Below are 57,671 nucleotides of genomic sequence, written 5' to 3' on the forward strand. Positions count from 1 at the left end.
CAGGTCACCAACAGCGCCCCTTCAATGGGGCCGCGAGTTTGCACTCGCGGAAAGGCGCTGGGCGATCATGGGCATGCTCGCGTGGCAGTGCCTTCAATGGGGCCGCGAGTTTGCACTCGCGGAAAGTCCACGCGGTGCCCCACGTGGGAGGAGATGGCCTTCATCCTTCAATGGGGCCGCGAGTTTGCACTCGCGGAAAGAACAACTGGCCGAGCTAGAGGCCGAAGCGCGCGACAACCTTCAATGGGGCCGCGAGTTTGCACTCGCGGAAAGGTCCCATCAGCCGTGGACGGGTTGAGTCCAATGATGCGCCTTCAATGGGGCCGCGAGTTTGCACTCGCGGAAAGGCCGTCCTCGCAACTCCAATCGCAGCAACGCGCCCGCAAGCAATTTGCGAGCACCTGCTGCGACGGCTATCGTGCCAGACGGCATGCACAGACAGCACTGATTGTAACTCATGGCGTGGCCTCAATATACCAGGCTGCGAGCGGCGCCCGGCTTTTCGAGCGCACCGCGCTGCTCGCACGTTCAAAAATCTCCTCAGAATGGTCGTAAATTGCCAAAGAGCTGCCGCTCACCGTGTGGTGAATACCGGATACGTCGTCAACTCGCCGGTGAGCACGCGGGCCAAGAGCCGCGCCTGGATCTCCAACACCCGACGGTAGTTGACACGATACCCGAAAATGGGGTGCGTGACGAGCGTATCCATGCGCTGTTCATAGGCGCGGAAGAACCCCTTGCGGCCTTCTGGCCGCAGCGCGACCGATTCGCCGGCTCGCACAAAATCGCGATCGGTGACCATGCGTGTGTTAATGGCGCTCAGCACCGCGGAGTCCGCGATCAGCGGGCGGAATGGCTCCATGAGATCGAGGGCCAACGCCGGGCGGCCATAGCGCGGCTGATGGTAGAAACCCAAATAGGGGTCGAAGCCCACCGTGTGGCTGACAATCGTGAGATCCTTGGCCAGGATGCTATAGGCTAGCGACAAGAGCGCGTTGACCGGATCGCGCGGGGGGCGCCGATTGCGGTTTCGAAAATCGAAGTTGAAGTCGGCCGCTTCGCCACGCGGCGCAATGGGGTCGTCGAGTTTGATCATGCCCGCGAAGTGCTGGAAGTAAACCCGGGCGGCGTTGCCTTCGATCCCCAGCAGGACATCGAACGCCTCGGCGCGCTCGGCGTCTAGCTGCATCTCTTTGAGAAAGGCCAGCGCGCTGGCCGGCGGCTCGACATGGTTGCGCTGCAACATGGTGCGCTGGTTGCGAATCTTGCCCGCGACCAAGGCCCGGGCGAGGCGCAGGCAAAAGCCGGGGACGTCGGCGAGTCGGAATTGCTCGCGGCGAAGGTAGATGTTCTTGACGCCCAGGCCATGCGTCACGCCGTAGAACCAGCCGCCCATCGAAAAATAGGCGATCGGCGTTTCCTGTTCGCAAAGAGCTTGCACGGCTTGCGTGGTGATCTGGATATTGCCCATCAGGTTGAGCTGGCAAATCTCGTTGATCCGCACCTCTTGCACGACGGTCTCTTTTTCCTGCAGCTTGAGCACATAGCCGCTCTTGCCGACGCGCAGGCCCTGCGTGTTCAGATAAAGAGGCCGCAGGTCGTCGCGGGCGGGCACCAGGCGGCGGATCTCCTCTTCTTCCGCGGGGCGATCCAGCGCCTGGGCAGACAGCGGCGGGTCGACCTCGAACAAGGTTTGCTGCACGGGCTGCCCATTGGTCTTGTGCAGGCGGAGCGAGGTGGTTTCGTCCGGCAGACAAACGCCCACCAGCGAACAGCGCGGGCATTTGGGGCTATCGACCAGAGGGGGCGGGATGACTCCGGCGGCGGCCACATCGCGAGCGGCCTGCATGGCGGCCAAAGTTTCGGCGACCAGGGCGTCGTCGATGGGCACCCGAATTCGCTGTTTGGTGGCGACGTAGTAGATGACTCCTTCGTCGCAGGTGTAGCCGTTGTCGCGGAGCACCAGGCCCTGCACGGCCAACTGCACGCGTTCGGGGTCCCAGGCGATCAGTTCTCCGGTCTTGCGATCTTCGCGCGGGGAGCCGCGTTTGTAGTCGACCGGCACGACGGCGCCGCCGGCCACTTCGATCAGGTCGAGCTTGGCGATCAGCCGATGCGTCTCGCTGGCCAGCGTGACGCTGCGCGAGTGCAGCTTGTCGTCGGCGGCCAGTTCGTCGGCGGGGGTCAGTTCTCCCTTGCCGTCGTCGAGTTTGGCATGTCGCAAGGCGCCTTCGACCGTCTCGCGGTTGTGAACGAACACGCCTTCGACATGCTCGTAAAAGTAGAGCCGCGGGCAGTAGACAAACTCGTTGAGCATGCGCGCCGGCAGATAGTCGGACGCGGCGTCAGGTTCACGCACGGTGGCCATGGGCGCCTCGCAGGTTGATGGTGTTGTGACAAGGCGATCGACAAGCGGATCACAAGCGAAGGGAGGTTAGTTGTCGCGAAACTCTCTGGCGGCAATGAGTATTGAAAAACGCCCCGCGCGCGGCGAGCTAAACGACGATGCAAGGGGCGTCCAGGTTGGTGTAGGGCAAACCCAGCGCGGTGATGACGCGTTCGCTGCGTCCGTCGGTGGGGCCCAGGTCGACAAACAGCACCTGATCTTCGTTGTGCTTGATCAGTTCGCCGAGCGCGTGCCGACAGCGCGCCAGATCGATGGCGTTGAACTGGCACTCAAAGATCGAATACTGGAGATGATCGCCGAAGTCGCGCATGGTTTTGAAAACCTTGCGCAGCCGCTTGGGGTCGGCGATGTCATAGCAGACGAGAAAGGTGTTGCGCATGGTCGAGCTTCCACGGAGGAACCGACCTTCCGTGGCGAAGCAACATCCGCGTCAAGTGTAGTTCGGCGAAAGCGGAGAGCAAGCGGCGGGTTAGAGGGGGACGGCGAAGAGCCCAAAACCGCAATGTCGGCCAGCGCCTAGGGTGATGGGGCCGAGAACAGGCTCCGCGAAGTGGAGTTGCATATGCACCGCGGTCAGACCGCGCAAGTGCGCTGGTCGATGGTAGCCAGTGTGCCGGCCGTCGCGATCGTATTTGTGGGCGCTCAGGCAGTTCTTAAGGAATGGCGCCGATTGCCAAGAGAACTCGCAAGGAGCAGTCAGGCCGGATTGTTGCAGGGCCTTTTGTATCAACTTTTCAGTTTTCTGCGCCTTCTTGTCATTGTGACCGGGGAGGATAACCGGGGTCACCGTTCGCCAAGTTGGCGACGCGCCCAAATAGCAACTGGCGATAAACTTCTTTGCTGGCGGCGTGAATCGTTGCAGCTCAATCGGTCCATCCGTAGGCGGCAACGAGCCGTTTTCATCCGACGGACGATAATCCTCTGGCGTCAACAGTTCTCCGTTCAATCGTTCGGCGAGATACTCAAGTTCGCGTTCCATGCCCGGCGGGGCGACGATCATCACGTTACGAATCAGGCCATCGGCGTGCGCGTGGCCTATCGACGGCAGCGGAACGTAGGAGAACTGGTAATGATCGCTGGCCGCTTCATCTTGCTTGCCGCGAACAACGCGGTTGATCCAATCCGCGGAATCTCCGATCCAGTGGGGTGGGTCGTCCCGCATTCGTTCGATGGCAACGTGGCGCACCATGCCGGCGATGTGCATGAGCTTGGCATGTGGATAACGGAAGGCGTCTTCGTTGGCGTCGAGAAGTTTGAAGACGGCATAGGGACGAGGCGCCGGATCAATATCACGGCGATACGAGACGATTCTAGTCGCCGTGATTGGCGGAACTGGAGTAAAGTTGCCGTCCTTGATTCGATGTAGAAACTTGTCGTGACGGAATGTGAGTTCGTCGAGCACGCCGGTCCGCGGAATTCGCAAGCGACGACCACCAGCGCACGTCGGATTCCACACCTCACCACAGAGCAAGGCCGCGTCGGAATGTGTTAGCACGGTTGCATCGGCAGCGACTTGATCGATACCCCACCCCAGCGCAGTGATCGCACGTGCCGCCGGACGAATTGTGCTCAGGCATCGCTGCGCGTCGTCGGCTATTAGCTCCAGCGGGTAGAGAAAGTGGACCGCAGGGAGAGCAGCTTCGTCATAAGTGATTCGTATCGGTAGGGAGTCCTTTTCCATCCGGTGGGATGCGATGCTCGCATCGAGATTGCCGCGATTCCAGGCTGCGGTGACAAGGTCAGCTTGGTTATGTGGAACATAGTTTCGGTACCCAACCTTGGCGATCTGCCCGATTGGCGCGATGATTCGCGGGGTGATTGATTCCATCATGGTTAGCACGGAACGAACTTCGGCATCAAGCGGCCGGCCGCGCCCACGCATTGACGCGGCGTTTAGCAGGGCCTGATACGCTCGCAGGGGCGAAGGTGGCCATTCGGGCTTGTCGGCCTCTGCCCGCCCGTGGAAAAGTGGAAATGGATGGATAAACCGAAAAGTGATGCAAAGCAGTTCGGACATTCTATTTTGACTCCGCCTTGCCAGGCCTCTTTCGAGTGGGTTTGACGTTGCTTTCTCCCGCAATATCCTTTTTGGCCAATTCAGTATCGAACGAAACGCTTTGGGACGATCCGACACCGAATTCAGACGCGGCCACCTTGGCATATTCCGTAGCGTCGTGATGCGAAATTGTTATCGGATCGCGGTTGCCATCTGCACGGACGAGCGTCATGCACTTCGGCTGGTTGACATCTGGCACGAGATTGCAGCCCTGGCGCAAATAGGTCTGGGCGGGAGCGGTGAGCGCGACGAGTGCCAGTCCCAGCACGTAGCGGCGCAACATCAACGATTGGTTAATATCATCGCCCGCGGAAATGAGTCGGAGCGCGGCGAGACTCAATGTGACGTCGCGCCGGATGCCGCCTTTTGCGATCACTCCGCCGGGCGCTCCTGCTGCTGGAACATGGATGAATCCGCGTTTTGCGTACTCGTCCTTCGTCTTTTTATCCGTTGTGTCTTCGAGCAGGCCAAGGCCGATGTAGTCGGCAGCGGGATTGAATTGCGCCGAGCGAGTTAGTCGCACCACATCAAAGGCTCGAATGGTCGATGCAAGCAGCCTGGGCAATTTCGCCTGTGTGTCCCGCGAATCCCAAACACCAAACACAAGCGAAGTTGGCGAGACCTTCGCCAATTCCGTGGCGTCACCCTTTAGGACGTTGTAGAAGGCATCTTGCAGGCACTTTTGCAGCGAAGTGCAGCGGACGATCGCATCGCCTGCGCGATGCCCGGCTTCGAGGAGATTCACCGATTTGTCGCCGGCCGTGATTACGATCTGCGGCACTAGATCGGCATAGTCGGTCTTTGCGAAAAGTGGCTCGATGCGATTGGCTTGCGACCCAACGCTGTCGACGAGGCAAACGTTCTTCTCGCCATGGGGCGGATCGATGTTGTATCCGCCCGGAAAGACATTCTTGTCCTCTGCCGCTGCATAGGTCGCTGGAAAGATGACGCCGTCGGCGCCTTCGACCGAAAGCAATGGCTCACGAATGACGATTGCGGCCGCCGTGTCATTGGTGAGCCAATCATCATGCTCCTTGACGTTCATCGATCACTCTCCTTGAAATTTAATTGCGGGTAAGAAGCTCTTTAGATATTTGGTGCGATAGAGCAGCCGAAACTCGTAACGGTCGCCGGGCGCGGTGACCGCCAGGCACGCCACCGCCGCAGCCAATAACGATGGAAGTGGCGAGTTCCAAGCAACAAATTGAAATCGGTTCTCTCCGATGGCCTCGCGGGGACGGAATCGCTGTAATCCGACAAAACATAGAAACTCCAAGGCCGGTCTGCAGCTTGTTTCGATGCGGGTTGTTGTCGACGCGGCGAGTGGGTCAAAGCTAAACCCGACATCGAGTGCCGATCCCTGTCCGCCGAGGTCGGAATCGAAGTTGAATGGCAAACCGGTGCCGCGATCGTTTGCCCAAAGCGTCGATGCCTCTGTGCCGATCACCTGAGTCAGGCCATTGCCCATTTCTGTCGAGATTTCCAATACCGACTGCTGCCCCGCCCATGTCTTGAAGCGCGAGCCACCGGAGCGATCGTCGCGAAACCAGTCAAGCCGCATTTCAATTCCCGTGTGAAGCAGAATAGGAGCCTCACGCCTCAACGATTCGAGTTCCTTTTTTTCGTCTTCCAACCCTTCCTTTTTGAGCTCTGCCTTCGGTATGCGCGATAACTCTTCCAATCGCGCATTTTGCGCAAATGACATCGTATTAGTCACTTGAATTTGCCGTAATGCCGCCGCAAGCGTTGCAAAGTTGCCCGCGCAGCACAGCTTGAACGTGTGCCCCTCAAACCAACCCTCGGCGCCGGGCCAAAGTCGGTCGGCCATTTCTAACAGGCCGCAGCAAGCGAAAAATTGACCGGGGTTGGCCAAATCCACCGGTACCGTGATGTTGGCGTTGTTCGCGCTCATATCGTCTTACTCGCCAGGTGGCCCGCCTTCGTGGCTTTGACGCCATCTGAGTTTTTTGCGCTGCTGGCGAGCGCGTCAGCGCAGCGAAGTAGGTTTTCCAACCATGCGAGTTGCCACCACCCATACTTCCGCTGAAGCCGTGCGAAGCGCCGAATCGCTGTGAAATGAACCTCGTCACTACGGCTTTCGGCATCTGGGTCAAACGCGCCCTTTGGAAAGTGAGGACGCCCGCGGCCATGATGCGTGGCGATCAGGTGCATGGTCAGATCAAACACCTCCGCCGAAATCGGATTTCCATCCTCATCGCACAATTGGCCGGTCTCAAAAGCATCGCATAGTTCACGCAACGAGCCGAACTCATGACGATAGCCACGAGGATCGCGCCGCATTGATCCACCGGATTTTCCAATCGTATAATCCAGCCAACCCTGGCCCGGAGTTGTGGGTCTTCCACCCACCAATCGCTGCCAGCGCGCGCGGTTCTTGCCATGATCGTGGTATTGAGCGGCGAATGACGCCGCAGATTTGAGCGGCTCCGGCAGTTTCAACCGAGCAAGAATTTCGTCCAATCGCTGACACACGAGGTCGACATGTTCGCTCAGTGACTGACGGATGGCCCCAGGTTCAAGTTTTTCCCACTTGGGCACATAGCTAACCAGTTGCAGTCGCTTGTCGTCGCCGACTTCGAGTTCGATAGAGAACCGAATCGCATTCTGAATGCGCTCTGATTTGCCAGAGCCAAGAGGCTTAGCAACTTGCTCATCGTCGACTGTAAAAACTAGCTCGCGATAACGCTCTCGCGCGTCGGCGACGTCCGCGGCTTGGCATGGGGAATCGATGTTGGTTTCTGGAGAGTCCTCGCTATCGCTTGCCGTATCGACTGGCATTGTTAGACAACTGGCATCAAGTAAGCCGGATCGTCGATCAACTCCGCCGAATGACGCGGGGACGACGAGATTGGCATTTCGAATCGCCGCTGCGAAGTCTCCACCCTTACGCGACAACTGATCCGCCAGAGCGTGCACGTTAACCAGCTTCAAACCGGCCCGGTCCACGATGACCGGACTGGTTTCAAGCTCCGACTTTCGCACCGCAGGCAATTCGTTCCAACGTTCCACAAACCATTTGGCGACGGCGTGCGTTGGTGCGGATAGCGTCTCATGCGTCAGAATACGGTGCGTGTCGAACCATTCCTCAATATCTTCCCGAGCCAGATCACCAAAGCCGGGAACGTCCAATTCCGCTCGCCACGCGATCGTTGTCTGGGCCTGTTCGTCGTCGATCCCGCGCAGCCACGGCGCCACGTCTGGCCGGCCGGGCATGCGCTCTGTGATGCTGGTCAAGCTCCAAGCGTCTAACAAGATGTCTGTAAGCTCAACGGTCCCTGGTGCAGGCGATGTTGCCGCCGCCCATTGCTCAGGCTTCAACGATTTCTTGAATTTTGCTAGCGCCTTGGGACTGACGTCCATATCGTTAGCGAGGAGTGACGCGGTGGCGATGCGAGCCTTGTCGATATCGGACTTGTCGGCAGGGTTGGCATCCGGGATGAGAACGACCGTGGCTGCGCCCAGCCCGCGCCGGTTTACTCGTCCCAGCCGTTGAATGAAGGAATCGATCGTCGTTAGATCGCTCACCATGTGATCGGCGTTGAGATCAAATCCCACTTCGCCGGCGCTGGTGGACACTAGAAATACGGGAACTTGATTCGCTAGGTCAGCGGGCTCGAGCTCGCCTTTGAGCCAGCGATCTTTGAAGACGTCTTGCTCGACAAGTTTGTCGCGTTCCAGACCGCGCATCGTGCCAGTCAATACTTCGACGCTTTCGCTAAAGGGCGTGCTTTTCGACTTCTTCGGTTTCGCTCCCGAGTCGTCCACCGATTCGACCACATGCTTTCGAAGCTGATTGACAATTTCTTGCGCGTCATCGGGCTTGCGGACGAAGACAACGATCCGTTTGCCAACGATGGTGTTGTCGGTTGCAAGCTCGATGGCTGCATCAGCAAGGGCGGCGTTCAGGTTTTTCGATTCGACCGGCTCCTTGATTTTCAAGTTCTTGCACGACTCAAATCTTTGCTGAGTGATCCCATTTGCATCCTCGCCCGTGAGGTCGCCATTGGCATCGATTTGCAGTGAGAATATTTTTGTAGCGGGAGCGCAGTCGCTTGTGGCGGACATGCGCATCACGCGCATTGGCATGCCGTGCGCGGCGCCGTCGCAGTCCTTCTGGAAGGGGCCGTCGCTGCCAATAGCGCAGATGAGTTTTTCGAAAGGTTTGGAGAGCTGTGCTTCGTCAAGCACAAGCAACGAATCCTGCCCTAGCAAGCCCGCTTCCAGGGGACGCCTTTTGTAACTGGACCGATATCCGGAAAAGAGCAGCGCCGAACCGATGAGATCGACCGTGCCGATGATGATCGCTGGCTGTGAGGGGTCGCGCGACCACTCGCGATTGTCGGCGAGCTGTCCACGAAGCGTGCTAATTTTCAAGCTCGGCGACTGCGGCATCGCATTTGGCAGATTCTTTTCGAGCCTTTCTGCTAGATCGGTCGCTTGATCCACCACGGTGCGCCGGTCGACGACGTATACCAGCCGGCGCGGCAGTTTTTCGTTCACGGTCCGCGCAATGAGCCAAATGGCCATCACCATCGTCTTGCCGAGTCCCGTGGGCAGGTCGCAGACATCTGGCAGATTGTCGGCGAGGAAGCAACCGTAGAGCCTTCGCTGCCAGGGCAGTGGGGGCGCCCCCGTCAGGTCTTCAAACGCCCGATCAAAATTGACCGCAGGATTTGTCGCTGCCATCGGCGGATTCCCCAGATTTGCCCAATCGCGCGGCGCGGGCCGCGCGATCTGCGGACGTGGCAGGAAAAGAAGTCGACCCCTGACGCCCGAGATGGTTCATGGTCATATCACGTCACAACAGTGCTAGCAAGGAAATTTCCTCGCAATTTTAAGGTATTCGCGTCGAAGCATTTGGCCGCTTAGCGCGCCTGCTGGTCGCGCGTGGTCGTCATTGCGAACCGCGCGGTGGCGTTCAGCGAACACGTAGCGCATGCGGTAATCCGCCCCCGGCATGGGGCCTATCCCCGCGCGCTAGTTTGCTGGCGAGGGATGCCGCGATCGCCTCTGGTTAAATGGGCAGACTGCGAGCGCATTCACGGACAGGCGAGTTTCTCTTGAGTATTCAGGGCTTTGCCGACGAGCAAAGATGACAGCGCGACCGCGCAGCCGCATCTCCTCAAAGCAATCCGATAGCGTCGCGCGACAGCCATTCAACCCAGCAATCGCAAGGGGAATTGTGCCATGCAGCGCGCCCGCACTCACTTGCCAGGCAGCATCGCCAGCGGCGCCATGGTTGCACTTGCGACGATGGCGAGTTCCCATGCGGTATGGGCGGCGCCGTTTGATCCCAACCTGCTGGTTCCGACGCCCGTTACTCGGCATTGCGCGTTCGCCAAGGACCATTCGGTTCCATACAAGCGGGGCGTGGCGATCTTGTCCCCCGTGGAAAGCCCCGATCGGTGCCCTGCGTATGTCGGCGGCAAGACGATCTACACGCGCTATTACCCCGACTACCTGCCGTACCGCAAACATGGCGACCGCGTCATCATTCCCGGCAATGGTTACGGCTACCACGGGCCGCGCGGCAAGGTGAGCGTGACCAGCGACGTTGCATCGTCAGAGGTGGATGCGATCGAATCTAGCGACTATGGCTTCTTCTCCGGCGCTCGCCAGGACGAGGAGAGCCTGTTGCGGCTAGGGGGCAGCGGAGCCCAACCCGAGGGCTCTCCAGGCTCGGCCGCGCCACAAGCCGATCTGATCGACATGCTCGAGCACGGGGGAGACTTCCCCTGCGACAACAACTAGCGCGAAGCCGGCGGCGGGCCTGTGCCCACTGGCGGCAGATAAGCGGGACGGCTGGTGTCAACCGGCTGGGCTTCGCCAGGCGGCTGCAAGCCCGCCACTTCGGCGGCCGGATAACCGAGCGCGTGATACATTTCGAACTGCGCGCGGTTATAGTCGGCCACCGTGCCAAAGTAGTTGTCGTAGGCGTCCATCAAATGGATGAGCGCGATGACCACTTCCTGCGGTCGGTAGACCTGCACCAGCACGTTTTCGAAACGCTTGGTTTGCGCCAGTCCCTCGAAGTTGCCGTCGTAGGTAATTAGCGCCTTGCGCATGGCGCGGTCGGCCTGCGTGACGCGGACCGCGGACGCCTGTAGCCGCGCCTGAGCGCGGGTGACGTCGCCCGCCACGGCGTCTTGCGTCATGAACAGCTCGACCATTGACTTCGATTGCTCGCCGCGCTGCTCCTTGATACGCGCAAAGTTTCCCAGTCCCATTCCCTCCCATTGCCAAATGGCCTGCGGGCTGATGTCGTTGCGCAGGCTCCAATGATTCATGGAGTTGCCATGACCGATGCCTTGCGCGCCGAACTGGATCAATTCATTGGGAGTTTGAAAACCGTTGAGCATCATCGTCGGCATCAGGATGCGCCCCTTCTCGCGGCGAATCCGTTGCGCGACCGCTCGGACGATCGCCTGTTGCGATTCCAGTTCTGGGCGGTTGGTCAAACCGATCGGTATCAACTCATCGAGGCCGCGCCCCGGATCGATCAAGGTGATTTGCAGATGATCGTGCTCTTGCGGCACGATCACCACGCGCGGATCGAGCCGCAGCACCTGAGTCAGGTCAGCGCTGGCGACTCGCCAGCGCTCGCGAGCCGTCGCGGTCAACTGCTCCATGTCGGCCAGCATGCTTTGCGCGCGATCGACCTCCACCTTCGGGATCAGATCGTAACTGAGCGCTTGCAGACGCTCGACCAACTCGCGACCACGCCGGACAACGTCCATCGCGCCGGCATAACTCCCGCGATGTTGATGAACTCCAAAATAGGCGTTGGCGGTGGCAAGTAGCGCGTCGTTCTTGGCGGTTTGTATGTTCCAACGATTGGCGCTCAGCACCTGGTGGGCGGCCAGTGGCTCGAAAATCGCGTCGGTCACGGCCACATTTTGAATGAGACCAATGCCGGAATAGAGAAAGTTGATGTTTTGATTGAGCGGCCGGGCCGGCGTATTGAGGCCCAGGTTGAAGTCCGGCCCAAAGCCGTCATGGCGAATGTAATTGGAGCCGGCGTTGAACGTCGGAATCCACAGCACCTTGGCGCGCTGCAGCTTGGCCTCGGCGACCCACGCGCCGGATTGCGCGGCGGCGACGATGAGCGGACGAGCGTCGGCCAGCCGCAATGCGGTGGCCAGATTGATCGGAAACGCCAGATCGCTCGCCTCGACATTCGCGGGCGGCAAATCGACGACGCCACGCTGCGCGGTGGAAACTGGTGGCCGAGATGGCGGTTGTGATTTGGGAGCAACCGGCGGCGGGGCGGGCACGATCTCCGGTCCGGCGGGGCCTTCGGCGATGGTGGTTCGTCGCTGACTGGCGGCAGTCACGCTGGGGTGGCGCGGAGGCGAGGCCCAGCGCTCCACCGCGCCACGCGGCGCCGCAGGTTGCCCCGCCGCTGCCGCGGCTTGGCAGCAAGTCGCCGCAAACTGCGACAGCAGCGCAAACCACAACACCGGCGCGAATGCGATGCCAACCGTCATGACCCGCGGGCCGCGCTTCATTGCAGTGACTCCGGAATGTCTGATCGATTCGCTCGCAATTTGATGTCTCTTGGTTTTCATCAGCGATTGGCGGGCGGTGGACCCGTCCCCACTGGCGGCAGATAAACAGGGCGGCTGGTGTCGACGACTTCGGCGGTTCCGGGCGGTCGAAGATAGGAAAGCTGCGCGGCCGGATATCCGAGCGCGTGAAAAAGTTGGAATTGAAATCGGTTGTAGTCGGCCACCGTGGCGAAGTATTGATCGTAAGCCACCAGCAATCGCTCCAGCGCCATGACCGCTTCTTGCGGGCGATAAACCTGGATCAGCACGTTGTCGAAGCGCGTGGTCTGCGCCAGCCCCTCATAATTGCCGTCGAACGTCACAAGCGCGCGCTGCAGCCCGCGCTCGGCCTCAACAACGCGCACTGCGGCCGCCTGCAAATCCGCTTGGCTCCGCGTCACTTCAGCGACAACCTCGTCTTGCATCTTGAACAGTTTGACGATGTTCTCCGATTCGACGCCACGCTGCTGCTTGATACGGGCCAGGTTGCCGAGTCCCAGGCCGTCGAGTTGCCACACAACTTGCGCGCTGACATCCTCGCGCAGACTCCAGTTGTTCATCTTGGCGCCCCGACCAGTGCCAAACACCGTGCCCTGCATGCGCATGTAGCCCGGGCTCTGGAAGCCGGTGAGCAAGATGGTGGGCAGGAGCGGGCGGTATTTCTCGCGGCGAATGGTCTCTTGCGCGGCGCGAACCAGCGCTCGCTGCGCGGCTAGCTCAGGCCGACTGCGAATCGCGATTGGCGTCAGTTCCGAGAGCGGCCGGGCTGGATCAATCAACGTAATCTGCAAGTGATCGCGTTCGACTGGCACGATCACGGCCCGTGGGTCGAGCCGCAGCACCTGCGTAAGATTGGCGCTGGCGACTCGCCATTCTTGTCGAGCCAAGGCGGCTCGCTGCTCCACGTTCGCCAAAATCATCTGAGCCCGATCGACCTCCACTTTCGGCACCAGGTCCTCGCTCAAGAAGTCGATTCGCTTGACAAGCTCTCGGCCACGCCGAACGACATCGAGAGCGGCGGCATACTGGCCGCGGCGCTGATGCACGCTGAAGTACGCCTTGGCGGTGATCAGTAGCGCGTCGTTCTTGGCGGTTTGAATGTCCCAGCGGCGTGAGTCGAGCACCTGCCGCGCCGCCAAGGGCTGAAAAATCGCCTCGGTCAACGGGATCACCCCGTAGACGCTGCCACCGATGAACATGGCGTTCACATTTTGGTTGAGTGGCCCGCCCACTCCGGGGACGAAGTCCGGTTCGTTCGCCCCGTGGTTGAAGTCGGGGCCAAAACCATCGTGCCGTACGTACACGGCGCCAAAATCCAACTCCGGAATCTTGATGAGCTTGGCGCGTTGCAACTGCGCTTCCGCGATCCAAGCGCTGGCCTGCGCCGCGCTGACAATCAGCGGCCGCGCGTTCGCCAGTCGCAAGGCCGCGGCCAGGTTGATCGGCAACGGCAGATCGGAAGATTCCAACGGCGCGGGCTGAAGTTGCGACGAGCTCGGCGCGGCCGGAGGCGCGGCGATGCGCTCGACGCGATCACCAGACCCCCGCGGCGCAGGCGTCGGCAGTCGCTGGGGCCGGCGGTCGGGGCGCGGCTGCGGCGCGACAGCATGCGACTGCTGGTGGCCGGGCATGCGGTCGGCGTATCGTGCAACGGGCTGAGCCCGCGCAGATGTCATTCTTGCCAGGCACAACAACGTCAACACCAAGACGGTCCCTCTGCGAGGTCCGGCGCATTTCCCAAGACCGGCGTTGTTAATTGCTGGCATGCCCATCAATTGCAGAGCCGCGCCGAGTCCCCGTGATGCCGGCAAGGTCGATTAAATTGTCAAATCGTCGCTTCGGGTCCACCTCATCAGTTAAAGTCGCCGCAATCGGCAAACTCGGGTGTCGCATTGCTGAAAAGCGATATTTTCTGGCAAATGAGATTCAAGAAAGTGCTCACAGCAGACGACGCGTCTTGCCTTGACGACCAGGCTCGCTGGGCTGCGCTGGCGGCGGCACGCTAGCGTCTGGTCAAATGCACCGACCGCCGATCACGCAAATCTCCTGCGCCTGAGCGCGCCGCGGATGCTTCCTGCCTCAGGGTGCTGGCGCTTTTCTAGCCTCGCGCGGCGGCGTGACATGCACTGGCTCGCCATCGGCAAGCGTGGTCAGTTCGCCGGCGAGGACGTCCTCGGTCCCATCCATGGGAATCCAGTTGGCCGTGCTCGTGGCATCGGGATGCGCTACTTTTGCCAAGTGGTTGGTGACCTCGGTCCACTCGTTGTCGCTGATTCCGATCTCGACTTCTGTCTTGATGGCGCAGCCATCTTCATGGAACCAAAGATAGTGCTGTTCGCCAACATTGAAGAGCGCGTCGCTGGGGACCGCCAGCACATCGGGATGCTCGATGATCACCGTGCCATACGCGTACATCCCCGGCAGGATCTTGCTGTTGGTGTTTGGCAGATCAATCTCCGCGCGCAGCGTGCGGCTCTTCACATTCAGGGCCCAACTGGTGCGCGTGACCGTCGCCGGAATCTCCTTGTCCTGGTAGGCCCTGGCGAGCACCGTCGCTTTAGTCCCCACATGAACATAGTTGGCGTCCTTTTCCGGAATGTCGACAAAGACCCGCACGATGTCGGTCCGGTCGACGACGTAGATCGGCGCCGTATGCTGCGGCGAGATGTGCGGCGCCCGCTGCATGGCCGTGGGATCGCCCGCCGATGGCGAAACAAAATCAAACGTGTTGGCGTTGCGGGCCACGATGACCCCATCAAAGGGCGCCGTGAGCTTCAGGTAGCCAACCCAGGCCTCCATCCGGCGCATTTCGCTTTCGGCCACCAGAAGGTCGGCGCGCGCCACCGACACATCGACCTTGGCTTTTGCGAGAGTGCTTTTTTGCGAAGCTAACTCGGCTTCGGCGTTCGCAATCGTCGCTTCGGCCGCGGTGCGCGCTGCCGTGCTGGATTTCAGTTGATTCTCCGACTCCAGCAGCACTTGTGGGTCGACCACGCCACGCTTCGTTTCGCGCGTCAGCCGTTCGACCTCGGATGTCCAGCGATCGACTTGCGCCTGAAACTTGCCCAAGATGGCCTTGGCCTCTTCCAAGTGCGCCTCCGCCGCGCGGACGTCGTTGGCGGCCACGTCCACCACCGCCAGCGCCAAGTCGATGCGCTCCTGGTCCAGTTTGACAGTCGCCTTCTTTGTGCCGTAGTCTTCGACCAATTCTGGAACGAACAACGTCGCCAGCACTTCATCCTTCTTCACAACATCGCCGATGTCGACGTTCCATTTCTCGATATAGCCCGTGACTTTCGGAAAGATCGAAGTGCGTTCATACGCCTCAATGAAGCTCGGTTGGCTGACGGTGCGCACAATGGTCCGCCTGGTCGGGTGAATCACGTGGACGGTTGGCGGTTGCGGAGGGGGTGCAAGTTTCTCCGAGTCGCCGCTACAGCCTCCCGTGGCCCAAGCGATCGCGGCGAAGCATATCGTTCCCCAAGCAACCATCACTGGTCGACCATGCCATGCGCGCAGTGACGCCGATGCTATGTTGAGCGTGTTCATCCCGACTCTGCTGGTGGTTGCGGACTGGTTGGCGGTGTTTCAGGTTTGGGTGGTGAAGCCGGACCTGGTTGATCTGTCGACGTCATGCCTGGCGGTTCTTTGGCGGGGCGCGCCTCGGTCTTTTGCGCCTCATGGGACGTTGTTGCCTCGGTGGCCTCCTTCGCGTCGGTTGGTGTCGGATCGATCGAGTCGTCGACGTAGGCGTGTCCTCCTGGATCATAGTGCTTGCTGCTGGGATCGTCGGGATCAAGCGACGGCGAACGAGCCACGCTCTTCCCGATCAGAATGGCGAAAATGGCTGGCAGCACCAGCAGCGTCACTCCGGTCGACATGACCAATCCGCCGATGACCGCGCGCCCCAACGGCACCTCCATCTGGCTGCCGCGTTCCAGTCCCAACGCCATCGGCAGCATACCGACCGTCATGGCGCACGCGGTCATCAAGATCGGCCGCAGTCGTTCGCTGGCGGCGATCACGGCCGCTTCGGCCGCGGCAACTCCGGCAATCCAATGTTCTCCGGTGAACGTCACCAACATCACGGAGTTAGAGACCGAGACTCCCAGGCACATGATGGCGCCCATGAACGATTCGATATTCAGCGTCGACCCGGTGAAGTAGAGCGCAGCTACCACGCCAGTCAACACCCCCGGAATCGCGCCAATCGAAACCAGGGCCATCCGCGGCGATTGGAAGTATGCCGCCAAAAGCACCAGTATGACAAACGCGGCTACCGCCAGTCCGATGCCCAGCGCCTTGAACATTTCGATCATCGGCGGCAACTGACCCATCGGCATCACGCGCACGCCGCGCGGCGGCTTGCCCGCGGCGGCGATCGCCTTCGACACTTGACGCGCGGCGCGCCCCATGTCCTCCCCCTCGACGTTCGCGTTGATGTTCAGGTAGCGCTGCGATGCGGCCCGATCGATCTCGCCAACATCTTTTCCGGCGGTCACCGTCGCCACGTCGCGAATCATCAGGTTGACCAGTGGGTTGACCTGAGCGATGGGCAACTCCGCGATCTCCCGTATGGACGTCATATATTTGGGCGGCACCAACACTTCCACCTGATAATCAAAGCCGGTCGTGGAATCGATCCAATAGTTGAGCGCGATGAATCGGCTGGACGACGTCGCCTCAATCACCGGCTGCGCCGCGTCCTTGACCGTGACGCCGCTCAAGCCGGCCTTCTCGCGGTCGATGTCAAATCGAACCGTTGGGTAGTCGAGCATTTGCTGAAACTCGATGTCGCGCAAATACGGAATCCGCTCCATCTGGGCGCGGATCTTCTGCGCATGCTCGCGCACATTGTCCAGGTTCGTGCCCACCACGCGAACCGAGATCGGCGTCATCGAGCCAAAGCTCATCACCTCGGTGACGATGTCGCCGGGCTGAAAGCCAAAAATGCACATCTTGGCCTGTCGCCGCGCCTCGTCGGCCGGCAGGCCTCCGGTTTCCAGCCGGCGCGCCATCCACGGAATCACTCGCTTCGGCAACTCCTTGCGCAATCGCTCGCGGAATTCCTCCAGCCGAATGCCGCTGTCCTCGGCAAGGGCCACCCGCAAGTATCCGTCGTCTGGGCCGCGCATGAACAACACCATGTTGTCCATGCCAAAGTTCGGCGCCACCTGGCCAGTGAAGCCGAGCGTGATTTTGACGTTCTCCGCCTTGGCCTCGCGCTTGATCTCGTCCAGGCATTGCAGCGCCATTTCGCGAGTCAACTTGTAGCTCGATCCCGGTGGCGGGCGAAATCGCAGCACAAACTGGCCAGAGTCCACCTGCGGAAACAGTTCTGTCCCCAGTCGAATGCCAATTTGCCACAGCAACAGCGCGGAGACGACCAGGTACCCAGTCACGACGAACCAGCGCCAGCGCACGCTTTGCTCGACCACCTTCTGAAACACGTCGCGCAGCCGCTCAAAAAGGCCGCGTTTGCCGTGCGAACCACCTTTGTGCTTCAGCAAGTAAACGCACAATACCGGCACCAACGTGCTGGACAAAAAGTACGAAGAGATCATCGCGAATCCCACCGCCAGCACCAGCGGCATAAACAGCGAACGCAGCGGATCCTGCATGATGAACGCCGGTATGAACACCGACAGAATGCAGAGCATGGCCAACAGGCGCGGCACGGCGGTCTGCAAACTGCCGCGCTCGACCGCGCGCGCGAGGTGGGGTGTGGCGTCCATCTGCACATGGATGTTCTCAATCGAAACGGTGGCCTCATCGACCAGCATGCCGATCGCCAGCGCCATACCTCCCAGCGACATGATGTTGATCGTGTTGCCGGTCACCCACAAGCCAAACAACGATCCCATCAGCGCCAGCGGGATGTTGAGCACCACCACCACCACGCTCCGCAGATCGCGGAGGAAAATCAAAATCATCAAGCCAGTCAGGGCGGCGCCAATGAAACCCTCGGTCGCCACGCTCTCAACCGTGGCCAACACGGTGGGAGATTCGTCGAACTCGAACGTCACGGTCACATCTTTAGGCACGACGGACCGGAACAACTCCATCGACTTGCGAATATCGGCCACCACGCTCAGCGTCGAGGCCGTGCTCTTCTTGATGATCGGCAGAAAGACGGAGTTCTTGCCATTGACCAGCGCATAGCCATAGTCGAGATCGGTCACATCCTCGATGTCCGCCACGTCGCGGATGTACACGTTTTCTCCCAGCCGCAGCGGGATCTTTCCCAGGTCTTGCGCATCGTGAACCGTGGCGTTGTTCGGCACCAATGGCATGGAGTCCTTGATGTACAAGTTACCCGCCGGCACGACGACATTGCCGCTCATTAAGGCGTTGGTGACGTCGTGCGGAGCCAGATTGTAGGTCTGCAGTTTCTCCGGATCGCATTTGACCAGGATCGAACGCACGTTCGGACCGAACGGCGAAACCGCCACCGTGCCCGGCACATTCTGCAGCACCAGTGGCCGAATGATGTTCTGCGCGACGTCGGCCACCATGCCAATCGGCGTCGTCTTGCCTTCCAACACCAGGTAGCCGACCGGGACGCTCCCCACGTCCAGGCGCATCACCATCGGCGGCAAGGTGCCGGGCGGCATCCGCGAGACCGCGCGATTGGCCATGGCCACCACCTGGGCCATCGCCTGTCCCATGTCGATGCCAGGGTAAAACGACAGTTCGACCAGCGCAATCTGCTGAATGCTCCGCGATTTGATCTCTTTGATTCCATCCACGTATTGAAAGAGCAACTCGAACTGGCAAACGACGAATCCCTCCATCTGCCGAGGACTCATCCCGCCATACTGCAAGAAAACGTAAATCCGTGGCGAATTCAGCGACGGAAAGATGTCGACCTGCATCCGCTGCAGCGCCAAGGCGCCACTGGCAATCAACGCCACGACGACCATGAGCGTCGTGATCGGGCGGCGCATCGCGGAGACGGTCGGATTCATTGCCCTGTGTGTCGACTATGCAAATGGTTCACAATGCCGCCGAGCATTTGCCGCAGATCAGTTGTCAATTTCAATCAGAGCGCGCCTTTGAAACAGAGATTGATCTAACGCACTTTCGGCGCCATCCCACCTATGGGCGAGGCAATCAGCCGTAGCGGCCATGAATTGCGCTCGCTTGCAAGGAGGTCATGTCGCCTGACTTTCCGTCCACCACCAAGGGAAACGACAGCGATGTGCGAAATCCAACTTACCGCATGTCCGGGCCTTGGTCGATCTTTGACCAGCCGGGCCGCTCGCCGCGCACTCGATTGGCCATCGGGGTATGCGTAGGACAACCTGCACGGCAGCGACGCTTCACGCGATGCGTCATTACACCGACCATTGCCAACCTGAAGCGCGCGACAGTCGCCGCCGCCCCGGCCCTACTCGTATCGTGGCGAGTATTCCAGGAGTGTCCCACTCGCGTGCCGCGCGAACCCCAAAAATGCGGAACCCATCTCTCCGAAAAGTGGACACAATCTTTCACAAATAGCAGGATTTTTCCGCACAAAATCGCTTCCGGAACACCTTGGTGAGCTGATCGTGCGTCGAGTCTGTTTTTCTTTGGCTCAAGTCGCTCCAGATAATTGACAAGCGGCGACAAGCAGCTAGCTTCTAGGCGACTGGCCTTTCAACTATTGGATTTCCATTTTTGGAAAGGGAGCATTGCTATGAGCTCGCGACTTGCGATCACATTCGTGACATTGGCATTGGCCATGCCAAGCGGCGCCGCATCGGCCCAGTGGCCCGGTTGGTTTGGGGGTGGGAGCGACGTTCATCATCACCACGACGCTGCGGGGCACATGATCGACGACCGTGGCCACCACATTGACAACCACGGCAATCACACTGGTTGGCAGGGCGTCTATGAGGGCGACCATTCCAATGAGCCGCATTATTCTGGCGGTTGGTCCAATAATTATTTGCCCAACTACTCTGGTTCAAGGACCACGTACTACGCTCCCAACTCCACCAATTACGTCGCGCCCAATGCGCTTCCGCAGGCCCACTTCACCGGCGAGCCAATCGAAATCAAGCTGTCGTCCGGCGCTCAAGGCAGCGTCAATTACATGCTCAATCAATACCGGTACGCCATCGGCGCTGGCCAATTGCAGTCAATCCGGTCCGATCGAAGTTGGACGATCGCCTTCGACCGAGGCGCCAACTTCGGGCTTGCCAAGTACTCCCTCTCGCCCGGTCAATACGAATTCAACTTGACCGACCGAGGCTGGGAGCTAAACCGGCAACAACTCCCTCAACCGGCACTGGCGCCGACCCTGTCCCCTCCGCCGCCAGTTGCGCCGGCCAATGTGGCCCCTGCGCCAGTGGCTGCGCCTGCCACAGCTAGCACGCCGGCTCCCAACAGCGTCAATTAGCGAACGCGCCGCTGCGAACCGCGAGTGTCGGCGCATTTTCGGCGCCCAGCGCTCGCGGACTTGATGTTCCGATAATCGCGTGACTACCAATCGAGGCGGACGAGAAAATTCTCGTCCGCCTTGTTTTGTCAGGCAGCCATCGAAACGCCGTACCAGAACGCGCCACTGTTGCGTGGCCACTCCCCGCAAATCGCCCGCCGGCATGGCATCGATTTGCCGCCGTGATTATCCTCTCCGGTATCCACCAGACTCCGAAAGTAATAATCCGATGGGTTCACAACGCAAGACGCCTTCGTTCAGTGCTATCACCGGCTTCTTACTGCTGGTCCTCGCGCCGCAGGCGGCCTCCGCCGGCTATGTCACTTTTGGCAATGGCTGGGGGTCGAAGTGGGATAATCCCGTGCATGGCTACCCGGCCACCATCACATGGGGTTTCATGCCCGATGGAACCACCATCGACCCTGCGCGCGACATTGCCGCCGAGGTGATTGGTGGCAGCGACATCACGCAGATGAAAACGACTTACGAAGTCGCCTATGGCGCTGGTTCTTATCTCACGGCCATACAAAATGCGCTCTCCACGTGGGAAGCTGCCTGCAACGTCAAGTTTGTCGGGCCGATCGACGATCCCAACCCCGGCAGTCCCTTGCCCAGCGGCGGCGCCGGCGCCATCACCCCCGACATTCGCATCGGCGCTTTCAACCCCGTGCCGGGCTCGGGCTTCAACTTTGTTGGTGGCGTGGGCTTTGGGCCGCCAGGCGACGACATCAACTTTCCCGATCCCTTTGCGGGCGACATCATGTTCAACCTGTCGGCGCTCTTCATCCGGCCAGCGGGCAACGAGGACGATCCGGTCGCTGAGTTCGGCAACGATCTCGAAGGCCTCATGCTTCACGAACTAGGGCACGCCGCCATCGGGTTGGGACATCCGGCCGATGGACCGGGCGAAGTGATGTACGTTGGCCCCGGCGCCTTCGGATTCATCAACCGGCAGCTATCGCCAGACGACATCGCCGGCGCGCAAAGTGTTTACGGCGTTCCAAACCCCACGCCGGGCGACGCAAATTTCGACGGCGCCGTCGATGGCGCCGACTACACTATTTGGGCCGATCACTTTCAGCAATCGGGGCAGAAATTGGAGACTGGCGACTTCAACGACGATGGCATTGTCGATGGCGCCGACTACACCATTTGGGCTGATCACTTCGCGCCGGGCGCCGCGGCGTTGCCGGCCCCAGAGCCAGCGTCCTTCTCAATGGCTCTGCTCTGCGCATTGGCTACCTTGGCGACTCACTCGCGGCGCCGCCGATAGTCGAATCTTCACGACGAACAGCATGGCGCTCGTCCGCCGCGTCAGTCAAAGCCCGCAGGCACAACCGGCAGGATCGCTTTGTATCGGACGGGCGTCTCGCGCCCCGCGCGCTGAAAATCGAACGGCACGAAGCCGATCCGCGCCGCCGGCGAGTCGGGCTGCAATCGAAAATCGTCGCTATCAGGATCGACAAACTTGGGGTCTGCGACAATGGAATGCTGGTCGTGCCCCGACTTCTGCTGCCAGGCGTCGAACGGTTGATTTGCCATCGTGTGGAGCGTGCCCGGCGGCTTGCGCCAATATAGGTTGTAGTCGAGATCGACTCCTTTCCCTTGCCAGCGACCGTCGAACAGCGGCGAGTCGTTTTCCCAATACACAATGTTTCGCTCGAACGTGAACGACCTGTGTTCCTCTGCCCGGGTCCACTGCAATTGCTGCTTCTCTCCCAGCGCGAAGATGTTGTTCGTGATTCGGTTGTCTTTGCCGTAATGCTGATGAAAACCTCCGGTGCGCGTGCGATACACCAGGTTGTTTTCCATCACGATGCTGGTCGATCCCTCGTCGGTGTACAACCCCCACCCGCCGTAGTCGAACGAACGCACGTCATGAGCCCAATTGTTCGATACGATGGTGCCAGGACTGATTCCCAGTGTATACACGGCCGCCATGTCAGAGAGCACCCCTTGGCCAATCGTGTGCAGGTGGTTGAACGTGATCTGATTGTGGTGGCTTTGGCTCTCCGCGTATCCCCACTGCCAGCCGACCGACACAGCCGTATAGTACAGGTCGTGGATGTCGTTGTGCGTGACCACGTTATAAGAGGTGTGCCCCAGCCAAACTCCGACGGCCGCCGGGTGCATGCGACCGGCGTGCGCAATAGTACAGTCACGCACCGTGTTGCGCAGCGACTCCTGCGCGTCGGCCGACAAGTGGACTCCGACGTTTCCCCACGACTTCGCGCCTCCCACCGTCCCGATCTTGATCCCCCCCGCGCCCAGGTCGACCAATTCGCAGGCTGTGACCTCGTTGTCTTGGCAGCCGCCACCTAGCGCGATGCCATAGCCCCCCAGGTGTCGCAGAGTGCAGCCGTTCCATCGCACATGTCTCGCGCCCGTGGCTTCCACGGCCGCCGACAATCGATACTCGGCCTGAGGGATCGATTGTCCCTCGGCCGGCAACTTCCAGTTGGAGTGGGCAAAGGTCAGCCCGCTGAATTCAAGATGCTCGACCCACGGCCTCGCGGCGTCGTCGGATGCAACCCGCAGCAGCACATCGATCCATGGCGCAACGACCATCGTGTTCTCGAGTGTCTCGCCTGGCATCGGAATATAAGTCAACTCGCCGGTCGGTCGATCCAAATACCACTGCCCTGGCGCGGTCAGCGCTTCTTTGACATTCTCAATGCGATAGCGGTGTCCCTTGCCGAACCGAATCCAGGGCGCGACTCCAACTGTCGTCCCGGTGAATCGCACGATATGTTCCGCAGGATCAACGGCCTCGATCCGCATTCGCGACGCGCACCATTGATGAAACCCAAGCACCTCCACGTCGTGCAGGTTTGACCAATCGGCGCGCACATCGTCATCGGCGAACTGGAAGCGGTCAAAGCCCTTCTCGGCCGACGCGGGCGTCGGGTCCAATGACTCCGCCACGTGGTAATAGCCCTCGCGTGGCAACATCGGCCGAAATCTGCGCTGATCGTTGACGAACAGTTGCGAAAACTCCCATTCGCCGCTCGCGACCTTTTCGAGCGTCACGCGCCAGCGACCATCGGCGCCCACCTGCCAACCATCAATTTGTTTCCCGCCGCTCAAGATCGGCGTTTCCGCCTCATAGGCCGCGTAGCGCGTCGGCGATTCCGCGCTACCGCTATCGGCCGCCGAAAACCGTAGTGTGTCGGCCAGTTCATATAAACCTCCGCGCAGCGACACCACCAGCGGACGCTTCCAGTCCGACCTCGCCGCGCGTAGTTCTCTCACCAGTGCCTGGGCGCGCCCAACAGTCGCCACGGGGCCATCGTTGCCATCCGGCGTTGGCGCGGCGACCTTACCGCTCCACCGGTCATTGCCTTGCGGAGAAACATAGACGTCCGCTGCCGCTGCGGCCGCTAATTGAGTCGCCAAACTAGCGACGAAAAGCACTGCGATGAAGTGAGTCCGCATGAGCATGCCCAAAAAGGATATTTAAGTCCGATTATATGTCTCTGAATCTAGCCGCGACAGCATCTCGAGTACAGTAGGCCGAGCAGGGTACTCTCCCTCGCTCCCTGCGCAGCCATGATCTAGCGGCAACCCGTCGCTCCGCCGAAAATACGAAACAACGAAACTGCGCCTCAGCGCTTTCGGAGGAGCGCACAATGAATCCCGGTGGCGAGGGCAGGCTCATGGTCATAGCCGGCGCCACCGGCTATCTGGGGCGGTATCTCGTCAAGAGCGCGCACGCGCATGGCTTTCGAGTAAGAGCGCTGGTCCGATCCGAGACGAGCCTCGGCGACGCGCGGCCCATGTGCGACCAGGTGTTCGTCGGCCAGGCGACGCAACCAGAAACATTGGCCCGCTTGTGCGACGGCGCAGAGTTGGTAGTCAGCTCGCTCGGTAATCGTACGCTCGCCCGCCACCCCGACTGCTTTGATGTCGATTTTCGCGGCAACATGAATATCGTTGCCCGCGCGCGTGATGCTCATGTGGCGCACTTCATCTTTGTGTCGGTGCTGGGCGGCGACAAATCGCGCGGCCGCGTGCCACAGTTCGAAGCGCGCGAGCGCGTGGTCGATGCGCTACGGGCAGGCGCCATGCGATGGACCATCATCCGCCCTTCCGGCTTCTTCAACGACATGGTCGAACTTCTCGAAATGGCGAAGCGCGGACGCGTTTGGATCCCGGGCGGCAACGCTCGTTTCAATCCGATCCACGGCGCGGATCTCGCGGAGGTTTGCATCGACGCGGCAATCAAAGCGAAGTATGGTCAAGAAATCCCCGCGGGCGGACCAGACTGCCTGACCCTGCGCGAGATCGGGGAACTTGCCTTCAAGGCAATTGGCCGGCCGCCGCGGATCAGCACGTTTCCGGCTTGGCTCCTCCGCGCCGCGGGCACGGCGATTCGGCCATTCAACGTGAATCTGGCGAGCCTGGTTCTGATGATGTCCGCGCTCACTTCAGGCGACCTTTGCTGCGATGCTTACGGAACGCATCGCCTGGGACAATTCCTTCAAGATGTGTCGAAGGGGCACAGCGGCGAGTTCGTCATCCATCGCTGATCGTGTTGGGAACCGAACTACGGCGCGGCGTATTCAGCAACGCTCGTTTGCCGCAGCGCAGCACCGATTTGGGAGCAACCATGAAGGTTCGTCGCATCGTCGCCAACTTGGAATGTCAGAACCTGGAAGCGGCTTCGGCCTTTTACCAAACCCTGCTTGGTCTCGACGTCCTAATGGATCACGGCTGGATCAAGACCATCGGCTCCGATGAAAGGATGACCGTGCAATTCAGCTTGGTCAGAGAGGGGGGATCGGGAGCTTCGGTTCCCGACCTTTCCATCGAAGTCGACGACCTATCTACAGCGTTGGAACGAGCCAGACAGCTTGGTATTCCCATCGTGTACGGACCCGCCGTCGAACGATGGGGTGTCCGCCGTTTCTATGTTCGCGACCCGCTCGGCAAGCTCATCAATATCCTGGAACACCAACGCTGACCGGCCTGCAAGCGCTTTGACGCAAGGAAAACCAATTCGTCGCGGCCCGATTTGACGCGCCCGCGCCGCCAGCGTTCAATAGCGGCGCGATCTAAGCACGGGCGATCCAGGGCGCCGGTGTGTCAAGCTGTGGAAAGCGATCATGCTCAGCCAGAATCACTCGCTACGCCTCTGCGCTCTAGTGTCGCTCTTGGCCTGCGCCGCGCACTCGCGCGCCGCGCTCCCCGAGTTGGGAATCCTCGGCGATAGCCTCAGCGACGAATACACCGAGGCTTCCTATGGCGCCTATGCTCAGAACTGGCCCATCCAACTCGTCGATTATCGTGGCATCGATCTTGGCCCCACGGCAGCCGAAGCCGGTCAGCCGGGCAACACATGGGGCGAGCCACGACGCCGCGGCTACCAGCAAAACTGGGCCCGCGCCGGCGCCACAACTTCCAGCGTCCTCTCCAGTGGCCAGCACACCGGATTGACCGCGATGATACCAACCCATGGCATCGCCCATGCGCTTTTGGTAATCGGCGCCAACGACTTCGCCCCCGGCAGTTCGGCATATAACAGCATCTACAGCGGTTCGTGGTCCGCCGCGCAGATTCAGAATTATGTCGACGGCCGCCTCGCCAACGTCAACACTGCGCTCGACACCGTGCTTCCCACCGGAGTGAACTTTATTCTCGCCAGCTTCCCAGACTATTCTGTCGCCCCCAGCGTCGAGGCCTCGTACCCCAACGCCGCCCAACGCGAACTGGTCACCACCGTGATCGCCGGCATCAACTCTCAACTCGAACAGATCGCCGCCGACCGCCATATTGTCTTCGCCGACCTGTTCGCGTTCTCAAAAACCGCCTTCGGCACGAACGCTGCTCCAATCAACTCTGTCACGGTGGGGGGCAACGTTATCAACTTGAACGGCGCCGGTGTGGCGGGCGCCAACGGCTTTGTCGGCGATGGCATTCACCCTCACACTGTCTTGCAGGGGATGCTCGCCAATCTGTTTCTCGAGGGCTTCAACACCGGCTACAAGGCCAATGTGCCGCTCTTCTCCGAGGCCGAACTAGTCGCGCATGCCGGCCTGCCTTATTCGGCGGACACTCTGCCCGCGGCGCTCGCCGACATGGCGCCGTTCATTCACAGTTACGTGCCCCAAGATGGCGATGCCAATGGCGACGGCGCAATCGACGGCGCCGACTACACGATTTGGGCCGACCATTTCCAAGACACGGGCAAGGGCTTTGCCCGCGGCGACTTCACCGGCGACACCATCGTCGATGGCGCTGACTACACGATTTGGGCCGACAATTTTTCTTCCGGCGAGGCGCTCGCCATCCCCGAGCCCGCGTCCATTTTATTGGCGGCTTTGGGCGCATTGGCGCTCGTGGCGCTCGCTCGCCAGCGCGGCTGATTGCGTCCACGCTCGCGCATCGGCATAATCCGACCACTGCAAGTGATGGCCGAAACGCGCTACTCGCGAGGACTGCATGGATCTGAGCCTTTCGCCCGCCGAACGGGCATTTCGTGACGAACTGCGCGCCTGGCTGAAAGCCAATCCGCCAAACATCGAGGCGCCCGGCTCACACGCCGAATCCGACGCCGGGTATATCGCCGCGCTGCGCCGTTGGCAGCGGCAACTCTTTGATGGGGGCTGGTCGGGCGTGGCCTGGCCCAAAGAGTATGGCGGACGCGGCGCCAGCCTGGTTGAACAGTCGATCTTTCAAGAAGAGATGGCCGCCGCCGGCGCCCCCGAGTTGATCGGCGTCATCGGTCTGTCGCTGGCCGGGCCCACCATCATGGCCGTCGGCACGCATGAGCAGAAAAGCCGCTATCTGGCGCCAATTTTGTCAGCCGACGAAATCTGGTGTCAAGGTTTCTCCGAGCCGAACGCCGGCAGCGACCTTGCCGCGCTCGGCACCAAGGCGGTGCGCGACGGCGACGACTTTGTCATCAATGGCCAGAAGATCTGGACCAGTTTCGCCCACTTCGCCGATTGGTGCCTGTTGTTGGTCCGCACCGACGCCAGCGGCGCCAAGCATCAAGGCATCACCTGCCTCTTGGTCGACATGCGCACGCCCGGAATTGAAGTGCGCCCCTTGCGCATGATGACGGGCGAATCGGCGTTTAACGAAGTCTTCTTCACCGACGTGCGCGTAGCCGCCTCGCAGGTGCTTGGCAAAATCAATGAAGGTTGGGGCGTGGCGATCACGGTGCTGATGAACGAGCGCGCCAACCTGGGCTCCGGGTTGTACGCCTTGTTCCACCGCAACTATAAGGCCCTGCTGGGGCGGCTTGCCAAGATGCGGCGCCACGGCCGGCCCGCGCTCGACGATCCTTTGGTCCGCCAGAAGTTGGCGCAGGTGCATATCGAACTCGAAATCTTTCGCCACAACACCAATCGCGCTCTCACCAGCCAAATGAAGACTGGCGTCCCCGGCGCCGAAGGCTCGATTCAAAAGCTCTACTGGAGCGAGTTCAATCAGCGCATGACCCAAACCGCGATGGAACTGCTCGGGCCAGACGCCCAACTCGCCGAGTGCGACGACGGTCTGTGGAACTATCAATATCTGCGCTCGCGCGGCAACACCATCGAGGCGGGCACAAGCGAAGTGCAGCGCAACATCATCGCCCAGCGCGTGCTGGGACTGCCGCGCAGCGCCTGAAGACTCGAACCCTACGAAAACAGAACCGAGTGATCGATGGAATTTGATCTATCCTCCACGCAAAAGATGATGCAGCAGGCGGCGCGGACCTTCTTGACCAAGGAGTGCCCCACCCAGCGCGTCCGCGAACTGATGGCTACCGACCACGCGTTCGACTCGCGACTTTGGTCCGCCATGGCCGAGCAAGGTTGGCTAGGCGTCGCCATCGACGAAGGGCAGGGGGGGCTTGGACTCTCGGCTCTGGAACTGGCGGTCATCGCCGAAGAAATGGGACGCGCCTGTTTGCCCGGACCTTTCATTACGCATGTCTGGGCCAGTTCGTTGCTCGCGGCGGCGCCGCAAGCCATGTCCGCCAAGTCGCTCCCTCAACTATGCGCGGGCGAGCGTCGCGCGGCGGTCGCTCTGTTAGAGAAAGACCCCAGTTGGTCGTCCGCCGCCGTGCAAATGCAAGTCGCGCGCGACGGCGGCCAGTTGCTACTCGATGGCGTCAAGCGACTGGTCTCCGATGCCGCCACCAGCGATCTGCTCCTGTGCGTGACGCGGGACGAAAGCGGCTTGGTAGTTTTGTGCGTTGACGCCAAGGCGCCGGGAGTGAGTATTCGACCGACGCCCGGTATCGATGAAACGCGCAAGCTCTATGAGGTCAGCTTCGCAGGAGTCAAGCTGCCGGCCGACGCCGTGCTCTGCCGCGGCGCCGCAGCCGAACAAGCGCTGGCCCGCGCCACGCAGTTGGCCACCGTTGCCGTTTGCGCAGAACTGGTCGGCCTGATGGCCTGGGCGCTGGAGACGTCTGTCGAATATGTGAAGACGCGCCAGCAGTTCGGCCGAACGGTCGGCTCGTTTCAAGCGGTGCAGCAGCTTTGTGTCGACTCGCTGTTGCTGTTGGAAAGCGCTCGCTCGGCCACTTACTTCGCGGCCTGGGCCGTGGCTAACTCCGATCCCGCCGCCGCGGCCGCCGTCTCGGCCGCCAAGGCCTATGCCTCTGACGCCGCGCGCGAGGCGCTCAACCGCGCAATTCAATCGCACGGCGGCATCGGCTTCACCTGGGAGCACGACCTGCACCTGTACTACAAGCGAGCAAAGTCGAACGAAATCCTCTTCGGTGACGCCACGTTTCACCGCGAGGAGGTGGCCCGCCTGGCGATCGATCCCCAGCGCCAGGCCTTGGCCAGCGCTGGCTAAGGGGCGCTGGCCGCTGTTGGATTTGGTGTCCGCGATATGGCGCTTCTTCAATCGAGGGGCGCCGCAGTTCATGCTGTAGTCACCGCTGCCGTCTGCTCAATCCTCCTAATCAGGTCGCAATGAACCGAAGTCGCTTCATCCTGTGGGCTGTCCTTGTCGCCCTAACGATCAATTTGCTTGCCGCGTCGGCTTTGGCGGACACCGCGCTTTTCGATCGCCAGAATCTGGTCGCCTGGTGCATTGTTCCGTTCGACGCCGCCAAGCGCTCGCCCGAACAGCGCGCGGCGATGCTCGCTAAGCTCGGCATAACGCAACTGGCCTACGATTGGCGCGACGAACATATCCCGCAGTTCGATGAAGAGGTCGCGGCCATGCGCCGCCACGGCGTGCGCATCACGGCGTGGTGGATCGCCCCGCCCGACCTCAACGAAGCGAACCGCAAGATTCTGGATGTCGTCCGCCGGCATCAACTCAAGCTGCAGTTCTGGGCGCTGGTCGGCGACCCCGACCCCAACCTCCCCCAAATCGATAAGGTTCGCCGCGCCGCCGACGCGCTGCGCCCGCTGGCCGCCGAGGCCAAGCAACTGGGCTGTCAGGTCGGCCTATACAATCATGGCGGCTGGTTCGGCGAGCCAGAGAACCAACTCGAAGTGCTCCAGGCGATCGGTCTGGACAACGTCGGGCTGGTCTACAACCTGCATCACGGCCACGCGCATCTCGATCGCTTCCCCGCGCTCTTGGCCAAGATCAAGCCGCATCTGTTGGCTATCAATCTCAATGGCATGACGCCGCGCGGCGATGAGCAAGGCAACAAAATCCTGCCGATCGGCGTCGGCGAGCTTGATCTCCAATTGCTCACAACGATCCGCGACAGCGGCTATCAAGGTCCTATCGGCATCCTCAACCACACCGATCTCGACGCCGAGGCCCGCCTGACCGACAACTTGGCCGGGCTGGATTGGCTCGTCAAACAATTGCGTGGCGAGGCGGCTGGTCCGCGTCCCAAAATGTCGACCTACGACCCGCCGAAGCCCGCGCCCGCCGCCGACGATCATTCGGCCGCCGAGCGCGCCCAGATCGAGCAGCTACTCGCCGCAGCACGCCAAGAAGGCGATCTTGCCCGCGGCGCCGCAGTCTTTGCCTCGCAACAGTTTGCCTGCGTCTCTTGTCATCGCGTGGGAGAACACGGCGGCGCCATCGGCCCCGAATTGACCAGGCTCGCCGCGACCACTGCGCCCGATCAGATTGTCGAGTCGCTTCTCTGGCCTAAGCGGCAGGTCAAGCCGGAGTTCGTCGCCACGGCCATCGCCACCACCTCTGGCAAGCTGCACCAGGGATATATTGTCCGCGAGAACGATGCCGAAGTTGTGCTGCGCGATGCCACGACCGCCGAAGAATTGACGTTGGCTGCAGGCGACATTGAGCAGCGGCAATCGATCGGCACGCTCATGCCCGACGGCCTCAGCGCCGGCATGACCAACCAGCAGCGCCGCGACGTTGTGCGCTTTTTGCTCGAACTGGGTCGCGGCGATGCCAGGCAGCTTGCGCAGATGGTTGGCCTCGCGCATCAGCCCGCTTCGTTCGTCTGCGACTTTGGACCGCTGGAGCCCGATCAGTGGCGTTACGAGCGGCATCACGTCAATCGCGACCGCCTCTACGACTTCTACGCCAAGGAGGCCGATTACTTTCGCGACCTCCCCTTTGCGGTGGCCATCTTGCCGGCGTATCCCGGCATCGACGGTGGCCGCTATGGCCATTGGGGTAATCAAGACGAGCAGTTCTGGCGCGACGATCGCTGGAACCGGATGGATTGCGGACCGGTTCGTTGCGGCATTTTTCGGCATGGCGAACTGGTTGTTCCGCGCGCCGTCTGCGCGCAGCTCAATGTTCCGGCTGGCGCCGCGGTCTGCTTCAATTCCCAAACAATGCGCTACGAGTTCGGCTGGCAAGGCGGGTTTGTCAACTATTCCGCGGTGCGACATGGATTTCTCGACGGGCTCGCCATCGCCGGCGCGCCGCTGCCTCTCAGCGCCGCGGCGCCTCCGGCGGGCAAGCTGAGATACCGTGGATACTACCGCCACGCCGATCGTGTGCTGTTCGCCTACGATGTCGATGGACACCGCTACCTTGATGCGCCTACATTCGTGGACGGCCAATTCAAATCGATTGTCGCTCCCGCCGACGAGCATCCAGACGCCGGCCTCACGCGCGGCGGGCCAGCGCAGTGGCCCCAGGTGATTGAAACGAGCGGTCGGCTCGCCACCGAGCTAGGCGCGTACGTCATCGACACCATCGAGCCGCCCACCAAGAATCCCTGGAACGCGCTCTTCTTTTTTGGCGGGCACGATTTTCTGCCCGACGGCTCGGCCATGCTCTGCACCATGCACGGCGACGTCTGGCACGTCACCGGACTCAACGCCGATCTCCAGCGCGTGCGCTGGAAGCGCTTCGCTGCCGGCCTGCACCACCCCCAAGGCCTGGTGGTGGTAGGCGATGCGGTGTATGTGCTGGGTCGCGATCAAATCACGCGCCTTCACGACCTCAACGGCGACGACGAGGCCGACTACTACGAATGCGTCAGCCAGGCGTATGAAACCTCGCCGGCCGGACACGACTTTATCTGCGGTCTCGAACGCGATCCTTCCGGCGATTTCTACACCGTGTCGGGCAATCAAGGATTGCTGCGCGTCAGCGCCAATGGCGAGCGCGCCCAGGTGTTGGCCACCGGCTTTCGCAACCCCGATGGATTTGGCCTGGTGCCCGATGGCGGCATCACGGTGCCTTGCTCCGAAGGGGAGTGGACCGCCACCTCGATGATCTGTCTTGTGCCGCCGTCTGCGCCAGATGGCGTCATTCCGCACTACGGCTATCGCGGGCCGATCAACGGTCAGCCACCGCAGCTACCGCTCGTTTATCTGCCGCGCGGTCTAGACAACTCCAGCGGCGGCCAGATCTTCGTGAACAGCGATCGCTTTGGACCGCTATCTCGTCAACTCATTCATTTTTCTTATGGCGCCGGAACCAGCTTTTTGGTGCTGCGCGACGACGTTGCCGGACAGCCACAAGGCGCCGTAGTGCCGCTGCCGGGCGACTTTGCCTCGGGCCCGCATCGTGGTCGCGTACATCCGCTGGATGGTCAACTCTATGTTTCCTGCATGGGAGGCTGGGGAACCTACACCGCCGCGGACGGTTCGTTCGAACGCGTTCGTTTCACCGGCCAGCCAGCGCAATTGCCACTGGCTTTTCACGTGCATCAAAACGGCGTCCGCGTCACCTTCTCCCAGCCGATCGATTCGACTCTCGCCAGCGACATCAAAAGCCATTTCGCGCAGGCCTGGAACTACCGCTATAGCTCGGCCTACGGCTCGGCCGAGTATGTCCCCTCGCATCCTGGCGCGGTCGGCCACGACCGACTGGAGATCACCGGCGCCCACGCGCTGCCGGACGGCCGCAGCCTGTTTTTGGAAATGCCGGGATTACAGCCTGTCAATCAACTCCATTTTCGCATGCGCGTCAGCGGGGCGGCGCCGCAAGAACTGTACGCCACGGTCCATCGGCTCGGTGAGCCCTTCACCGACTACAAGGGCTACTCGCCACGCGACAAGATCATCGCCACGCATCCCCTGCTTTCCGATCTGGAGATGCTCGCCCGGCCACCAGAGCCTAACCCCTGGCACGCGGCGATTGATGGCGCGCGCGAATTGCGAGTCGAGGCGGGCAAGAACCTCACCTTCGTCACGCGCTCGCTAACTGCCAGGCCCGGCGAGCCCATCAAGCTGGTCTTTGCCAATCCCGATGTCGTGCCGCACAACTGGGTGCTTGTTCGGCCAGGGTCGCTCCCCCGCGTGGGCGATCTGGTCAATCGGCTAGTCGCCGATCCCGAAGCCGCGCGACGACACTACGTTCCCCAGTCAGACGATGTGCTTGCCTACACCGACATTGTCCCACCGACTCAAGAGTTTGTGATCTACTTCCACGCGCCGCGGCAGCCCGGCCAATATCCCTTCCTTTGCTCGTTTCCGGGGCATTGGATGGTGATGAATGGTCTGCTCAGCGTTGCAGCAGAGTAAACTCACGCCGCTCCGACCAGCGGCAAGGCAGGGCAGGGGGGGCCGCGCAGCGCGCGCTTCAATTGGCCTTCGGCCCGATCGCGTACAGTGCGTCAACGCCGCGCAACAGCAGCAGGTCGCCGGCCACCGCCACGCTCGACCAAAAGGTGTCGTCCAGTTTGTTGGTGTCAAGCACCTTCAGTTCCGGTCCCGGCGCCAACACAAAGGTCTGGCCGTCCTCATCGAGACAGAACACTTTGCCGTCGTATCCCCAGGGAGACGAGGTAAAACTCCTGGCGCCGTCGATCCGTTGGCGGTAATGCTCCTTGCCGGTCGCCGCGTCATAGCAACCGACGATGCCGCCCCCTTGATCCAGGATGTACAGGCAGTTTTCATACAAGAGCGGCGAGGCCATGGGCGGCCCCGAACGCTGAATCTTCCACGCCACTCCGGCGTTGGAAGTTTCTTCTTTGCCAATCGAAATGTCGCCGCTGGCGCCCGCCTTCACCGCGACCAATGGCCCCAGTCCGCCAGGCCCTCCGCCAACGCCAAGATACAACAACTCGTCGCTGGCGACCGGCGTCGCCGAGCAGCGGCCCCGCACGCCCGCCATTTCCCACAGCAACTTGCCGTCAGCCGGGTCATAACCCCGCATCTGGCGCCCGCCAGCCGTCACCAGTTCGGTGCGCGCCTTGTTCTTCCAAATGAACGGCGTCGACCAGTTTGATTTTTCCTCGCGCTCCACGCGCCACAATTCATCGCCGCTGCGCTTGTCGAGCGCCACCAGAAACGACTCGCGCTCGTTGTCGCATTGAATGAATAGCCGATCTTCGTAAAGCGCCGGCGAGCTACCGGTCCCCCAGCCAAACATCATCGGAAAATTACCCAGGTCCTTCTTCCACAGCAGCTTGCCCTCCATGTCGTAGCAATACAGTCCGGTCATGCCAAAGTAGGCGTACACGCGTTCGCCGTCGGTGACGGGCGTCTCCGAGGCGTAGGTGTTCGTCCGATGGATCGGCAACGTCGGCTTGCCTTCGTGCGCCGTTTGATCCCACAGCACCTTGCCTGTCTTTCGATCCAGGCACAGCACATGCCATTGAAACACCTTGTCGGACTGTCCGACGCTGCCATGCGGATTTCCTCGCCCAGAGCGTTCGCGCGGCTTGTCGGCTTTGCTATCGGCCTTGGTCTCTGGATCGTCGGCGGCGGACTTCGGCGTGGTAGCTTCGCTGCGGCTTCCCGCGCGCCGGCCGCCTCCCGCCTGACCCACCGCCGGCATCGACTGATCTTCGGTCACCGCAGTCGTCAAATAGATGCGGTCGCCCCAGGCGATCGGCTGCGACCACGCCGCCCCGGGCAGATCGACCTTCCAGGCAATGTTCTGGTTCGGCCCCCAATCGGTCGCCAGATGCGTACCCTCGGGCAGTCCGGCCGCATTGGGTCCGCGAAACTGCGGCCAGTTCTCGGCCAGCGCCGGCAGCGTGACCAGGCTCAATAGCGCCACTGTTGCGACAGCAATGCGAGACGGCATGAAAAGTCCCTTGAACAAGCTCATGAGAGTTAGGCCAAACTACCTGAACACCACCGCGCCGGCGAAGTTCTGCTTGTAGGCGCGTCAACTCTTGGCCGGCTTCAATACCAAAGTGTTCACTGTCTTCCCGGGCAAGAAAGGGGTCTTCTCGCCATGCGCCCAAGCGGCGTGCCCGTCTCCATAGTGAGGCGATAGCGGATGCCCGCTCTGACCGCACGGCATGTGAAAATAGCCTTCGCTCTCGCGTCCGGGAGACACCGCCATCCGCTGCGACGCGCCGGCACTTTGCGTTTGAATCCTCGGCATGTCCGATGGGCTGCCCGACAGCGGCTCGGCCGGCATGTCGAGCCAGCGCGACAGCCTCGGCACGGCGCGACTCAGCGGGTGTTGAATCTTGGCGGTGTTGAACGCGCCCCAGGTGTAATCCGCTAGCTTGGCGCCATCGGCGGTCGCTTCGTCAATCTGTTGATCGACAACCGATAAGATTTGTTCGTCCCAACTCTTGAACTTTGGGTTGAGCAGGTGCGCCGGCTTCTCGCTGACCAGTCGCCATGCCGGTCCTTCTGAAAACTCCAGCCGCGACAGCTTGAAGTCGGGCTTTACCGCGCGGCAGCGCGCCGTGACAGGCTCGAATATCTCGTCCGTCACGGCAATCCGAAATTCTCGCACCAGCCGATAGCCCACCGAGTCGACCGCTGCCCGCGCGCCCCACTTTTCGACGAAGTCTCGATACTCCTGTCGCTCGGGCCGGTTGGCGACCGCCTCGCTGTTCAAGGTGTCGAGCAGCAACTTCTGCCAGCGCTCCAAGAATGGCGCGCGATCATCAAGCTGAATCTTCAGCATGTCCGCTTCGCTGGCCTTGTCGATTGCCAAGAGATCGTCGCGAATTTGCTTGGCTCGCGCCCCCAGGTCGTAGCCGCCGTCGCCCAACGTCTTGTACATGTCGCCGCTCACCACGCGCGCGTTGGCGGTCCAGATGCGTCCCTCCGGCGGCGCCACCACCTTGGGATACTCCTCCGGTTCCAGCCAGCCATCCCAGCGGCGCGTGCCATCGGCCCAAGAGCCGGGCAGTCGGCCATCGAACCCCACGCGCCGCGGCATCCGCCCCATGATCGTCCAGCCAATGCGGCCGTCTTTGTCCGCCACGGTGAAGTTCTGCGCCGGCGATCCACACTGGTTGGCGATCCGCATCGCCTCTTCCAGAGTCTTTGCCCGTTCCAGGCTCATGAGGTGCAGATTCACCCCCTCGGGATCATGCGCCACCCAGCGCTGCGCTCGCGACCTCCCCTGACTGTCCTTGTCAATGATCGGTCCCCAGATGGTCGACACAATTTCGAGCGTCTCGCTGGGTTGACCCGCCACCGCGATCGTCTCTTGGTGATGCTCGTACTTGCGTGGACCGTCGGGCGTGAGATACGACTCGGGATCGTTCGGGTCGGGTTCGATCACCACCAAATCGACCCAATCCCCCTCGCTGTTTGTGAATCCCCAGGCCACATGCCCGTTGCTGCCGACCACAATGGCGGGCGCGCCCGGCAGTGTCACGCCAGTGATACTGTTTTCGCCGCCGTTCTCATCGGGCCATACAAACCTCGCGCGATACCAAATGTTGGGCACGGCGATTCCCAGGTGCATGTCGTCCGCCACAATCGCGCCGCCATGCTTGGTGTGCGTTCCCGCCACCGCCCAATTGTTGCTCCCCAGGTGCGCGCCAAAATGGCGGTCGGGGTCGTTCCAGTTAAAGATCGACAAGGCGGGCTGCGGCCTTTCAACGAGCGCCACCGCTTTGACGATCGGTTCTTGGCGCAAGTCAAACACCTCCGGTCCCGGAATTGCTGGCGTGGCAAACACTTCGCCATCCAGCGGCGCGTCCCATTCGGTGCCGCGCGGCGCCAGAAAGTCGGCCATCTCCCCCGGCAGGGTCGCCGCCAGCAAGCTGTGCGCAGCCTCGTGTCGGGCATCACTTCCTTGCAGATCGAGATACATCGAAAACGACACCAACACTGTGTCCTCGGAGGTCCATGGCTTGGGCGTGATCCCCATTGCCAGGTATTCAAACGGCAAGTTGCCCAAGGCCGCCAAGCCGTCGTTCACGCCGCGCGTATACACCTCGCCAATTGCTCGCTCCTCGGGCGACGCCGCTTCCACCACGGCCTTCGACACCTGCCGAAATCGATGGATGCGCACTTCGCGATCATGATCCACCAGCGCCGGGCCGATCATCTCGGCCAACTCGCCCGCCGAATTGCGTCGCAACAAATCCATCTGAAAGTAACGCTCCTGCCCATGCAGAAAGCCTACCGTGTACGCCAGGTCTTCGCGGTTCTTGGCGCGGATGGTCGGCACTCCCAGCCCGTCGCGCTCCACCACCACCTGCTCGCGCAGACCGGGCAGCAGGAGTTCGCCGTCAAGCTGTGGCAAACTGCTGGCGACTTGCCTTCGCACCCACCAGGCCCCCGTGGCCACCGCAGCCAACAGCAGTACCAGCACAATCAACGAGCCGCGGATCAAAAACTTCCGCATGATACGAGCGCTCCCAAGCTTCGGTAGACGATTACGACAACAACTCCCCCTAGCTGAGACAGATAGTTTGCGCTCGTCCGCCCCAAAAGGGAAACATTTGTCCGGCGCCTTGTGGAAAGGGCCTCTTGCAACCTCGTCTACACATGTCATCCTAAAACCCTCGGGGCAGGCCCTTTGCTGGCCCCAGGCGTCAAGGAATGTCGAATTGATCACGCGCATCGAACTGCGCAACTTCATGTCGCACGAGCACACGGTGATCGAGCCCGCCGCCGGGCTTACCGTGATCGTGGGCCCCAACAACTGCGGCAAGAGCGCGCTGGTGGCCGCCCTCAAAGTGCTCTGCCAGAACGGGCGAAACAAGCACGTCGTTCGCCACGGCGCCAAGGAATGTTCGGTTGAGGTGCATACCAGCGACGGTCATAAGATTCGCTGGCGGCGCCGCAACGATTCGACCAGCTACTTAATCGACGATACGCCGTTCGATCGCCTCAAGACCGGCATTCCCGACCAGTTGCACCAACTGCTACGCCTGCCAGAGGTGCCGGTCAGCGACAAAGAGTCGTTCGATATTCATTTTGGCGAACAAAAGGCGCCGCTGTTTCTGATCAATTCACCGGCGTCGCACGCCGCGCAATTCTTCGCCTCGTCGTCCGACGCCAGTCGTTTGGTCGAAATGCAGCGCCTCCATCGCGAACGCAGCCAAGAAAAGCAACGCGAGAAAAAGCTGCTCGAACAACGTTCGCTGGCCCTGAGCGCCGAGTTGGAGACGCTTGAACCGGCTGTCGATCTGGAAGCGCGCGTTGAGTCGCTTGAGGCCGAACATCGTCAACTGGTCGCACTGCAAACGCGGGTTGACGCTGCCGCCGTCGCCTTGCGGACGTTGCAGGTTCACTCCCTTCGCACAGATCAACTCGATCAACATGTCACTTCACTTGCGCCGCTGGCGTCCCCGCCAATCCTCGCCGACACGGGCGTACTGGCCGCGCTCTGTGCTGCCCTGCACGCCGCGGATCGGAACTGCCAGCTTGCCGCGCAGCGTTCCGCGGCGCTGGACGCTGTCGCGGCGCCGCCAGAATTGGCCGACGAAGTCCCGCTGCAAACTCTCGCGACGAATATCGGCAAGCTAGCGCGCCAATCAAGCCGCTTGGCCGATCTGTCAGCGGCCGCCGTTCAATTGTCGCCTCCTCCACCGCTGGAAGACGTCCTCGCGCTGGAACGATTGATTCAACATTTGACGGTTGCGCAGCGCAACGAACATAGCGATCGGCAGCGTGAGTCGGTCTTGCGGTCGCTCACCGAGCCGCCGGCAACGTCCGACGAGGTCGCCTTGGCGGGCCTGATCTCGGCGATGAGGGATGCCGGGCGTCTTGCCAGCCAGCACGCCAGCCAGCTTGACATCGTTAGCAGAGTCGAGCCACTGCCGGCGCTAGCCGATCCCAGCGAGATCGCGCGACACTTGGACCACTGGAGTCAGGCGACCGTCGCGCTCGCCGAGTTGGAATCCGTGCTCGCCGAGTCCGCGGCCGACCTGGCCGCCGCCGCCGATGATCTGCGCCGCTGGGCCGCCGATCAAGGCGTGTGCCCCACCTGCGGCTCGCCGATCGATGGTGATGCGCTCCTTGCCAGCGCGGCCAGCGGCCGCCCGGAGCATCAGCATGGCTGAGCGCGACTATCAGGGACTGTTATTGATTGGCGACCCGCATCTCGAAGGCCGCGTGCCCGGCCACCGCAAGGACGAATACCCGCGCGTCATTCTCGATAAGCTCGCCTGGTGCCTCGACTACGCGCGTGGCGAGCGGCTGCTGCCGATCATCCTGGGCGACCTGTTCGACAAACCGCGCGACAACCCCACGTGGATGATCGGCGAACTGCTGTCGCTGTTCACCGGCGAGATCATCGGCCTGTACGGCAACCACGACTGCGCCGACCCTGCCCTCTGCGACCACGATTCGCTTAGCTTGTTGGTGCGCGCCGGTCGCCTGCGGTTAGTCGACGAAGCGTCCCCCTGGCGCGGCGAGATGAATGGCCGCTCGGTGGTGGTTGGCGGCTCCTCCTACCGCTGTCCCTTACTTAAGCAGTTTGACCCCCAGCGCAACGGCGACGCCGCACCGCCGCTGGTGGTGTGGCTGGCGCATCACGACATCTTGATCCCGGGCTACGACGCCGGGCGCGTCGTGCCGGTCGAAATTCCGGGCGTCGATCTGGTGGTGAATGGCCACATCCACCGTCGTCTCGAAGATATTCAAACCGGCGGCACGCTCTGGCTCACGCCCGGCAACATTAGTCGCCGCTCCCGCAGCGACGCCACCTGTGATCACACGCCCGCCGTGTTGCGCATCGACGTGAGCAAGGAGGCGTATCTTTGCTCGCATATCGAAGTGCCGCATCGGCCGTTCGACGAGGTCTTTCATCCGGCGGTGGCCGACGACGCGCCGGTCGACAGCCAATCGGCGTTTGTCGCCGGGCTGGCCGAATTGCAGGCGCGCCGCACCGCCAGCGGCGCCGGCTTGATCGACTTCTTGAAGCAGAACGTCGCTACCTTGGAAGGCGATGTCGCCGCCGAAATTCTCTCCCTGGCAAACGAGGTCACAGCACATGAGTAAGCGGGCCGCTACGCAATCCACCGCGCCGCCGAGCGCCGAACAACCCCAGAGTATGGAGCAGTTGCAAGATCGCTATCAGCGGCTGCATCGCAAGAAGATCGAAACCGAAACCGAGCTCAAGACCGCTCGCCGCCGTCTCGACGAGCTACAGGCCGAAGCCCGCGAAAAGTACGGCACCGACGATCTGGCCGCGCTGCAAGAAAAGCTGGCCGAGATGAAGTCCGAAAACGAGGCCAAACGCGCCGAGTATCAAAAGTCGCTCGATCAGATCGACGCCGACCTGTCTGAAGTCGAGTCGCGATTTGCCGCGACCGAAGCCGATCCGGCGGCCGAGGGCGCCCCCTCGTGACCACGCCCCAACTGTTGCCTACCGCTCCGCAAGCGGCGCGCAAACGCGTCGATCGCCTGGTCGCCGCGCGCGAGCAGCGCGTCCGCGAATCGCGCCGGTTGGCAAAACAATTCGACGAGCTGAACCGCTATCTGGAACTGGCGCCCAAAGTCTCCGAGGCGCTCGAAAAGATCAGCGAGCAACTATTTCAACAATTGCTGCGCGTCGTTGAGGAAAAACTCACCATCGCGCTCTCCGAGGTCTTGGAGCAGCCCATTCGACTCCGCGCCGAGGCGGGCTTCAAACACAAGGCCGCGTCGGTCGAGTTCTGGATCGAGCGCGACGGCAACAAAGAAGACATCATGCAAGGGCAGGGGGGCTCCGTCGCCAATATCCTCAGTGTGGGCCTGCGGATGTTCGCCTTGGCCACCCTCGACGATACTCTCCACCGTCGCTTTCTCGTCCTCGACGAGCAAGATTGCTGGCTCCGCCCCGATCTCGTTCCCCGGCTGGTCAAGATCGTGCGCGACGCCGGCCAAGCGCTCGGCTTTCAGGTCATCATGATCAGTCACCACGACATTTCGATCTTCGAACAATACGCCGACAAGTTGATTCAGCTTGTGCCAACCGTCGACGGCGTCGAGGTGCGCGAGCGCGCGGTCGATCCGATCGAGAGCGATCGCAACTAGCGCCAGGGAAATTCCGCCGGCACGGCGGCGCCCGCCACAATCGGCCGCACGCGTGACCAGAACTCCCGCACGCGCGCCTTGACCAGATGCGCCTCGGCGCCGAGCACCTTATAGATCAGGCCGGCGTCGTTCGGCAGTCGGCTGGCCCCCGCCGCCCAACCCTCCTCAGGGCGCCACTCGGCCGGCGTCTCGGCAAAGATCGCGTCGGCGTGCGCCTTGGGGGTCAGCAGTAGCACGTTGCCAAACACATCGAACGCCCCCATGCTTCCCGGCTGCCGCAATTCGTTTCGCGCCGGCTCAATCAAGAACTTCTCCACGAACAACTCGCGCTCTTCGCGCGCCGCGCTGACCGTGGATGAAAACAAATCATACTGATACAACTCGCCGTCGCCATAATACTTGCGTCCGCCCATGATGATCTCGGAGTAGAGCAGCGTGGCCGAGGGCGCGATCGAAACGGTGGTGTGCGTGTGAAAACGCGCGTGCCGATGCGGAATCACTGGGTCGGGCAGATACTCGAGATACGCGCCGTCGGCCAGCGAGATGTGTTGCGACTGCGCGGCGAAGTTGGCGTCCATTTCATGGATCTTCGTCGCCGCTTGCGTAGTGACGTGCGCCTGGGCCCCGGCCGCCAGTTCCATTTCGATCTCGTAGCGATCCCCCTGCAAGATTCCCCCCGAGTTGGTGATGATGAACACGCACGGCAGGCCCGGCATTTCCTCATCCCAATACAGCGCGCGCTGCACAATAAGCGGCGCGCGGCGAAACGCCTCAGTCAAAACCGTCCGCTCGCCGCGTCGCTCAAACGCCAAGCGCAGCCAAGCGTTCTTGCCAAACGATCCGCTGGGCAATTGCGGTGGTTCGTCTTGATAAGGCGCCAATTCGCGCGCGCCGTCCCAGGGCCGCATGCGTCACCCCGTAGGCAGCTTCAAGTCGAACAGCACATTCTCGCGAATCAGGCTCACTAACTGCGGTATGCCTTCGCCCGTCTTGCAGTTGGTGAACACAAACGGCTTCTTGCCGCGCATCAGGCGCGAGTCGTGATCCATCACTTCCAGGCTGGCGCCAACGTGCGGCGCCAGATCGGTTTTGTTGATCACCAGAATATCCGACTGCGTGATGCCCGGCCCGTTTTTGCGCGGAATCTTGTCCCCCGCGCCCACGTCGATCACATAAATAAAGAAATCGACCAGCGCCGGGCTGAACGTCAACGTCAGGTTGTCGCCGCCGCTCTCAATCAACACCAGATCGGTGTCGGGAAAGCGCGACTCCATGTCCTCCACCGCCGCCAGATTCATGCTCGGGTCTTCGCGCACCGCCGTGTGTGGGCAGGCGCCCGTCTCCACGCCAAGGATCCGCTCCTCAATCAAGACTCCCTTGAGCGTGCGCTGCACATGCTTGGCGTCCTCGGTCGTCACCACGTCGTTGGTGATGATGAGCACCTTGACCCCCATTTCGATCAAAGTCGGCGCCATCGCCTCGATGATGGCCGTCTTGCCCGAGCCGACAGGCCCCCCCACTCCAATGCGCGTGATTTTCTTCATGGCAATTGCCTCTTGTTGCAAGATCTCTGGTCGGTGGCGAAGATAGTTCGCCTCAATTCATGAACATTCGCACATGCGCCTTCACGTGGGCGGCCGCGGCAATGTCGAACAGCGGCGAAAACGCAGCCATATCCGCCAGTTCCCACTCGCACACCCGCTGATAGGCGGCGTCGACGTGGCCATTCAACTCGAACAACAATTGTTGTACGTCCAGGTAATTAATGCGCATCAAGCGCAGCGACGCCCCCAGCATCATCGACGCCAAACCGTATTGGCTCACCCCAAAGGCGTCGTGCTCGGCCAAGCCCAGCGAAGAGAACACCAGCGCCTGTCCCACCGGATACGTTCCTGGCGCGCTGCCATCTTGTATCGCCGCCAACCACTGGGCCACCAGCGGCGACGGCGCCACATGCGTCGCCATTTCCGCCAGCTTGCGCCCCATCCGCACCGTCATCAGCCGCATTTCCTCATTCAACTTGCGATGATGCACCGCCTGGTCCACCAGCAAGACGCGCGGCATGTCGCCTGCTGCTGCCGCGCGAAACGCGTGCAATACGCCCACTCCGTCCGACGTGGCCGATTGTTCGACCGCTGTCGTCACAAAGCCGCGCAGCGTTTCCAGATCGCTCACCATGCCCAACTGCACGGCCGCTTCCAGCCCGTTGGAGAACGAAAACGCCCCCACCGGCAGCACGGAATCCCCGAACTGCAGCGCGCGCACAAGCCGTACGGTGTCGGGCAGGCCGCTCGCGTTGTCAGTGCGTGTGATGATGGTGCTGCTCGTGCGCGTGGCCGGCGCCAGCGTGGTGCGTGTGCGGCGTGCTGTCGGCCCCGCCAAACAAGCGCCGCGACTCGTGCGGCGCCAAATAAGGTATCACTTCGCGCCCGGCCACAAAGTCGTAGCTGATGCCGCCAAAGGCGTGCGTCTTCATCACCGAAGCCATCACCTTGCGGTCCACGGTCAACGGCACATACACCGTCGTCCCTTTCACCACCGCCGGCCAATGCTGGTTCCCCAGCGCGTGCCCAAGTTCGACGCAGGTGCGGGCAAGTAATTCGGCCGGTTGGCCCAGCAACTCATTCAATTGAATGACCAGCACGTCTTGCAGTTCGATGCGGGCCACAACCATCCGCCGGGCGTTCTCGTCCCAGGTCAGAATGTCGCCGTCGTGCAGATGGCTGTTGCGGTCGAGCGAAACGGCCAGTTCCGCGCCCCCCTCGGTCTCTCGGCGAAAGCGGTTCTTCTGCGCCTGCCATTGATCCAGCCGCAATTCGTCGATCGTCGCGCCGCTCACCCGCTCGCGCCACGCCGAATCGTTCACATTTCCAATCACCGCTTCGACCAGAATCATCACTCGCTCCTTGCGCTAGGCCGCGCGTCAACTGAAAAAATGAAGCTGGTTGAGCGCGATGCTCTTGGGCGGCTGCACAGTCGCATGCACGCCGTCAACCGTGACGGCGAAGGTCTGCGGATTCACTTCGATCTGCGGAGAGAAGGCGTTGCGCACCATGTGGTCCTTGGTCAGCACCCGCGTTCCCTGCACGGGCGCGACCACGCGTTTCAAGCCCAACCGCTCGGCGATGCCTTCGTCATACGACACGCGCGAGACAAACGTGATCGACGTCTGCTGCAGCGCGCTGCCAAACGCCGCGAACATCGGCCTGTAGAACATTGGCTGGCAGGTCGGTAGCGATGCGTTGGGATCTCCCATATTGGCCCACACAATGGCGCCCCCCTTGAGCACCATCTTCGGCTTCGCGCCAAAGAACGCCGGCTCCCACAAGACCAGATCGGCCACCTTGCCCGGCGTCACCGAGCCCAACAGGTGCGCCACCCCCGCCGCGATCGCGGGGTTGATCGTCACCTTCGCCACATAGCGGAGCACGCGAAAGTTGTCGTTGTTCTGGGCGTCCTCGGGCAGCGCGCCGCGAGCCTTCTTCATAATGTCGGCGGTTTGAATGGCCCGCAGAAACGTTTCGCCGATTCGCCCCATTGCCTGCGCGTCGCTGCCAATCATCGAAATGGCGCCCATGTCGTGCAGCACGCTCTCGGCCACGATCGTCTCGGCCCGCACTCGGCTTTCGGCAAAAGCCACGTCCGAGGGAATCTTCGGATTCAGGTTATGGCACACCATAATCATGTCGAACAACTCGGCCACCGAGTTCACGCCACATGGCAAGGTGGGATTGGTCGAGCTGGGCAGCACGTTGTGCTCGGCCACCACCTTCAAAAGGTCGGGCGCGTGACCGCCCCCCGCCCCTTCGCTGTGATAGGTGTGAATGGTCCGGCCGTCGATCGCGGCGATGGTGTCTTCCACGTAACCCGCTTCGTTGAGCGTGTCGGTGTGGATGCAAACCGACACGTCGTATTCATCGGCCACGTTGAGCGCGCTGCGAATCGCCCCGGGCGTCGAGCCGTAATCTTCATGCACCTTAAAGCCCGCCGCGCCGCCGCGCAGTTGCTCCACCAGCGGCCCTTTGCCAGAGCAGTTCCCCTTGCCCAACAGGCCAATGTTCAGCGGCAGACCCTCAATCGCCCGCAGCATCATCGCCAGGTTCCATGGACCGTTGGTCGATGTCACGCCATTACTGCCGTCGGCCGGGCCAATGCCGCCCCCCCACAGCGTGGTGATGCCGTTGCTCAGCGCCATGTACGCCTGCTGCGGGCAAATGTAATGCACATGCGTGTCCATGCCCGAGGCGGTCAGTATCAAGTGCTCGCCCGAGATGGCGTCGGTGCCGGTGCCAGTCACCAGCCCCGGCGTCACCCCCTCCATGGTGCTGGGATTGCCCGCCTTGCCAATGCCAACAATGCGTCCGTCCTTGATGCCCACATCCGCCTTGATGACGCCCAGCAGCGGTTCGATGATCGTGACGTTGGTGATCACCAGGTCGAGGCAGCCCGCCTCGCAGGTAAGATGATTGTCGCTGCCCATGCCGTCGCGCAGCGTCTTGCCGCCGCCATATTGCAGTTCGTCCCCGTAAACGCGCAGATCCTGTTCGATCTCCACGAATAAATCGGTGTCCCCCAGGCGAATCTTGTCGCCAGTGGTGGGACCAAACAAATCGGCGTACTGCTTGCGAGAAATCTTCGACATGGCGCCTATTGTCCTGCTGCGCTAGGGAACCTGCTTCGACTTGAAACCAAGCTGATCGGCCAACTCCACCGCCCGAATGAAATTGGGCTGATACCCTGGCTTAGGGCCGCCCCCCGTCCAGCCATCGACTAAGTTGTTGAAGCCATAGACGTGCCGCTTGCCAGCAAAGGGAACCAGCGTGATCTCTTTCACGTCTCCCGGCTCAAACCGAATCGCCGTGTTCGCGGGAATGTCGAGCCGCATGCCAAACGTCGCTGGCCGGTCAAACTCCAACGCTCGATTTGTCTCAAAAAAGTGAAAGTGCGATCCCACCTGAATCGGTCGATCGCCCGTGTTGCGCACCTTGATCGCGAGCGTCGGCCGGCCCACATTTTGCTCAATATCTCCCTTGGCTAGCACCAACCCCCCCACGAGCGCGGCCGCTTCGGTCTTGGCCTGTGGCGCGGCTTCCCTTTCACGCAGCCAACCTGTTTTGTCTTCGGACTGAGGTTCTTTTTTCGCGGCCATGATCTTCCTTTCACCGCCACCGTCGGCGATCAAGTCATTTGATTGGCTCGTGGACCGTGATCAGCCTGCTGCCGTCGGTGAACACCGCCTCCAGTTGCACAAAGGGAATCATCTCCACGACCCCCTCCATCACATCGTCGCGGGTCAGCGTTTGCGCGGCGGTGCGCATCACATCTTCTACGGTTTGCCCCTCGCGCGCGCCATCCATCGCGGCCGCGCAGATGACGGACATCGCTTCGGGATGATTTAGCTTCAACCCCTTGGCCTTCCGCTTCAGCGCGATCTCGGCCATCGAATAGATGAGCACCTTCTCGATCTCTCGCGGTGTCAAATGCATACGCCCTCCTCGCGCTGGCGCTCTGTCACGCGGCGCTTCGCCCTGTCGACCCGGCGCCTGGTCGTGGCGCACGCAACGCCCTGGTTCACTTCGCTGCCACATGCCCGGCGCCATAGTCAATCAACCCTTTGGCGCCGGCCCCTCGACCGGTATGTTACCGCCGCTCTCCCCAGTTGCAAACTAGCGCCGCGACCTGCGCCAACTTCACTGGCCGTTTCACAACATGCGCAGCCCGCGCAATCCGCATGAGCTATATTTTCTCGGCGCTAGCGCGCCATTGATGTATTTGGTTTTTGGAGTGGCCATGGAAGAAGATCAACTCAACCTGCGCGACTGGGGCCGCATCTTCCTGCGCGGCGTCGGTCAGGTGATGTTTCAAGAGAGCGCTTGGACCGGCGCGTTTTTTGTCGCCGGCCTGGCCTGCTCGTCCCTCAAGATGGCCGCCGGCGCCCTGATCGGTTCGGCAGTCGGCACGCTCACCGCGTATGCGCTGCGCTTTCCACGTCGCGACATCGAACGTGGCCTATACGGCTTTAACGCCGCGTTGGTGGGTGTGGCTGTTCTGTTCTACGATCGCCCCGTGGCAGTCACGCTTCTGGTGACTCTCCTGGCCGCCGCCGCGTCGGCCGTGGTCACGCACGCCATGCGCCGCCACCTGTCGTTTCCCAGCTACACCGCGCCGTTTATTGTCACCACCTGGGTGGCGCTCGCGGCTTTGCGCCAAATGGGAGCGCCGGCCGAACCCGCCGCCGCGGCGGTGTCTGATGTGCCATTGCCGATGACCATCGCCGACGGCATTGCTCAGGTGATGTTCCAGGCCAGCGCGATCACCGGGGTGCTGTTCTTGATTGGCATTCTGCTCAACGAATGGCGCGACGCCTTCTGGGCCGTGATCGGCTCGGCCATTGGCGTTCTGATCGCCAACTGGCGCAACGATCCGGCCACGAGCATTGCCGTCGGCATTTACAGCTACAACTCCACGCTGGCCGCGATGGCGCTGGCACTCTATCGGCCTTCCATCCTGTTGCCAATCGTCGCCGCCGCCCTCTCGGTGTTCGTCACCGAATGGTTTCCCCTGATCGGTTTGGAAACCCTGACCGCCCCCTTTGTGCTCGCCAGTTGGCTCACCATCGCGGCCGTGCATCTTGAAAGAGCTTTTGGTCTCTGCGCGCATCGGCGCTAACTTGCCGTTCGGCCCGCGCGCTGCGCGACTAGAAAAACATCGCCGCGCGGCACCACACCGTGTTGAACTGATCGGTGGGGGCGTTGTCTCCCAGCGGGATCGCCCGATCGAACCAGGTAAACACGTTGTCGAGGCTCATTCGCACATAGCGCGTCGGCCACCAATTGACGCCGATCATCAATTGATCGACGCGGCTGGCGTAGCGATTAGGCGTGGTGACAAAGCGAAAGTTGTCGTCGTCCAGCCGCAATTGCGAAAATTGCGCGGCCACTTCCCAGGCGCCAGGGCCATGCAGGCCCTGCGACGGCAAAAAGGGACGTAGCGGCATGACCGTGGTATAGCCTGCCAGGCCGTTGCCGTGATACCGCTCGCCCGTCAAAAAGTAGGAGGCGTTTACGTAATAGCCTTGCTGCACCGCGCTCCCCCGCGTTGCCCCCAGGGCCAATTGGCGTGTGCTGTACAGATACTCCGCCAGCACGCTGAAGCGGCCATACCAAAAGAAGTGCGGCGCCACCTTCGATTGCGTGCCGTCGGCTGCGGTGTTCTGGTTGTACTCAAAAAACGGCACGCCCGACGACGTGATGTAGTTGATGTTGGTGCTCGGCTCGCCCGCCCCATTGGTCCACGCGCTGCCGGTTTGATTGAGCGCATAGTTGTGTTGGCCGGTTTGCACGCTCACGCCCAGCCCCAGGCAGTCGACGGCCGAGTTCGTCCCGGCCCACGGCGTGACCGTCGCTGAGCCCAGAAAATCGACGCTTCGATCCAAGTCGAAGAACGCGCCCGACACCCCATTGAACACTCCCGCCTGGTACTGCAACGTGCCATCGAGCACGTTGCCCGACAACATGACCCCTTCCTGGCGTCGCCCCGCCAATTGAAACACCACCGAGTTGGTGATCACCGGTTCCCAGGCGGGCGAAAACGCGTAGTACTCATAGAGCATGGGACTCAGGCCGCGCCCGATGCGCACATTGAACTCGTCCCCCCAATGCCAGTTGACGAAGCCGTCCAGAATGTTGAACTGCCCCAAGAACGCCTGCGTCGCGATCTGATACTGCCACTCGGGAGTGATGTTGCCAAACAGGTAAGTACGCGTGAACGGCATGCAAAAGCCCTTCTGATCGGTCGGCATGTCCGACTGATCGTAGAAGGTGCCGTCGAGCGTTAGCTGGTTTTGCAGGTTGATCGAGTACTGCTCGTTGGGCGTCGCCACGTGCAGGTAACCTCCCGCGCCGTTGTAGCGATAGCTCGGCCGTAAACAAAATTGATCGTGCGGCGTTCCGCTCATCCACGGCGCTTGGTTCGGCGCGGCGGGCGCTACGCCGGCGCGGACGCTCGGATGCGGCGTGATGGCATGCGCTCCGCCCGACGGTATCCAAGCATAGCGCTGTCCTTCCCGCGCCGCGGCGGCAGGCGCGGCGCCGGTCGCCGAGATCGGGGCGGCGGCGCTCGCCGGCATCGATGCCGCTGCCGGCGCGTATGGCGCCAGTGGTCCCAAGGCGGGCGCATCGATCGGCGGCAACCGACGCGGCGGCTCGACTCCCGCGGTTTGGCCACGCGCGGGGCCGCTCAGCGCAATCGCCGACCACGCCAACAGCACTGCCGCCAGCCGCTGAGTCATTCGTTCACGCTTCCATCGATCCATGCCGCGCCTCCCTGCGCGTACGGAACAATCCCTGCTATCGCTACATCGGCCAAACTCCACTGGTGGCTTGCGCGGCGCGGCTCACAATCGCCAATCTTTGCCCACCTTGGCGACCTGCGCGCGAAACTATGCCGATCAGGCAATCCATGCGGCGCCAACTGCTGGCGCCATCAGCTCCGCTGGCGCGCATCGCGGTCAGATCGAGCGCTAGCTCCAGACGCTGCCGCCGCTCCCGTCGGGGCCACCGGTCGAAACCAGCCACGGCGATTGTTCGCGCGCCTCGGGCAACTCAATCGCCACAGTAGTGCCAACGCCGGGCTGACTTGCCACGCGCACCGTCGCCCCCAACCGGTCGGCGATTCGCTTGACAATCGCCAATCCCAACCCGACTCCCTTGATTCCCTGGCGGCGCGAACTCGCCGCGCGAAAAAATGGCACGAACAACTGCCGCGAGTCGATATCGGCGATGCCGCAGCCCGCGTCGCGGATCACCAGCAAGACTTTCGCCCCGGTGCGCGTCAGTTCGATCCGCACCGGCGTCCCCGGCGCGCTGTACTTGAGCGCGTTGTCCAAGAGATTATCGAACATCTGCGCGAGTAGCCCCGGATGCGTGCGGGCCGCCACCGGCTCGACCGTCAGTTTCAAATCGCCATACCGCGGATGATCGGCGTAGCGAGCGACTTGCGCCTCCAACCAGTTCGACAGCGACACCTCCTCTAGCGCTAGCGACATCGCGTCGTTCTCCGGTCGCGCCAAGAACAGCAGGCTCTCCACCATCCGCTGCATGCGGGTCGCCTCCTCGCGCACGCGGTCCAGCGTTACTTCGTACTCCTCCGCGGGTCGCTCGCGTCGGCGCACCACTTCGATCAGGCTGAGCATGCCGGCCAGCGGCGTCCGCAATTGATGCGACGCCTCCCCCGCAAAATTCCGCTGCCGCTCAATGGTGTCGTGCAATCGACCCAAGAGGCCATTGAAGGCGTCGCATAAATCGTGAAGTTCGTCGCGCGAGCCGGGGTCGGGCAGACGTTCCGCCGGGTCGTCCCCGCGTATCTCCCGCGCAGCCACGGCCATCCGCGTCAAGGGCGCCAGCGCGCCGCGCGCCAGCCAGCGTCCCACCAGCGCGCTGACAATCCACAACCCGGCGGACAAGCCGCAAACCGTCAGCGCCAAGCTACGTAAGCTCGCCTGGACCGGCGCCGGAGACACGCCCACCATCACAAACAACTCGGTGTACTGCACATCGTCGTCGCTATCATCGTCCTCCGGGCTGGTTCGACCTTTCTGCAACAACTCATTCAATCGCAAGCGCCGCGCCGCCGCTCGCCAATCTGGCAAGTCGCCAAACACCGCCGCGTCGGGCGGATCGGTGGGCCAGTCGCTCGGTCGCCAGCGGGCGAGCGCCATCGCGTCGCGCGAGTTCTGCGAGCGATCGATCACTTGGCCCGCGCTATCGGCGATGATCCAGCGAATGTTCTCAAACTGCCGTTCCAGCCCCCACGACAGGCGGCGATCGGCGGGCTCCCACTCCAATCCCCCCGGCTCGACATCGACCGCCGCCTCCAGCATGTCGAGAGTCGACAGCAGTTGGTTATCGAGCTGCTGCCGCATGTAGTCGCGGGCCAGCCAATACAGCGTCGCCGAAAAGCCGATCAGCGCAATCGCCAGCGCGATCAAAAAGAACGCCGACAGCCGGCTCGCCAAACTCATGCGTCGCGGCATGGCGCTAAAATTCCCCCGGCGGATCGCCAAATCGATATCCGCGGCCGCGCAAGGTGTGAATCACCCGCTTGCCATGTGTTTCGAGCTTGCGCCGCAGGTCCATCACATGCACTTCCAGCGTGTTCGAAACACCGTCAAAGCGCTCGTCCCACACGTGTTCATACAGCCGGGTGCGCGACAACACCTGGTTCACGTTCCGCATGAAGTACACCAAGAGCGAATACTCCTTCGCTTTCAGATCAATCGCGTTGCCAGCCCGCTCGACGCGCTGGGTCGCAAGGTCCAGCCGCAAATCCGCGAACGCCAGCACCGCGTCGCCGCGCTGTTCCCGCCGCCGCAACAGGGCGCGCACCCGCGCCAACAGTTCGTCGAACGAAAACGGCTTGCACAGGTAGTCGTCGGCGCCCGCGTCCAATCCCGTCACCCGATCGGCCACCGCGTCGCGCGCCGTCAGAAACAGCACCGGCGTCTCGCGATTCTTTGTCCGAAAGGCGCGTAGCACCTCCAGGCCGTCGTGCCCCGGCAGCCACCAATCGAGCACCACCAGATCCCAGTCGCTCCCGCGCAGCGCCGCCAGGGCCGCATCGCCGTCGGCCGCCCATTCCGTGGTCATTCCTTCTTCGCGCAGTCCGCGCACCAGCGACGAGGCAATCAATTCCTCGTCCTCCACTACCAATATCCGCACGCCCAAGGGTTCGCCTCTCTAACCGTGATTCATTTTCATTGTAGTCGTCCCGCTCGCATCACGCGCGTCTCGGTCGGGCCGCAATCTCTATTCGGAAAAGTTCCGTCGACTATGCCGCGGTTCGGTTGGTCTCGCGCGGTTCACCTGGCAACAGCCCATGACGCGACAATTCGCGCAGCGCGCGTGTGTCGTTGTGCCGCGCGCCCTCCGGATTGCCCGCCGTGGCATGACGCCGCGTGCGCCGCGCCGGCGCGACGATGCAGTCGTGCAAGTGCAACAATCCCACCCCAAAGTAAATGCTCGCCACCAAGGCAAAGCCGCTCGCGCAGGCATACCCGCCCAACAGGTAGCTGCCAGCCGCCCCTGCGCCCGCCACCAGGCAGGCGGCTGCCGAACCCACCAGGCAAGTCGCTGGCTGCGGCCGACTATGCGGAAACCATTCGCTGTGGCTAGTCCAGCTTCGCATCGCTCCGTCTCCTCTTTCCCCTGCATTCGCCTCTGTTTGCCAGCCGTGTGGCCAGCTCTCATAAAACCATACTTGGCCCTCCTAAAGCCTTGATGATGCGTGGATAAATTGCCGCTTATATAAGCTGCCTGCCGACGTTTTGTCGCTGAATTCCACAGGCGGCGCGGCGTTTTTTTTCAACCGGCGGCGCCACCAGTTAGACTTGGCGGACGCTGGCGCCCGTCGGTGGCGGCGCTGCTCATCGCAACCGGCACGCGAGATCGCTAACCATGACGCTCGATCAACTCGTCTTCGTCGGTCTCAACGGCTATGCCTTGGCGCTCGACCGCGACACCGGCGCCATTGTCTGGTCGAACAACAAACTCGAGTCGGGCTACGTCACGCTGCTCTTGGATGGCGATCGCCTGATCGTCTCGACCAACGGCTACATCTATTGCCTGGACCCGTTCACCGGCCACATCGTCTGGCGCAACCCGCTCAAGGGATATGGCGCCGGCGCCCCCACCAGCCTGATCTCAGTGCGCGGTCAGTCGTCGCAAACGTTGCTGGCTCAAGTGGCCGGCGCCGAGGCGGCGCGAGCCTCGTCCAACGCCAGCGCATCGTGAAATCGCGTCTTGCGCGAACAGCCCGGCCGATTCGGCAGCGCCCATTTAACTGCTAGGCGTCAGACCAATTTCCAGTTGGCGATCCAGCGAACGATCGTTGAGATTCTCGAATCGTAACATGGCGCCGCGTGCGCACGGCCAGTTCAATCATCGGTCCGGGCACATCGCAAAAATGCGCTGCCCAAAGACCAATGGACGGCCAGCCAAATTGCAAACCTTTCAACTCCAGGTCACTTGTGCGCAAGCCCTTCGCGGAGCGCTGCCAGTTCCTGCTCGCTAATTCGTTGCATCGTGGACTTGAACATGGCGACGAAGTGATCGATCGACGCTGGGGCGCCAGGAAACCCGATATTCCCGTCCGGTCCATCCGAGGTGGCGAGCACTTTGCCGCTGCTGTCGAGGATCGCATACCAGGGGATACCGCTGCGCTTGCCGGCCTTGATCCGATTCATGACTTCGTCGCTCCCCTGCCATCGCTGGTCAACCCGCACCCAGATGTAGTCCTTTTCCCAGATCGAACGCTGACGTTCTAGGTATTGCGCCAGGAGATGACACGGACCGCACCAGGGAGCCGTCTCCTGCACAATCACTCGCCGGTTCGATCTGGCGGCATCCGCCAAGGCGGTTTTGAGGAGTTCTCGCGCATCGAGTGGTTCGGGGGCGTGCTGGGCAAGCAGTTCCAATATCGCGGTTTGGTCCAGCGCGTCGCCACTCGTCAGCCGGGGCAGCGAAGCCTGCAAAAGTTCTTCACCCGATGCATCACAAAATCGCCATACGGGCAGAGCCTTCGGATCGAGCTTCAGGCCCAACCGTTCTGCCAGCGCGCCGGCGGATTCCGATTCAGCATCGACCGTGACCCATTGAAAGTTGTCGAGCGCGGCTCCTACCGCACGATCGTCGAATCGCAGCTTGAACCAGCTTTCAGTCAAGGCCGTGTCGCGCTTCAGAAAGATCACGAGTAGGTGTTGGTTGTAAAGTTCTGCCTTCTGCAGGGCTTGGTCGTACCGCGCGCTCGCAGCTACGTTGGCGTTCAGCTCGCTATTCACATTTTCTTCGAAAGTGGGCGGCACGTACGGCGGCTCTAACGCCAGATCGCCAATGTCAATCAATTCGGCGGCGTTCGGCGTGAAGTCTTGCAATATTGCGTACGTTCCGTCGCCCCTGCTGACTGTCAGCGAGTATTTCTGACCAACGACGAGACCGGAAATTTCCAAGCAGCCCGCGGTATCTGTCATGGCGGTCCCCCCCCAGGCTGCTTCCGACGGCGCCTTGTTATCTCCCAAATGCACGCGCCGGAACCATCGCACCTCGAAATTGGGCAGCGCGTCGCGCGTCTTCGCATCGATCAATCGCGCTTTCGCGGCGCCAAGCGGGCCGATCGAGATTGTCGTTTCCGCCACATCCGGTCCAATTTCCACAATGCCGGCAAGGTCTCCATCAGCGTTCGTCGCGCGCAGCACCGTGGCATGTAAAAACCGCTCGCCCGCAAAGCGGCCTTGCTCATCCGCCCTCAAACGCAAGGCACGTCCCTCGACAAATGCTCGGTACTTTCCTTCGATCACGGCGCCGGCCACCGGTCGCGGCGGATCACCGGTAACGACACGACCGGCAAACGGTCCCGTCTCCGGCCGCGGCGCTGCGAGATTAAATTCCAATTCCGTCTCGTCGACGACCTCGAATCGCTCGGGTTCCACCTGCGACGGACCATCGAGCACGAACTTGCCGGGACCGACGAAGAACTCGTATCGGCCCTCTTTGTCGGTCGTCGCAAAACGACCGATGCCAGGTTGGACCCATTTTGTGCTGCCTTCCGGATTCGGTAATACCACGCCGTGGAGGTTATGCAGGCTACGCCCGTTGTGTCGCAGCCTCATTTCTTGACCGGCGACTGATTTCTCGTCCGGCCCGACGGTGACTCGTCCGTGGACGCGCGTGGCAGGCCGTAGTTCCAAGCGCAATTGGTCGACCACCTGGTCGCTTTTGACGATCAACCCGTCGATCGCAGCGGACGCCCATTGCTTGTCCTGCACTGCGACCATGTACAGAAGATCGGGCGCTACGCGTAAATTGAAGCTGCCGTCGTCATTCGTCGTAACGGTTTCGTGAAAGCCGTCGAATTTGTAACCGTTTCCGACGACTTGCACCTTGATTCCGGCAGCAGGCCGACCGTCCGCAAAGCTGACGTGCCCGGCCAGAGGCGTCAGGCGCTGCAGTTTCGCGGTGAGTTGGCCGTCGCTATGTTCCTGCAGGGCAAACGCAATCCGCTCCCTCACATACAGATCGTTGGTCGGCCAGAATGTCAGCGGGTGGACGTTCCAGCTTGGCACGCCACGAAATTCGGCCACGCCCGCGTCGTTCGTTAGCGCGCGGAATTCAGTTGGCGTGTAGCCCAAATTAAAGCTATCGGGCTCACCCGGTTTATGGAGCAGCCAAAGGAAAAGTTCTGTCCCGACAATCGGCATATCTTCAGCGTCGACCAGCCGGATCTTCACGGTCTTGGAATCGGCGAGTTGGAATCGAACTGGTGGTTGGTTGAGCCAATCCGCGCGAGGCGCGTCATCGCGCGGATTGGTGACAACGCGGTAATCGAATCCTTCGCCGGGCTTTGTGGCGTAGAGCATCTGAAGCGGGACATCGGCCGGCAGTTTCAACTCGCCGCTGCCATCGGTGGCGGTTATGGCGCTCACCAGTGGCGCGTTGTGGATCAGCGCGCCAACCCGCGCTCCGGCCGCGGGCTTTCCCTCCGCGTCCCCGACATGCACCGGCAGCCGACGACACTTGGCAAGCTCGATCCGGATGGGAGACTCAGCGCTTGGGGGATCGTTCCGGTTGGCCGCGAATGTGCCGAGCCGATCGCCACCAGCATCCTCCGCGATAATGACAAGTTGCTTCGCACGCTTCTTGAGCACATTGAGCACAAAATGCCCGTCGCCGTCGGTGGTCGCTTCGGTGAGATCACCGTCCGCAATGCCACGAACCCGGGCGTTCGGCGCGCCCTGAGAATCGGCATCCACTACCCGACCCGAGATGGCCACACGCGCCTCATCGGCGAAAACCTCCGAGTGGCGGAACACGGGGCCAAACAAGGCGACAAATGGCAACAACAACCACAAGAGTTGACGGCGCATCGGAAATCTCCTTAACGAGAAGAGTAACCGTTCACACCTTGGAATAAGAAACTGCGCTTCGCGCGGCGGCACATACGAGCGGCGCCGAAGAACAATCATGCGGCAATCCGCCAGACAACCTCCCCTTCCGCCGCTGCGCCAAGTGTTCTTATACCCTTTGCGGCGCACGCTAGCACGCGCTCCTGAATATTCCACGCCCAGCGGGCGGAAATAACCCCGATCCCGCCTATGAGGGAGTATGCCGACCCTGCCCGCTACGCCTTCTGCAGCTTCGGCTGCCCGGCTTCTACCACGAAAGCCGCCTTGGTCTCCACCGGCGCGCCCGGCCTGGAGATGTACGGCACCACCTGGTAGTCGCTGCGCCACTCGCCCGGCGTGATCGTGCAGCGCACGTAGCCGCGCTGCTGACCGTGAAACTTGACAAACGGGTTCTCCGCGTACAGTTCCGCCAGCTTGCTCGGCTCCGCCCGGCCGTCGCCGCCAGAACTGATCGAGGTCCCCACAAACTCCACCGCCACATTCTGCGAACCCAGGTCGTCGAAGTCGGCGATCAATTCATTGGCCCAGTGGCTATGAATGTCGCCGGTGATTACCACCGGGTTGCTGATCTTGCGGTCGTGCAAATATTTGATGACCCGCCGGCGGTCCACTTCGTAGCCCGGCCATTGATCCATGCTGTACGACTGCTTTTCGTGCGGCGCGCGGTCGACGCGGGCCATCATGATCTGTTGCGCCAGCACGTTCCATTTGGCGGGCGAAGCGGCCAGCCCCTGCTCCAGCCATTCGCGCTGCGCGGCGCCCAGCACCGTGCCGTTGGGGTCGAGCGCCCCGCCGCTGTCGGTTTGCTTGACGCCGCTGCGCGGCTGATCGGTGCGATACTGCCGCGTGTCCAGCACATGAAACTCTGCTAGCTGCCCAAACGACGCCCGCCGATAGAGCGACATGTCCGGCCCCTTCGGCAAGCACGACCGCCTTAGTGGCATGTGTTCGTAATACGCCTGATACGCCTGCGCACGCCGCTGCAAGAATTCTTCGCGCGGCTGCTTGCTTTCGGGGATGTCGCCCGCGTAGTTGTTCTCCACCTCGTGATCGTCCCAGGTGACGATCCACGGCGCGAGATGGTGCATTGCCTGCAATAGCGCGTCGGTCTTGTACTGGGCGTACCTGCCGCGATAGTCGGCCAACGTCATGATCTCGGGGCCCAAGTGCTTGCGCACTCCCTTGGGGCTGGCGCCCCCTTCATAAATGTAGTCCCCCAGATGGAACACCAGGTCCAGATCGTCCTTGGCCATATGCTCATAGGCCGTGTACAATCCCGACTCATAATGCTGGCACGAGGCAAACGCCATCCGCAGCTTCTCGGGCGTGGCGCCGGCCGCCGGCATGGTGCGTGCCCGCGCCTTGGGGCTTTCGTCGTTCCCCATTTTGAACCGGTACCAGTACCACCGATCGGGCGCCAGGCCATTCACTTCCACATGCGCCGAGTGCGCCCACTCGGGTGTGGCCGTCGTCGATCCTTCTTGCACGATCTTGGAAAAGCCCTCGTCGTCCGCCACCTGCCAAGACACCTCGACCGGCTCCGGCGGCATGCCGCCCCCTTCGAGCGGTTTGGGCGCCAAACGCGTCCACAGCACGAAGCCATCGGCGCTCGGATCGCCCGAAGCGACGCCTAACTGAAACGGGTAATCCGCCAGCTTCAAGTTGCGCCGCACGGCGCCATAGGTTCGTGACGACCAAACGGCCGCTGCCGCTAGCGAACTGGTGGTGGCCAGAAACGAG

Annotated in this window: 41 protein-coding genes and 1 CRISPR repeat array (1 of these 42 running past the window's edge); of the genes, 15 read left to right on the forward strand and 26 right to left on the reverse strand. The window is 61.7% G+C overall.

What is annotated here, in order from left to right; all coding sequences use genetic code 11:
* The first annotated feature begins 18 nt into the window (after window positions 1-18).
* A CRISPR array of direct repeats spans window positions 19-347; the repeat unit is 36 nt; unit sequence CCTTCAATGGGGCCGCGAGTTTGCACTCGCGGAAAG.
* Window positions 348-574: 227 nt separating this feature from the next.
* The 6 genes from cas1 to cas3u all read right to left on the reverse strand — a co-directional run bounded on the left by cas1 (window position 575) and on the right by cas3u (window position 9,170).
* On the reverse strand, window positions 575-2,368 hold the full coding sequence (gene cas1 / locus K1X71_11745; GenBank protein ID MBX7073811.1) for a CRISPR-associated endonuclease Cas1: 1,794 nt from the start codon (window positions 2,366-2,368) through the stop codon (window positions 575-577).
* 127 nt (window positions 2,369-2,495) lie between these two features.
* The gene (gene cas2, locus K1X71_11750; GenBank protein ID MBX7073812.1) at window positions 2,496-2,786 is read right to left on the reverse strand and encodes a CRISPR-associated endonuclease Cas2; all 291 of its coding nucleotides are present in this window, start codon (window positions 2,784-2,786) and stop codon (window positions 2,496-2,498) included.
* Window positions 2,787-2,876: 90 nt separating this feature from the next.
* Complete coding sequence (gene cas5u6u / locus K1X71_11755) at window positions 2,877-4,424, reverse strand: type I-U CRISPR-associated protein Cas5/Cas6 (GenBank protein MBX7073813.1); 1,548 nt, start codon at window positions 4,422-4,424, stop codon at window positions 2,877-2,879.
* A 1-nt stretch (window position 4,425) separates the two neighbouring features.
* The gene (gene cas7u, locus K1X71_11760; GenBank protein ID MBX7073814.1) at window positions 4,426-5,508 is read right to left on the reverse strand and encodes a type I-U CRISPR-associated protein Cas7; all 1,083 of its coding nucleotides are present in this window, start codon (window positions 5,506-5,508) and stop codon (window positions 4,426-4,428) included.
* A gap of 3 nt (window positions 5,509-5,511) precedes the next feature.
* The gene (gene cas8c, locus K1X71_11765; protein MBX7073815.1) at window positions 5,512-6,375 is read right to left on the reverse strand and encodes a type I-U CRISPR-associated protein Cas8c; all 864 of its coding nucleotides are present in this window, start codon (window positions 6,373-6,375) and stop codon (window positions 5,512-5,514) included.
* Window positions 6,372-9,170: a type I-U CRISPR-associated helicase/endonuclease Cas3 gene (gene cas3u, locus K1X71_11770; protein MBX7073816.1), complete on the reverse strand. Its 2,799-nt coding sequence runs from the start codon at window positions 9,168-9,170 to the stop codon at window positions 6,372-6,374. Before cas3u ends, cas8c begins: the two co-directional genes overlap by 4 nt.
* Window positions 9,171-9,671: 501 nt before the next feature.
* On the opposite strand from cas3u, the gene K1X71_11775 reads away from it, so the two are divergent.
* Window positions 9,672-10,235, forward strand: coding sequence for a hypothetical protein (locus tag K1X71_11775; protein ID MBX7073817.1), 564 nt, complete (start codon window positions 9,672-9,674; stop codon window positions 10,233-10,235).
* Here K1X71_11775 and K1X71_11780 read toward each other — a convergent pair.
* The 4 genes from K1X71_11780 to K1X71_11795 form a co-directional block, all read right to left on the reverse strand.
* Window positions 10,232-11,992, reverse strand: coding sequence for a TolC family protein (locus K1X71_11780; GenBank protein ID MBX7073818.1), 1,761 nt, complete (start codon window positions 11,990-11,992; stop codon window positions 10,232-10,234). The two genes, K1X71_11775 and K1X71_11780, sit on opposite strands and share 4 nt — an antisense overlap.
* 59 nt (window positions 11,993-12,051) lie before the next feature.
* Window positions 12,052-13,662, reverse strand: a complete 1,611-nt coding sequence (locus K1X71_11785; protein MBX7073819.1) for a TolC family protein — start codon at window positions 13,660-13,662, stop codon at window positions 12,052-12,054.
* A 448-nt stretch (window positions 13,663-14,110) separates the two neighbouring features.
* Entirely contained in the window at window positions 14,111-15,388 is a 1,278-nt protein-coding gene (locus K1X71_11790; GenBank protein ID MBX7073820.1) for an efflux RND transporter periplasmic adaptor subunit, read from the reverse strand.
* A 188-nt stretch (window positions 15,389-15,576) separates the two neighbouring features.
* A complete protein-coding gene (locus K1X71_11795; protein MBX7073821.1) occupies window positions 15,577-18,999 on the reverse strand; it encodes an efflux RND transporter permease subunit in 3,423 nt (1,140 codons plus the stop codon).
* Between the two features lie 710 nt (window positions 19,000-19,709).
* On the opposite strand from K1X71_11795, the gene K1X71_11800 reads away from it, so the two are divergent.
* Window positions 19,710-20,414: a hypothetical protein gene (locus tag K1X71_11800; GenBank protein ID MBX7073822.1), complete on the forward strand. Its 705-nt coding sequence runs from the start codon at window positions 19,710-19,712 to the stop codon at window positions 20,412-20,414.
* 268 nt (window positions 20,415-20,682) lie between these two features.
* Window positions 20,683-21,726, forward strand: a complete 1,044-nt coding sequence (locus tag K1X71_11805) for a hypothetical protein (protein MBX7073823.1) — start codon at window positions 20,683-20,685, stop codon at window positions 21,724-21,726.
* 41 nt (window positions 21,727-21,767) lie between these two features.
* Here the strand turns inward: K1X71_11805 and K1X71_11810 are convergent, their stop codons facing one another.
* Window positions 21,768-23,888, reverse strand: coding sequence for a right-handed parallel beta-helix repeat-containing protein (locus K1X71_11810; protein MBX7073824.1), 2,121 nt, complete (start codon window positions 23,886-23,888; stop codon window positions 21,768-21,770).
* Window positions 23,889-24,082: 194 nt separating this feature from the next.
* Here K1X71_11810 and K1X71_11815 point away from each other — a divergent pair, with 194 nt between their 5' ends.
* The 6 genes from K1X71_11815 to K1X71_11840 all read left to right on the forward strand — a co-directional run bounded on the left by K1X71_11815 (window position 24,083) and on the right by K1X71_11840 (window position 33,322).
* Window positions 24,083-24,982, forward strand: coding sequence for an SDR family oxidoreductase (locus K1X71_11815; protein ID MBX7073825.1), 900 nt, complete (start codon window positions 24,083-24,085; stop codon window positions 24,980-24,982).
* Window positions 24,983-25,062: 80 nt separating this feature from the next.
* A complete protein-coding gene (locus tag K1X71_11820) occupies window positions 25,063-25,416 on the forward strand; it encodes a VOC family protein (GenBank protein ID MBX7073826.1) in 354 nt (117 codons plus the stop codon).
* A 142-nt stretch (window positions 25,417-25,558) separates the two neighbouring features.
* Window positions 25,559-26,818 carry a PEP-CTERM sorting domain-containing protein gene (locus K1X71_11825; protein ID MBX7073827.1) on the forward strand — a complete coding sequence of 420 codons (1,260 nt, stop codon included), beginning with the start codon at window positions 25,559-25,561 and terminating at the stop codon, window positions 26,816-26,818.
* Between the two features lie 76 nt (window positions 26,819-26,894).
* Window positions 26,895-28,070, forward strand: a complete 1,176-nt coding sequence (locus K1X71_11830; protein MBX7073828.1) for an acyl-CoA dehydrogenase — start codon at window positions 26,895-26,897, stop codon at window positions 28,068-28,070.
* A gap of 36 nt (window positions 28,071-28,106) precedes the next feature.
* A complete protein-coding gene (locus tag K1X71_11835; GenBank protein MBX7073829.1) occupies window positions 28,107-29,252 on the forward strand; it encodes an acyl-CoA/acyl-ACP dehydrogenase in 1,146 nt (381 codons plus the stop codon).
* A 119-nt stretch (window positions 29,253-29,371) separates the two neighbouring features.
* On the forward strand, window positions 29,372-33,322 hold the full coding sequence (locus K1X71_11840) for a TIM barrel protein (GenBank protein ID MBX7073830.1): 3,951 nt from the start codon (window positions 29,372-29,374) through the stop codon (window positions 33,320-33,322).
* 58 nt (window positions 33,323-33,380) lie between these two features.
* On the opposite strand, the gene K1X71_11845 is transcribed toward K1X71_11840, so the two are convergent.
* Window positions 33,381-34,832 (reverse strand): PQQ-like beta-propeller repeat protein, encoded by a 1,452-nt coding sequence (locus tag K1X71_11845; GenBank protein ID MBX7073831.1) that lies wholly within the window; start codon window positions 34,830-34,832, stop codon window positions 33,381-33,383.
* Window positions 34,833-34,916: 84 nt separating this feature from the next.
* A complete protein-coding gene (locus tag K1X71_11850; GenBank protein MBX7073832.1) occupies window positions 34,917-37,355 on the reverse strand; it encodes a penicillin acylase family protein in 2,439 nt (812 codons plus the stop codon).
* A 205-nt stretch (window positions 37,356-37,560) separates the two neighbouring features.
* Between K1X71_11850 and K1X71_11855 the strand changes: the two genes are divergently transcribed.
* From K1X71_11855 to K1X71_11870, 4 genes are read left to right on the forward strand one after another with little or no spacing between them, the layout of a single operon-like run.
* Window positions 37,561-39,018, forward strand: coding sequence for an ATP-binding protein (locus K1X71_11855; GenBank protein MBX7073833.1), 1,458 nt, complete (start codon window positions 37,561-37,563; stop codon window positions 39,016-39,018).
* Entirely contained in the window at window positions 39,011-39,958 is a 948-nt protein-coding gene (locus K1X71_11860) for a metallophosphoesterase (protein ID MBX7073834.1), read from the forward strand. Before K1X71_11855 ends, K1X71_11860 begins: the two co-directional genes overlap by 8 nt.
* Window positions 39,951-40,307, forward strand: coding sequence for a hypothetical protein (locus tag K1X71_11865; protein MBX7073835.1), 357 nt, complete (start codon window positions 39,951-39,953; stop codon window positions 40,305-40,307). The genes K1X71_11860 and K1X71_11865 overlap by 8 nt, the downstream gene beginning before the upstream one ends.
* Window positions 40,304-40,975: a DNA repair protein gene (locus tag K1X71_11870; protein ID MBX7073836.1), complete on the forward strand. Its 672-nt coding sequence runs from the start codon at window positions 40,304-40,306 to the stop codon at window positions 40,973-40,975. Before K1X71_11865 ends, K1X71_11870 begins: the two co-directional genes overlap by 4 nt.
* Here the strand turns inward: K1X71_11870 and K1X71_11875 are convergent.
* The 7 genes from K1X71_11875 to K1X71_11905 are packed head-to-tail and all read right to left on the reverse strand — an operon-like array spanning window position 40,972 to window position 46,461.
* A complete protein-coding gene (locus K1X71_11875; GenBank protein ID MBX7073837.1) occupies window positions 40,972-41,883 on the reverse strand; it encodes an urease accessory protein UreD in 912 nt (303 codons plus the stop codon). The two genes, K1X71_11870 and K1X71_11875, sit on opposite strands and share 4 nt — an antisense overlap.
* 3 nt (window positions 41,884-41,886) lie before the next feature.
* The gene (ureG, locus tag K1X71_11880; protein ID MBX7073838.1) at window positions 41,887-42,519 is read right to left on the reverse strand and encodes an urease accessory protein UreG; all 633 of its coding nucleotides are present in this window, start codon (window positions 42,517-42,519) and stop codon (window positions 41,887-41,889) included.
* A 52-nt stretch (window positions 42,520-42,571) separates the two neighbouring features.
* The gene (locus tag K1X71_11885; GenBank protein ID MBX7073839.1) at window positions 42,572-43,357 is read right to left on the reverse strand and encodes a hypothetical protein; all 786 of its coding nucleotides are present in this window, start codon (window positions 43,355-43,357) and stop codon (window positions 42,572-42,574) included.
* Window positions 43,275-43,871 (reverse strand): hypothetical protein, encoded by a 597-nt coding sequence (locus tag K1X71_11890; protein ID MBX7073840.1) that lies wholly within the window; start codon window positions 43,869-43,871, stop codon window positions 43,275-43,277. Before K1X71_11890 ends, K1X71_11885 begins: the two co-directional genes overlap by 83 nt.
* A gap of 27 nt (window positions 43,872-43,898) precedes the next feature.
* The gene (locus tag K1X71_11895; protein ID MBX7073841.1) at window positions 43,899-45,617 is read right to left on the reverse strand and encodes an urease subunit alpha; all 1,719 of its coding nucleotides are present in this window, start codon (window positions 45,615-45,617) and stop codon (window positions 43,899-43,901) included.
* 21 nt (window positions 45,618-45,638) lie between these two features.
* Entirely contained in the window at window positions 45,639-46,124 is a 486-nt protein-coding gene (gene ureB, locus K1X71_11900) for an urease subunit beta (GenBank protein ID MBX7073842.1), read from the reverse strand.
* Between the two features lie 34 nt (window positions 46,125-46,158).
* Entirely contained in the window at window positions 46,159-46,461 is a 303-nt protein-coding gene (locus K1X71_11905; GenBank protein MBX7073843.1) for an urease subunit gamma, read from the reverse strand.
* Between the two features lie 304 nt (window positions 46,462-46,765).
* Between K1X71_11905 and K1X71_11910 the strand changes: the two genes are divergently transcribed.
* Window positions 46,766-47,644 carry an urea transporter gene (locus tag K1X71_11910; protein MBX7073844.1) on the forward strand — a complete coding sequence of 293 codons (879 nt, stop codon included), beginning with the start codon at window positions 46,766-46,768 and terminating at the stop codon, window positions 47,642-47,644.
* Between the two features lie 28 nt (window positions 47,645-47,672).
* Here K1X71_11910 and K1X71_11915 read toward each other — a convergent pair whose 3' ends face one another.
* The 4 genes from K1X71_11915 to K1X71_11930 form a co-directional block, all read right to left on the reverse strand.
* Window positions 47,673-49,289 (reverse strand): OprO/OprP family phosphate-selective porin, encoded by a 1,617-nt coding sequence (locus K1X71_11915; protein MBX7073845.1) that lies wholly within the window; start codon window positions 49,287-49,289, stop codon window positions 47,673-47,675.
* A 207-nt stretch (window positions 49,290-49,496) separates the two neighbouring features.
* Entirely contained in the window at window positions 49,497-51,008 is a 1,512-nt protein-coding gene (locus K1X71_11920) for a HAMP domain-containing protein (protein ID MBX7073846.1), read from the reverse strand.
* A 4-nt stretch (window positions 51,009-51,012) separates the two neighbouring features.
* Window positions 51,013-51,693 carry a response regulator transcription factor gene (locus K1X71_11925; protein ID MBX7073847.1) on the reverse strand — a complete coding sequence of 227 codons (681 nt, stop codon included), beginning with the start codon at window positions 51,691-51,693 and terminating at the stop codon, window positions 51,013-51,015.
* 109 nt (window positions 51,694-51,802) lie between these two features.
* The gene (locus K1X71_11930) at window positions 51,803-52,159 is read right to left on the reverse strand and encodes a hypothetical protein (GenBank protein ID MBX7073848.1); all 357 of its coding nucleotides are present in this window, start codon (window positions 52,157-52,159) and stop codon (window positions 51,803-51,805) included.
* A 269-nt stretch (window positions 52,160-52,428) separates the two neighbouring features.
* Between K1X71_11930 and K1X71_11935 the strand changes: the two genes are divergently transcribed.
* Window positions 52,429-52,764: a PQQ-binding-like beta-propeller repeat protein gene (locus K1X71_11935; protein ID MBX7073849.1), complete on the forward strand. Its 336-nt coding sequence runs from the start codon at window positions 52,429-52,431 to the stop codon at window positions 52,762-52,764.
* A 230-nt stretch (window positions 52,765-52,994) separates the two neighbouring features.
* Here the strand turns inward: K1X71_11935 and K1X71_11940 are convergent, their stop codons facing one another.
* Both K1X71_11940 and K1X71_11945 read right to left on the reverse strand, forming a co-directional pair.
* Window positions 52,995-55,964, reverse strand: a complete 2,970-nt coding sequence (locus K1X71_11940; protein ID MBX7073850.1) for a thioredoxin family protein — start codon at window positions 55,962-55,964, stop codon at window positions 52,995-52,997.
* A 182-nt stretch (window positions 55,965-56,146) separates the two neighbouring features.
* A protein-coding gene (locus K1X71_11945) for an alkaline phosphatase D family protein (protein ID MBX7073851.1) crosses the window boundary here: on the reverse strand, window positions 56,147-57,671 show its 3' portion. 44 nt of this gene lie beyond the right edge of the window; 1,525 of the gene's 1,569 nt are visible here — the last part of the coding sequence; the start codon falls outside the window, past its right edge — the gene reads right to left on this strand; it ends in the stop codon at window positions 56,147-56,149.

Source organism: Pirellulales bacterium (genome assembly GCA_019694455.1).
In the GTDB taxonomy this organism is placed as follows: Bacteria; Planctomycetota; Planctomycetia; order Pirellulales; family JAEUIK01; genus JAIBBY01.

Coding starts and splice junctions, on each gene's coding strand:
- K1X71_11815 (MBX7073825.1), top strand. CDS start 24,083: ATGAATCCCGGTGGCGAGGGCAGGCTCATGGTCATAGCCGGCGCCACC.
- K1X71_11800 (MBX7073822.1), top strand. CDS start 19,710: ATGAGCTCGCGACTTGCGATCACATTCGTGACATTGGCATTGGCCATG.
- K1X71_11780 (MBX7073818.1), bottom strand. CDS start 11,992: ATGAAGCGCGGCCCGCGGGTCATGACGGTTGGCATCGCATTCGCGCCG.
- K1X71_11875 (MBX7073837.1), bottom strand. CDS start 41,883: ATGCGGCCCTGGGACGGCGCGCGCGAATTGGCGCCTTATCAAGACGAA.
- K1X71_11825 (MBX7073827.1), top strand. CDS start 25,559: ATGCTCAGCCAGAATCACTCGCTACGCCTCTGCGCTCTAGTGTCGCTC.
- K1X71_11835 (MBX7073829.1), top strand. CDS start 28,107: ATGGAATTTGATCTATCCTCCACGCAAAAGATGATGCAGCAGGCGGCG.
- K1X71_11910 (MBX7073844.1), top strand. CDS start 46,766: ATGGAAGAAGATCAACTCAACCTGCGCGACTGGGGCCGCATCTTCCTG.
- cas2 (MBX7073812.1), bottom strand. CDS start 2,786: ATGCGCAACACCTTTCTCGTCTGCTATGACATCGCCGACCCCAAGCGG.
- cas3u (MBX7073816.1), bottom strand. CDS start 9,170: ATGGCAGCGACAAATCCTGCGGTCAATTTTGATCGGGCGTTTGAAGAC.
- K1X71_11845 (MBX7073831.1), bottom strand. CDS start 34,832: ATGCCGTCTCGCATTGCTGTCGCAACAGTGGCGCTATTGAGCCTGGTC.
- ureG (MBX7073838.1), bottom strand. CDS start 42,519: ATGAAGAAAATCACGCGCATTGGAGTGGGGGGGCCTGTCGGCTCGGGC.
- K1X71_11905 (MBX7073843.1), bottom strand. CDS start 46,461: ATGCATTTGACACCGCGAGAGATCGAGAAGGTGCTCATCTATTCGATG.
- ureB (MBX7073842.1), bottom strand. CDS start 46,124: ATGGCCGCGAAAAAAGAACCTCAGTCCGAAGACAAAACAGGTTGGCTG.
- K1X71_11805 (MBX7073823.1), top strand. CDS start 20,683: ATGGGTTCACAACGCAAGACGCCTTCGTTCAGTGCTATCACCGGCTTC.
- K1X71_11890 (MBX7073840.1), bottom strand. CDS start 43,871: ATGATTCTGGTCGAAGCGGTGATTGGAAATGTGAACGATTCGGCGTGG.
- K1X71_11775 (MBX7073817.1), top strand. CDS start 9,672: ATGCAGCGCGCCCGCACTCACTTGCCAGGCAGCATCGCCAGCGGCGCC.
- K1X71_11850 (MBX7073832.1), bottom strand. CDS start 37,355: ATGCGGAAGTTTTTGATCCGCGGCTCGTTGATTGTGCTGGTACTGCTG.
- K1X71_11795 (MBX7073821.1), bottom strand. CDS start 18,999: ATGAATCCGACCGTCTCCGCGATGCGCCGCCCGATCACGACGCTCATG.
- cas7u (MBX7073814.1), bottom strand. CDS start 5,508: ATGAACGTCAAGGAGCATGATGATTGGCTCACCAATGACACGGCGGCC.
- K1X71_11920 (MBX7073846.1), bottom strand. CDS start 51,008: ATGCCGCGACGCATGAGTTTGGCGAGCCGGCTGTCGGCGTTCTTTTTG.
- K1X71_11865 (MBX7073835.1), top strand. CDS start 39,951: ATGAGTAAGCGGGCCGCTACGCAATCCACCGCGCCGCCGAGCGCCGAA.
- K1X71_11895 (MBX7073841.1), bottom strand. CDS start 45,617: ATGTCGAAGATTTCTCGCAAGCAGTACGCCGATTTGTTTGGTCCCACC.
- cas5u6u (MBX7073813.1), bottom strand. CDS start 4,424: ATGTCCGAACTGCTTTGCATCACTTTTCGGTTTATCCATCCATTTCCA.
- K1X71_11930 (MBX7073848.1), bottom strand. CDS start 52,159: ATGCGAAGCTGGACTAGCCACAGCGAATGGTTTCCGCATAGTCGGCCG.
- K1X71_11785 (MBX7073819.1), bottom strand. CDS start 13,662: ATGCCCGGCCACCAGCAGTCGCATGCTGTCGCGCCGCAGCCGCGCCCC.
- K1X71_11935 (MBX7073849.1), top strand. CDS start 52,429: ATGACGCTCGATCAACTCGTCTTCGTCGGTCTCAACGGCTATGCCTTG.
- K1X71_11860 (MBX7073834.1), top strand. CDS start 39,011: ATGGCTGAGCGCGACTATCAGGGACTGTTATTGATTGGCGACCCGCAT.
- K1X71_11915 (MBX7073845.1), bottom strand. CDS start 49,289: ATGGATCGATGGAAGCGTGAACGAATGACTCAGCGGCTGGCGGCAGTG.
- K1X71_11830 (MBX7073828.1), top strand. CDS start 26,895: ATGGATCTGAGCCTTTCGCCCGCCGAACGGGCATTTCGTGACGAACTG.
- K1X71_11820 (MBX7073826.1), top strand. CDS start 25,063: ATGAAGGTTCGTCGCATCGTCGCCAACTTGGAATGTCAGAACCTGGAA.
- cas1 (MBX7073811.1), bottom strand. CDS start 2,368: ATGGCCACCGTGCGTGAACCTGACGCCGCGTCCGACTATCTGCCGGCG.
- K1X71_11840 (MBX7073830.1), top strand. CDS start 29,372: ATGAACCGAAGTCGCTTCATCCTGTGGGCTGTCCTTGTCGCCCTAACG.
- cas8c (MBX7073815.1), bottom strand. CDS start 6,375: ATGAGCGCGAACAACGCCAACATCACGGTACCGGTGGATTTGGCCAAC.
- K1X71_11810 (MBX7073824.1), bottom strand. CDS start 23,888: ATGCGGACTCACTTCATCGCAGTGCTTTTCGTCGCTAGTTTGGCGACT.